This window comes from Dyella sp. GSA-30 (genome assembly GCF_027924605.1).
In the GTDB taxonomy this organism is placed as follows: Bacteria; Pseudomonadota; Gammaproteobacteria; order Xanthomonadales; family Rhodanobacteraceae; genus GSA-30.
On sequence record NZ_AP027042.1, the window covers coordinates 4,130,006 to 4,185,549 of the forward strand.

At 60.6% G+C, this 55,544-nt stretch carries 58 protein-coding genes, 1 tRNA gene, 1 other RNA gene and 1 riboswitch (1 of these 61 cut by a window edge); of the genes, 20 read left to right on the forward strand and 40 right to left on the reverse strand.

Annotated features, from left to right (window positions below; all coding sequences use genetic code 11):
* The first annotated feature begins 20 nt into the window (after positions 1 to 20).
* From QMG46_RS17225 to ykgO, 4 genes are all read left to right on the forward strand, one after another.
* Positions 21 to 278 (forward strand): acyl-CoA-binding protein, encoded by a 258-nt coding sequence (locus QMG46_RS17225; RefSeq protein WP_281849080.1) that lies wholly within the window; start codon positions 21 to 23, stop codon positions 276 to 278.
* A 175-nt stretch (positions 279 to 453) separates the two neighbouring features.
* Entirely contained in the window at positions 454 to 2,472 is a 2,019-nt protein-coding gene (locus QMG46_RS17230; RefSeq protein WP_281849081.1) for an NADPH-dependent 2,4-dienoyl-CoA reductase, read from the forward strand.
* A 277-nt stretch (positions 2,473 to 2,749) separates the two neighbouring features.
* Positions 2,750 to 3,661, forward strand: a complete 912-nt coding sequence (locus QMG46_RS17235; protein WP_281849082.1) for a LysR family transcriptional regulator — start codon at positions 2,750 to 2,752, stop codon at positions 3,659 to 3,661.
* 72 nt (positions 3,662 to 3,733) lie between these two features.
* The gene (ykgO, locus tag QMG46_RS17240) at positions 3,734 to 3,859 is read left to right on the forward strand and encodes a type B 50S ribosomal protein L36 (protein ID WP_008215056.1); all 126 of its coding nucleotides are present in this window, start codon (positions 3,734 to 3,736) and stop codon (positions 3,857 to 3,859) included.
* 271 nt (positions 3,860 to 4,130) lie between these two features.
* On the opposite strand, the gene bluB is transcribed toward ykgO, so the two are convergent.
* From bluB to carA, 4 genes are all read right to left on the reverse strand, one after another.
* Positions 4,131 to 4,772: a 5,6-dimethylbenzimidazole synthase gene (gene bluB / locus QMG46_RS17245; RefSeq protein WP_281849083.1), complete on the reverse strand. Its 642-nt coding sequence runs from the start codon at positions 4,770 to 4,772 to the stop codon at positions 4,131 to 4,133.
* A 74-nt stretch (positions 4,773 to 4,846) separates the two neighbouring features.
* Entirely contained in the window at positions 4,847 to 5,323 is a 477-nt protein-coding gene (gene greA / locus QMG46_RS17250; protein ID WP_281849084.1) for a transcription elongation factor GreA, read from the reverse strand.
* Positions 5,320 to 8,547, reverse strand: coding sequence for a carbamoyl-phosphate synthase large subunit (gene carB, locus QMG46_RS17255; protein ID WP_281849085.1), 3,228 nt, complete (start codon positions 8,545 to 8,547; stop codon positions 5,320 to 5,322). Before carB ends, greA begins: the two co-directional genes overlap by 4 nt.
* A 2-nt stretch (positions 8,548 to 8,549) precedes the next feature.
* Positions 8,550 to 9,677: a glutamine-hydrolyzing carbamoyl-phosphate synthase small subunit gene (gene carA / locus QMG46_RS17260; RefSeq protein WP_281849086.1), complete on the reverse strand. Its 1,128-nt coding sequence runs from the start codon at positions 9,675 to 9,677 to the stop codon at positions 8,550 to 8,552.
* Between the two features lie 208 nt (positions 9,678 to 9,885).
* On the opposite strand from carA, the gene QMG46_RS17265 reads away from it, so the two are divergent.
* From QMG46_RS17265 to QMG46_RS17285, 5 genes are read left to right on the forward strand one after another with little or no spacing between them, the layout of a single operon-like run.
* Complete coding sequence (locus QMG46_RS17265) at positions 9,886 to 10,581, forward strand: 2OG-Fe(II) oxygenase (RefSeq protein WP_281849088.1); 696 nt, start codon at positions 9,886 to 9,888, stop codon at positions 10,579 to 10,581.
* A gap of 47 nt (positions 10,582 to 10,628) precedes the next feature.
* Positions 10,629 to 11,381 carry a tetratricopeptide repeat protein gene (locus QMG46_RS17270; protein WP_281849089.1) on the forward strand — a complete coding sequence of 251 codons (753 nt, stop codon included), beginning with the start codon at positions 10,629 to 10,631 and terminating at the stop codon, positions 11,379 to 11,381.
* Between the two features lie 11 nt (positions 11,382 to 11,392).
* Positions 11,393 to 12,145 (forward strand): prolipoprotein diacylglyceryl transferase, encoded by a 753-nt coding sequence (locus QMG46_RS17275; RefSeq protein WP_281849090.1) that lies wholly within the window; start codon positions 11,393 to 11,395, stop codon positions 12,143 to 12,145.
* Positions 12,130 to 13,566, forward strand: a complete 1,437-nt coding sequence (locus tag QMG46_RS17280; protein WP_281849091.1) for a radical SAM protein — start codon at positions 12,130 to 12,132, stop codon at positions 13,564 to 13,566. Before QMG46_RS17275 ends, QMG46_RS17280 begins: the two co-directional genes overlap by 16 nt.
* The gene (locus tag QMG46_RS17285; protein ID WP_281849092.1) at positions 13,563 to 13,928 is read left to right on the forward strand and encodes a hypothetical protein; all 366 of its coding nucleotides are present in this window, start codon (positions 13,563 to 13,565) and stop codon (positions 13,926 to 13,928) included. Before QMG46_RS17280 ends, QMG46_RS17285 begins: the two co-directional genes overlap by 4 nt.
* Positions 13,929 to 13,938: 10 nt before the next feature.
* Here QMG46_RS17285 and QMG46_RS17290 read toward each other — a convergent pair whose 3' ends face one another.
* The 6 genes from QMG46_RS17290 to hrcA form a co-directional block, all read right to left on the reverse strand.
* The gene (locus QMG46_RS17290; protein ID WP_281849093.1) at positions 13,939 to 14,946 is read right to left on the reverse strand and encodes a sodium:calcium antiporter; all 1,008 of its coding nucleotides are present in this window, start codon (positions 14,944 to 14,946) and stop codon (positions 13,939 to 13,941) included.
* An 88-nt stretch (positions 14,947 to 15,034) separates the two neighbouring features.
* A riboswitch (yybP-ykoY riboswitch) is annotated at positions 15,035 to 15,187 on the reverse strand.
* Between the two features lie 46 nt (positions 15,188 to 15,233).
* Positions 15,234 to 16,019: a 4-hydroxy-tetrahydrodipicolinate reductase gene (gene dapB / locus QMG46_RS17295; RefSeq protein WP_281849094.1), complete on the reverse strand. Its 786-nt coding sequence runs from the start codon at positions 16,017 to 16,019 to the stop codon at positions 15,234 to 15,236.
* A gap of 205 nt (positions 16,020 to 16,224) precedes the next feature.
* Positions 16,225 to 17,361, reverse strand: a complete 1,137-nt coding sequence (gene dnaJ, locus QMG46_RS17300; RefSeq protein ID WP_281849095.1) for a molecular chaperone DnaJ — start codon at positions 17,359 to 17,361, stop codon at positions 16,225 to 16,227.
* A 136-nt stretch (positions 17,362 to 17,497) separates the two neighbouring features.
* Positions 17,498 to 19,423, reverse strand: a complete 1,926-nt coding sequence (dnaK, locus tag QMG46_RS17305) for a molecular chaperone DnaK (RefSeq protein ID WP_281849096.1) — start codon at positions 19,421 to 19,423, stop codon at positions 17,498 to 17,500.
* Between the two features lie 160 nt (positions 19,424 to 19,583).
* Complete coding sequence (gene grpE, locus QMG46_RS17310) at positions 19,584 to 20,117, reverse strand: nucleotide exchange factor GrpE (protein ID WP_281849097.1); 534 nt, start codon at positions 20,115 to 20,117, stop codon at positions 19,584 to 19,586.
* Positions 20,118 to 20,206: 89 nt separating this feature from the next.
* Positions 20,207 to 21,268 carry a heat-inducible transcriptional repressor HrcA gene (hrcA, locus tag QMG46_RS17315; protein ID WP_281849098.1) on the reverse strand — a complete coding sequence of 354 codons (1,062 nt, stop codon included), beginning with the start codon at positions 21,266 to 21,268 and terminating at the stop codon, positions 20,207 to 20,209.
* Positions 21,269 to 21,440: 172 nt separating this feature from the next.
* Here hrcA and recN point away from each other — a divergent pair, with 172 nt between their 5' ends.
* Entirely contained in the window at positions 21,441 to 23,114 is a 1,674-nt protein-coding gene (gene recN, locus QMG46_RS17320) for a DNA repair protein RecN (RefSeq protein ID WP_281849099.1), read from the forward strand.
* Between the two features lie 275 nt (positions 23,115 to 23,389).
* Here recN and QMG46_RS17325 read toward each other — a convergent pair whose 3' ends face one another.
* A complete protein-coding gene (locus QMG46_RS17325) occupies positions 23,390 to 24,025 on the reverse strand; it encodes a response regulator transcription factor (RefSeq protein ID WP_281849100.1) in 636 nt (211 codons plus the stop codon).
* Between the two features lie 65 nt (positions 24,026 to 24,090).
* Between QMG46_RS17325 and QMG46_RS17330 the strand changes: the two genes are divergently transcribed.
* Positions 24,091 to 25,686 (forward strand): MASE1 domain-containing sensor histidine kinase, encoded by a 1,596-nt coding sequence (locus QMG46_RS17330; RefSeq protein ID WP_281849101.1) that lies wholly within the window; start codon positions 24,091 to 24,093, stop codon positions 25,684 to 25,686.
* Between the two features lie 303 nt (positions 25,687 to 25,989).
* Here the strand turns inward: QMG46_RS17330 and fur are convergent, their stop codons facing one another.
* Positions 25,990 to 26,406, reverse strand: a complete 417-nt coding sequence (gene fur / locus QMG46_RS17335; protein WP_281849102.1) for a ferric iron uptake transcriptional regulator — start codon at positions 26,404 to 26,406, stop codon at positions 25,990 to 25,992.
* 77 nt (positions 26,407 to 26,483) lie between these two features.
* On the opposite strand from fur, the gene bamE reads away from it, so the two are divergent.
* Complete coding sequence (gene bamE, locus QMG46_RS17340; protein WP_281849103.1) at positions 26,484 to 26,927, forward strand: outer membrane protein assembly factor BamE; 444 nt, start codon at positions 26,484 to 26,486, stop codon at positions 26,925 to 26,927.
* A 10-nt stretch (positions 26,928 to 26,937) separates the two neighbouring features.
* On the opposite strand, the gene QMG46_RS17345 is transcribed toward bamE, so the two are convergent.
* The gene (locus QMG46_RS17345) at positions 26,938 to 27,222 is read right to left on the reverse strand and encodes an RnfH family protein (protein WP_281849104.1); all 285 of its coding nucleotides are present in this window, start codon (positions 27,220 to 27,222) and stop codon (positions 26,938 to 26,940) included.
* Positions 27,215 to 27,646: a type II toxin-antitoxin system RatA family toxin gene (locus QMG46_RS17350; protein WP_281849105.1), complete on the reverse strand. Its 432-nt coding sequence runs from the start codon at positions 27,644 to 27,646 to the stop codon at positions 27,215 to 27,217. The genes QMG46_RS17345 and QMG46_RS17350 overlap by 8 nt, the downstream gene beginning before the upstream one ends.
* 89 nt (positions 27,647 to 27,735) lie before the next feature.
* Between QMG46_RS17350 and smpB the strand changes: the two genes are divergently transcribed.
* Positions 27,736 to 28,224, forward strand: a complete 489-nt coding sequence (gene smpB / locus QMG46_RS17355; RefSeq protein ID WP_281849106.1) for an SsrA-binding protein SmpB — start codon at positions 27,736 to 27,738, stop codon at positions 28,222 to 28,224.
* 215 nt (positions 28,225 to 28,439) lie between these two features.
* Here the strand turns inward: smpB and QMG46_RS17360 are convergent, their stop codons facing one another.
* On the reverse strand, positions 28,440 to 29,213 hold the full coding sequence (locus tag QMG46_RS17360) for a hypothetical protein (RefSeq protein WP_281849107.1): 774 nt from the start codon (positions 29,211 to 29,213) through the stop codon (positions 28,440 to 28,442).
* Between the two features lie 70 nt (positions 29,214 to 29,283).
* Complete coding sequence (locus QMG46_RS17365) at positions 29,284 to 29,736, reverse strand: GNAT family N-acetyltransferase (RefSeq protein ID WP_281849108.1); 453 nt, start codon at positions 29,734 to 29,736, stop codon at positions 29,284 to 29,286.
* A gap of 143 nt (positions 29,737 to 29,879) precedes the next feature.
* On the opposite strand from QMG46_RS17365, the gene ssrA reads away from it, so the two are divergent.
* Together ssrA and QMG46_RS17375 are read left to right on the forward strand one after the other, a co-directional pair.
* Positions 29,880 to 30,232: a transfer-messenger RNA gene (gene ssrA, locus QMG46_RS17370) on the forward strand.
* Between the two features lie 141 nt (positions 30,233 to 30,373).
* On the forward strand, positions 30,374 to 30,691 hold the full coding sequence (locus QMG46_RS17375; protein ID WP_281849109.1) for a hypothetical protein: 318 nt from the start codon (positions 30,374 to 30,376) through the stop codon (positions 30,689 to 30,691).
* A gap of 71 nt (positions 30,692 to 30,762) precedes the next feature.
* Here the strand turns inward: QMG46_RS17375 and QMG46_RS17380 are convergent, their stop codons facing one another.
* The 8 genes from QMG46_RS17380 to QMG46_RS17415 all read right to left on the reverse strand — a co-directional run bounded on the left by QMG46_RS17380 (position 30,763) and on the right by QMG46_RS17415 (position 37,863).
* Positions 30,763 to 31,653, reverse strand: coding sequence for a sterol desaturase family protein (locus tag QMG46_RS17380; RefSeq protein WP_281849110.1), 891 nt, complete (start codon positions 31,651 to 31,653; stop codon positions 30,763 to 30,765).
* Positions 31,654 to 31,833: 180 nt separating this feature from the next.
* Positions 31,834 to 32,466, reverse strand: a complete 633-nt coding sequence (locus QMG46_RS17385) for a hypothetical protein (protein WP_281849111.1) — start codon at positions 32,464 to 32,466, stop codon at positions 31,834 to 31,836.
* A gap of 66 nt (positions 32,467 to 32,532) precedes the next feature.
* The gene (locus tag QMG46_RS17390) at positions 32,533 to 33,210 is read right to left on the reverse strand and encodes a YoaK family protein (RefSeq protein WP_281849112.1); all 678 of its coding nucleotides are present in this window, start codon (positions 33,208 to 33,210) and stop codon (positions 32,533 to 32,535) included.
* 129 nt (positions 33,211 to 33,339) lie between these two features.
* Positions 33,340 to 33,786 (reverse strand): DUF2214 family protein, encoded by a 447-nt coding sequence (locus QMG46_RS17395; RefSeq protein WP_281849113.1) that lies wholly within the window; start codon positions 33,784 to 33,786, stop codon positions 33,340 to 33,342.
* 121 nt (positions 33,787 to 33,907) lie between these two features.
* Entirely contained in the window at positions 33,908 to 34,105 is a 198-nt protein-coding gene (locus QMG46_RS17400; protein WP_281849114.1) for a hypothetical protein, read from the reverse strand.
* A 218-nt stretch (positions 34,106 to 34,323) separates the two neighbouring features.
* Positions 34,324 to 35,685: a serine hydrolase domain-containing protein gene (locus QMG46_RS17405; protein ID WP_281849115.1), complete on the reverse strand. Its 1,362-nt coding sequence runs from the start codon at positions 35,683 to 35,685 to the stop codon at positions 34,324 to 34,326.
* A 52-nt stretch (positions 35,686 to 35,737) separates the two neighbouring features.
* Entirely contained in the window at positions 35,738 to 37,045 is a 1,308-nt protein-coding gene (locus QMG46_RS17410; RefSeq protein WP_281849116.1) for a GGDEF domain-containing protein, read from the reverse strand.
* Between the two features lie 338 nt (positions 37,046 to 37,383).
* Positions 37,384 to 37,863 (reverse strand): hotdog fold domain-containing protein, encoded by a 480-nt coding sequence (locus QMG46_RS17415; RefSeq protein WP_281849117.1) that lies wholly within the window; start codon positions 37,861 to 37,863, stop codon positions 37,384 to 37,386.
* A gap of 186 nt (positions 37,864 to 38,049) precedes the next feature.
* On the opposite strand from QMG46_RS17415, the gene QMG46_RS17420 reads away from it, so the two are divergent.
* Positions 38,050 to 38,382 (forward strand): YegP family protein, encoded by a 333-nt coding sequence (locus QMG46_RS17420; protein ID WP_281849118.1) that lies wholly within the window; start codon positions 38,050 to 38,052, stop codon positions 38,380 to 38,382.
* A 145-nt stretch (positions 38,383 to 38,527) separates the two neighbouring features.
* A complete protein-coding gene (locus QMG46_RS17425) occupies positions 38,528 to 40,090 on the forward strand; it encodes an esterase/lipase family protein (RefSeq protein WP_281849119.1) in 1,563 nt (520 codons plus the stop codon).
* Positions 40,091 to 40,653: 563 nt separating this feature from the next.
* Here the strand turns inward: QMG46_RS17425 and QMG46_RS17430 are convergent.
* Complete coding sequence (locus QMG46_RS17430) at positions 40,654 to 41,067, reverse strand: hypothetical protein (protein ID WP_281849120.1); 414 nt, start codon at positions 41,065 to 41,067, stop codon at positions 40,654 to 40,656.
* Between the two features lie 26 nt (positions 41,068 to 41,093).
* On the opposite strand from QMG46_RS17430, the gene QMG46_RS17435 reads away from it, so the two are divergent.
* Positions 41,094 to 42,095 (forward strand): VOC family protein, encoded by a 1,002-nt coding sequence (locus QMG46_RS17435; protein ID WP_281849121.1) that lies wholly within the window; start codon positions 41,094 to 41,096, stop codon positions 42,093 to 42,095.
* Positions 42,096 to 42,200: 105 nt separating this feature from the next.
* Here the strand turns inward: QMG46_RS17435 and QMG46_RS17440 are convergent, their stop codons facing one another.
* Positions 42,201 to 43,061: an alpha/beta fold hydrolase gene (locus QMG46_RS17440; protein WP_281849122.1), complete on the reverse strand. Its 861-nt coding sequence runs from the start codon at positions 43,059 to 43,061 to the stop codon at positions 42,201 to 42,203.
* Positions 43,062 to 43,392: 331 nt separating this feature from the next.
* Between QMG46_RS17440 and QMG46_RS17445 the strand changes: the two genes are divergently transcribed.
* Positions 43,393 to 44,382: a GlxA family transcriptional regulator gene (locus QMG46_RS17445; RefSeq protein ID WP_281849123.1), complete on the forward strand. Its 990-nt coding sequence runs from the start codon at positions 43,393 to 43,395 to the stop codon at positions 44,380 to 44,382.
* A gap of 648 nt (positions 44,383 to 45,030) precedes the next feature.
* Here QMG46_RS17445 and QMG46_RS17450 read toward each other — a convergent pair.
* The 14 genes from QMG46_RS17450 to tpiA all read right to left on the reverse strand — a co-directional run bounded on the left by QMG46_RS17450 (position 45,031) and on the right by tpiA (position 54,908).
* Positions 45,031 to 46,257, reverse strand: coding sequence for a phage major capsid protein (locus QMG46_RS17450; RefSeq protein ID WP_281849124.1), 1,227 nt, complete (start codon positions 46,255 to 46,257; stop codon positions 45,031 to 45,033).
* 88 nt (positions 46,258 to 46,345) lie between these two features.
* Positions 46,346 to 46,645, reverse strand: coding sequence for a helix-turn-helix transcriptional regulator (locus QMG46_RS17455; protein WP_281849125.1), 300 nt, complete (start codon positions 46,643 to 46,645; stop codon positions 46,346 to 46,348).
* A gap of 163 nt (positions 46,646 to 46,808) precedes the next feature.
* A complete protein-coding gene (locus QMG46_RS17460; protein WP_281849126.1) occupies positions 46,809 to 48,047 on the reverse strand; it encodes an AAA family ATPase in 1,239 nt (412 codons plus the stop codon).
* The gene (locus QMG46_RS17465) at positions 48,031 to 48,933 is read right to left on the reverse strand and encodes a toprim domain-containing protein (RefSeq protein ID WP_281849127.1); all 903 of its coding nucleotides are present in this window, start codon (positions 48,931 to 48,933) and stop codon (positions 48,031 to 48,033) included. The genes QMG46_RS17460 and QMG46_RS17465 overlap by 17 nt, the downstream gene beginning before the upstream one ends.
* A complete protein-coding gene (locus QMG46_RS17470) occupies positions 48,930 to 49,298 on the reverse strand; it encodes a hypothetical protein (protein WP_281849128.1) in 369 nt (122 codons plus the stop codon). Before QMG46_RS17470 ends, QMG46_RS17465 begins: the two co-directional genes overlap by 4 nt.
* Positions 49,299 to 49,709: 411 nt before the next feature.
* The gene (locus tag QMG46_RS17475) at positions 49,710 to 50,378 is read right to left on the reverse strand and encodes a tail assembly protein (protein WP_281849129.1); all 669 of its coding nucleotides are present in this window, start codon (positions 50,376 to 50,378) and stop codon (positions 49,710 to 49,712) included.
* The gene (locus QMG46_RS17480) at positions 50,375 to 50,590 is read right to left on the reverse strand and encodes a hypothetical protein (RefSeq protein ID WP_281849130.1); all 216 of its coding nucleotides are present in this window, start codon (positions 50,588 to 50,590) and stop codon (positions 50,375 to 50,377) included. Before QMG46_RS17480 ends, QMG46_RS17475 begins: the two co-directional genes overlap by 4 nt.
* A complete protein-coding gene (locus QMG46_RS17485) occupies positions 50,587 to 50,790 on the reverse strand; it encodes a helix-turn-helix transcriptional regulator (RefSeq protein ID WP_281849131.1) in 204 nt (67 codons plus the stop codon). Before QMG46_RS17485 ends, QMG46_RS17480 begins: the two co-directional genes overlap by 4 nt.
* A gap of 61 nt (positions 50,791 to 50,851) precedes the next feature.
* Entirely contained in the window at positions 50,852 to 51,334 is a 483-nt protein-coding gene (locus QMG46_RS17490) for a hypothetical protein (RefSeq protein WP_281849132.1), read from the reverse strand.
* Between the two features lie 226 nt (positions 51,335 to 51,560).
* Positions 51,561 to 52,196, reverse strand: a complete 636-nt coding sequence (locus QMG46_RS17495; RefSeq protein WP_281849133.1) for a hypothetical protein — start codon at positions 52,194 to 52,196, stop codon at positions 51,561 to 51,563.
* Complete coding sequence (locus QMG46_RS17500) at positions 52,193 to 53,380, reverse strand: tyrosine-type recombinase/integrase (RefSeq protein WP_281849134.1); 1,188 nt, start codon at positions 53,378 to 53,380, stop codon at positions 52,193 to 52,195. The genes QMG46_RS17495 and QMG46_RS17500 overlap by 4 nt, the downstream gene beginning before the upstream one ends.
* A gap of 176 nt (positions 53,381 to 53,556) precedes the next feature.
* A tRNA-Leu gene (locus QMG46_RS17505) sits at positions 53,557 to 53,641 on the reverse strand.
* A gap of 16 nt (positions 53,642 to 53,657) precedes the next feature.
* Positions 53,658 to 54,134: a preprotein translocase subunit SecG gene (secG, locus tag QMG46_RS17510; RefSeq protein ID WP_281849135.1), complete on the reverse strand. Its 477-nt coding sequence runs from the start codon at positions 54,132 to 54,134 to the stop codon at positions 53,658 to 53,660.
* A 24-nt stretch (positions 54,135 to 54,158) separates the two neighbouring features.
* The gene (gene tpiA / locus QMG46_RS17515) at positions 54,159 to 54,908 is read right to left on the reverse strand and encodes a triose-phosphate isomerase (protein WP_281849136.1); all 750 of its coding nucleotides are present in this window, start codon (positions 54,906 to 54,908) and stop codon (positions 54,159 to 54,161) included.
* A 110-nt stretch (positions 54,909 to 55,018) separates the two neighbouring features.
* Between tpiA and QMG46_RS17520 the strand changes: the two genes are divergently transcribed.
* On the forward strand, positions 55,019 to 55,544 hold the 5' portion of the coding sequence (locus QMG46_RS17520) for an SDR family NAD(P)-dependent oxidoreductase (RefSeq protein ID WP_281849137.1). It continues 290 nt past the right edge of the window; only the first 526 of its 816 coding nucleotides appear in the window; the start codon lies at positions 55,019 to 55,021; its stop codon lies off the right edge, out of view.

Genomic DNA, 55,544 nt, shown 5'->3' on the forward strand with positions numbered 1-55,544 from the left:
TTTCCTAAAGTACAGACCCCATGACCGATCTTCGTCCCGAGTTCGAACAGGCAGCCGAAGACATCCAGAAACTGGGGGAAAGGCCGGACAACGACACGCTGCTCAAGCTCTATGCCCTTTACAAGCAGGGCTCCGAGGGCGACGTCCACGGTCAGCAGCCTGGGTTTTTCGACTTTATCGGCACCGCCAAGTACGAAGCGTGGGCGAAGCTGCGTGGCGTGGATGGGGAAGAGGCTCGGCGGCGGTATATCGAGTTGGTGCGGGAGTTGCTGGGTTAGGCCCTTCGGGCCTTTTAGGAGTGAGTGGAGAGGAGTGAGGAGTGAGAGAAAGCAAGCTCTCGCCGGCTCTTGCTCTCTCTAACTCATCACTCCTCTCCACTCACTCCTCGCTCTTGCTTTTCACCGTCCCGCCCGGCACATTCATACGATCGTTTGAACGAGCCGCCACCACCCCATGTCCTATCCACACCTGTTCGCCCCGCTCGACCTGGGCCATGTAACCCTGCCCAATCGCATCCTGATGGGCTCGATGCACACCGGCCTGGAAGACAAGGCTGCGGATTTCGACAAGCTAGCCGCTTATTTCGCCGAACGCGCACGCGGCGGCGTTGGCCTGATGGTCACCGGCGGCATCGCGCCGAGCATCCAGGGCTGGCTCAAACCCTTCGGCGGTCGGTTGAGCATGCCCTGGCATGTGGCCCGCCATAAAAAGGTCACCGAGGCCGTGCACAAAGAAGGCGGGCTGATCTGCATGCAGATCCTGCACGCCGGCCGCTACGGCTATCACCCGCTGTCGGTGGCGCCTTCGAAAATCAAATCGCCGATCACCCCATTTACGCCACGCGCACTTTCCGCAGGCGGCGTGGAACGCAGCATCCGCGACTTCGCCCATTGCGCAAAGCTCGCACGCGACGCCGGTTACGACGGCGTTGAAGTGATGGGTTCGGAAGGCTATCTGATCAACCAGTTCCTGGCCGAACGCAGCAATCATCGCAACGACAAATACGGCGGCGATGCCACACGACGCATGCGCTTTGCGCTGGAAGTGGTCGAGCGCACGCGCGAAGCGGTGGGCCGCGATTTCATCATCATCTATCGCCTGTCGATGCTCGACCTTGTCGAAGGCGGCCAGGACTGGAACGAAATCGTGACGCTGGCCAAGGGCATCGAAAAAGCCGGCGCAAGCATCATCAATACCGGTATCGGCTGGCACGAAGCGCGCATCCCCACCATTGTCACCAGCGTGCCGCGCGCAGGGTTTTCGTGGGTCACGGCCAAGCTCAAGGGCGAAGTAGCCATTCCACTGATCACCACCAATCGCATCAACATGCCCGACGTGGCCGAGCGGATTCTTGCTGCCGGCGAAGCGGACATGGTGTCGATGGCGCGTCCGCTACTGGCCGATCCGCAATGGGCACGCAAGGCACACGCAGGACAAGGCGATCGCATCAACACCTGCATTGCCTGTAACCAGGCATGTCTCGATCATGTGTTTTCGCAACGCCGCGCCAGTTGCATGGTCAACCCGCGCGCCTGCCATGAAACCGAACTGACCATCACGCCCGCGACGGCAAAAAAACGCATCGCCATTATTGGTGCGGGACCTGCCGGCATGGCGAGCGCAGCCACGCTGGCCGAGCGTGGCCACACTGTCACGCTGATCGATCAGGAAAGCCGTATAGGCGGCCAATTCAATTACGCCAAACGCATTCCCGGCAAGGAAGAATTCGAGGAAACGCTACGCTATTTCCACCACCGCCTGGACGATCTGGGCGTAACAATACAGCTCGGCCAGCGCGTCGACGCCGCTGCCGTCAAGAACGGCGGCTATGACGAAGTGATCGTGGCCACCGGCATCACGCCACGCAAAGCGCAATTCCCTGGCAGCGACGATTCGCGTGTGCTCAGCTACATCGACGTGCTTGCAGGCAACGCAACAGTTGGCGCGCGCGTAGCCATCGTCGGCGCCGGCGGTATCGGCTTCGATGTCGCCGAGTTTCTGGCCGAATCGGCGCCCTCGCCCACTACCGATGTCGTGCGCTGGACGCGCGAATGGGGCGTGGATCGTCAACTGGAAACGCGCGGCGGCCTGGTCAAGGCGCAGCCGGAAGCGCCCGAACGCCAGATCTGGCTGCTACAGCGCAGCGAGGGCCGCCCCGGCGCACGCTTGAACAAGACCACCGGCTGGGTACACCGCGCCACATTGAAAGCCAAGCAGGTCGCGATGCTCGGCGGCGTCAGCTATGACCGGTTCGACGCCGAAGGCCTGCATATCACCGTGGACGGTAAATCCCAGGTACTGCCGGTCGACAACATCATCGTGTGCGCCGGCCAGGAGCCGAACCGCCACCTGGCCGACGAACTGCTGGCAGCAGGCATCAAGGCTCATGTGATCGGCGGCGCGGATGTCGCTGCCGAGCTGGATGCCAAACGCGCCATCGATCAAGGTACGCGCTTGGCAGCGAACCTTTGAACGATAGCGAGGGGCGGAAAAAGAAAGCGCCCCGCTAGACGACGCGTCGATATCGGTTCGGGGGGAGAGAGACCGAGTATCGCGGGGATATAGCGTCGCTGCGGAGCGGGGGTCACCGCCACCTGGGGGGAGGGGAAGGTGGCGGGACGATGCGTAGGATAGGATCGATCCAGGTCGTCGGCAAATATATATTTAGCGCTCCACTTATTCGTTTTGCGTATAAGATCACGCCCAACCGGCGAAAAAGCCGCTATCCACCTCTGCCCGGATCGCTCTCATGTTCGATTTTCGCCAGCTGCGTTACTTCATCGCGGTCGCGGAAGAGCTGAGCTTCAGCCGCGCAGCCCAGCGCCTGCACCTCTCGCAGCCCCCTTTATCTCAGCAAATTCAAGCACTTGAACGTGATCTTGGCGTGCTTTTATTCAATCGGGACAAGCGCAACGTCGCACTGACCGAGCCCGGGCGGGTGTTTTTGGAACAGGCGCGACAGATCCTGGGGAAGGCAGAAGAAGCCCGCGGCCAAGTCGCCGAGGCGGCCGCCGGCTTTACCGGGCTCCTGCGCCTGGCCTACACCGTCTCGGTCACCTTTCATCCCGCCCTGCCCCACGCCCTGCTCCAACACCGCCAGATCGCCCCCAACGTGCGGGTCGCGCTGAGCGAGATGTACACCGAGCCCCAATTTGCCGCCTTGCTGACCGGTCAGATCGATGTCGGCTTTGTCCGCGACGAACCCAAGCATGAAGGCGACCGCGAGGCCTTGCAGCTGGACATCATCGACCGAGAGCCGCTGGTACTTGCCCTGCCCGCCGGGCACCGCCTTGCGGGCCGTACCAGCGTCCGGCTGCAAGAGGTGGCGCGCGAATCCTTTGTAGTGCAGCCGCGCGAGTTGGCCGCCACGCTTTACGATCGCCTGGTACAACTGGCGATGAAAGCCGATTTTCACCCGCAGATCCGCCAGCACGCGCAGCAGATCAACGGCCTGCTGGTGCTGGTGGCCGCCGGTATGGGCCTGGCCCTGGTACCCGCTTCGATGCGTGCCGTCGGCCTGGCTGGGGTAAGCTATGCGTCGCTGGACGACCCGGACGCCACCATGCTCCTGGCCGTCGCGACCCGCCGCAACGATCCCTCGCCGGTACTGGCCAAATTCCTGTCCACGGTGGCTGAATCCAAAGCTACCGTGGGCTTGTGATAGGCGATTCAACCGGTTACACTTGCGTGCTCAATTTTTCGTATTCTTCTTTTTCTGTTTCAGGAGCTGGCCGTGAAGGTGCTTTCCTCTTTGAAGTCCGCCAAGCAGCGGCACCGTGACTGCAAGGTTGTGCGCCGTCGCGGCAAAGTGTTCGTGATCTGCAAGAGCAACCCGCGTTTCAAGGCTCGTCAGCGCTGAGTTTCGCGCCGGGTTGTAAAAAAGCCGCATTTGATGCGGCTTTTTTTATGTCTGAAAAAAGCTTTCAGTTACCCGATCGACCCGCCCCTCCCGATCGTCATCCCGGCGTAGGCCGGGACCCAGTGGCTTCGGTTTCCGGTTTTCGCGACAGAGCAAATGCCTGATGACTCTGGCGACAACCGACCACAAAGCCACTGGGTCCCGGCCTGCGCCGGGATGACGAATTAGGAAAGGTTTTTAGAGGTTCCCAATGGCGATCGATAGCGACGAATCACGCAGGCCACTGATTCTCAAACACGCACTCACTCAACGGCAACCGCTTCGCCCAATGCTCCGTTTCCAACATCGGCCGTGGATAAAACGCCTCCACATGCCCCAGGCAGAGAATCGCTACAGGTCGCGCACCCTCCGGCATCCCAAGCAATTGCCGCACTTCGTCGACATCGAACAGCGAAACCCAGCCCATCCCGAGACCTTCGGCGCGAGCCGCGAGCCACATGTTCTGGATCGCACAGGCCACTGACGCCAGATCCATATCGGGCATGGTGCGACGGCCAAAGACATGGCGTTCGCGCCCGTCCATCAATGCCATCACCAGCAGCTCGCCGCATTCGAGCATGCCCTCGACCTTGAGCTTCATGAACTCGTCGCTGCGTTCGCCCAATGCATCGGCGGTGAGCACACGCTCGCGTTCGACGCAGGCATGCAGCGATAGACGTAGCGTAGGCTCGGTGACGCGCACCATGCGCCAGGGCTGCATGAAGCCAACACTCGGAGCGTGGTGGGCGGCATCGAGCAGGCGACGCAGAACTTCCGGCTCCACCGGATCGGACATAAAATGGCGCATGTCGCGACGCTCGTGAATCGCGCGGTAGACCGCTGCGCGCGCTGTCTCGTCAAAGGCCTGAGTCATCGGTATCGCCGTGTGGGTGTGTACAAGAAAAAAGCCCGCCAAAGCGGGCCTTCTTCATCGCAAAACCAATGCCGTCACTCGTACCGAACGCCAGTGATTTCGTAGTGCTTCACGCCGTTGGGTGCCGTGAACTCGAAACTGTCGCCCGAGCTCTTGCCGATCAATGCACGCGCAATCGGTGAGGAGACGGCGATCAGGCGCTGCTTGATGTCGGCTTCGAGGTCGCCCACGATCTGGTAGGTCACCGCTTCGCCGCTGTCTTCGTCCTCCAGGTCGACCGTGGCACCGAACACCACGCGGGTGCCGGCGGCCAGACGCGAGATGTCGATCACCTCGGCGGTGGACAACGCACCTTCCAGCTCGGCGATACGGCCTTCGGTAAAGCTCTGCTGCTCGCGCGCAGCGTGATACTCGGCGTTTTCTTTCAGATCGCCATGCGCACGCGCTTCGGCAATCGCCGCGATGATCCTCGGGCGATCGACCGATTTAAGTCTCTCCAGTTCGCCACGCAGCCGCTCGGAACCGGCTTTTGTAATGGGGGCGCGACTCATGCCTTCAGCTCCTTGTGCAACTCTTGCAGGCTGTGCACCTCGCCGGCACCGTGGAAATCCAACGAGTGCACCAGCGCGCGCGCTCCTGCGACGGTGGTGGAATAGGTAACGCGATGCTGCAGAGCCTCGCGCCGGATCGAGAACGAATCGGCGATGGCCTGCTTGCCCTCGGTCGTGTTCACGATATAAACGATTTCGCCGTTCTTGATAAGGTCGACGACGTGCGGGCGGCCCTCGAGCACCTTGTTGATGCGCTCGCAAACCACGCCATGCTCGGCCAGATAAGCCGCCGTGCCGGCGGTCGCCACCAGGCTGAAACCACGCGCCAGGGCGTCCTTCGCCACCGGCAGCAGGCGATCCTTGTCGGCATCGCGCACCGACACGAACACCTTGCCCTTCGGCGGCGTCTTGATACCGGCGGCATCGTGGCCACGCGCGAAGGCGGCGCCGAAACTGCGGCCCACACCCATCACTTCGCCGGTCGAACGCATTTCCGGACCGAGGATCGGATCGACGTTCTGGAACTTCAGGAACGGGAAGATCGCTTCCTTGACCGAGTAGTACTCCGGGATCACTTCACGCGTGGCGTTCTGGTCTTTCAGCGAACGGCCGGCCATCGCGCGTGCGGCGATCTTGGCCAGCGGCACGCCGGTGGCCTTGGACACGAACGGCACGGTGCGCGATGCACGCGGGTTGACCTCGAGAATGAACACGGTGTCGCCCTGGATCGCGAACTGCGTGTTCATCAGGCCGATGACCTTCAGCTCCTTCGCCATCGCCGTCACCTGGCGACGCATCTCGTCCTGGATTTCCTGCGACAGCGAGTACGGCGGCAGCGAGCAGGACGAATCGCCCGAATGCACGCCGGCCTCCTCGATATGCTCCATGATGCCGCCGACCAGCACGTTACCTTCCTGGTCGGCGATGATGTCGACGTCCACCTCGACTGCGTGATCGAGGAAGCGGTCGAGCAGCACCGGCGAGTCGTTCGACACCTGCACGGCTTCACGGATGTAGCGCGACAGATCGGCATCGTCGTAGACCACTTCCATCGCGCGGCCGCCCAGCACGTAGCTCGGGCGCACCACCAACGGATAACCGATCTCGCGGGCCAGCGCCAAGGCCTCGTCGGCATTGCGCGCGGTGCGGTTCGGCGGCTGCTTCAGGCCGATCTTTTCGATCATCTGCTGGAAGCGCTCGCGGTCTTCGGCCAGGTCGATCGAGTCGGGCGACGTACCGATGATCGGCACGCCAGCGGCTTCGAGCGCACGCGCCAGCTTCAGCGGGGTCTGACCGCCGTACTGCACGATCACGCCCTTGGGCTTTTCCAGCGCGACGATTTCCAGCACGTCTTCGAGCGTCAGCGGCTCGAAGTACAGACGGTCGGAGGTGTCGTAGTCGGTCGACACGGTTTCCGGGTTGCAGTTGACCATGATGGTTTCAAAACCATCCTCGCGCAGGGCAAGCGCCGCGTGCACGCAGCAGTAGTCGAACTCGATGCCCTGACCGATACGGTTCGGGCCACCACCGAGCACGATGATCTTTTCGCGATCGGTCGGCTGCGCCTCGCACTCTTCCTCGTAGGTCGAGTACATGTAGGCCGTGGTGGTGGCAAATTCTGCCGCGCAGGAGTCCACGCGCTTGTACACCGGGCGTACGCCCAGCGTATGGCGCAGATGGCGCAAGGCCGCTTCATCGCTGCCGAGCAGTTCGGCCAGGCGCGCATCGGCAAAACCCATGCGCTTGAGTTCGCGCATGCGCGGCGCATCGAGCTTGGTGATGCCCTGCGCGGTAACCATCGCCTCTTCCAGCACGATGTCTTCGAACGCGGCCAGGAACCACGGGTCGACGCGGCTGAGGTTGTGTACCTCTTCCAGCGACAGGCCGGCGCGGAACGCATCGGCCAGATGGAACACGCGGTCGGGGCGCGGCTCGCGCAGCTCGCGCTTGAGGATCGCCAGGCCATCGTCGTTGCTCAGGTCCAACCCGGTCGGGTTCAGGCCGGTCTTGCCGATCTCCAGGCCGCGCAGCGCTTTCTGCAGCGACTCGTGGAAGGTACGGCCCATCGCCATCACTTCGCCGACCGACTTCATCTGCGTGGTCAGGCGGGCATCGGCGGACGGGAATTTCTCGAACGCGAAGCGTGGAATCTTGGTGACGACGTAATCGATGCTCGGCTCGAACGAGGCCGGGGTCAGGCCGCCGGTGATGTCGTTCTTGAGCTCGTCCAGCGTGTAGCCCACCGCCAGCTTGGCGGCGATCTTGGCGATCGGGAAGCCGGTGGCCTTGGAGGCCAGCGCCGACGAGCGCGACACGCGCGGGTTCATTTCGATCACCACGACGCGGCCGGTTTCGGCATTGATGCCGAACTGCACGTTGGAGCCGCCGGTGTCGACGCCGATCTTGCGCAGCACGGCGATGGAAGCATCGCGCAGGCGCTGGTATTCCTTGTCAGTGAGCGTCTGTGCCGGCGCAACCGTGATCGAGTCGCCGGTGTGTACGCCCATCGGATCGAGGTTTTCGATCGAGCACACGATGATGCAGTTGTCCGCCTTGTCGCGGACCACTTCCATCTCGAATTCCTTCCAGCCGAGTACGGACTCTTCGACCAGCACTTCGTGCACGGGCGAGAGATCCAGGCCGCGCTTGACGATCTCTTCGAACTCTTCGACGTTGTAGGCGATACCGCCACCCGAACCGCCAAGCGTGAAGCTCGGGCGGATGATGGTCGGGAAACCGACCTTGGCCTGCGTCGCCACGGCCTGCTCATACGTGCGAGCGACTTCCGCCTTCGGACAGTCCAGGCCGATTTCGGCCATGGCGACGCGGAACAGCTCGCGGTCTTCGGCCATGCGGATGGCTTCGCGCGACGCGCCGATCAGCTCGACGTTGTACTTCTCGAGCACGCCGTTGTCGGCCAGATCGAGCGCGCAATTGAGGCCGGTCTGGCCACCCATCGTCGGCAGCACCGCATCCGGGCGCTCTTTGGCGATGATGCGCTCGACCGTCTGCCAGTTGATCGGCTCGATATAGACCGCGTCGGCGGTCTCCGGGTCGGTCATGATCGTGGCGGGGTTGGAGTTCACCAGGATGACCCGGTAGCCCTCTTCCTTCAGCGCCTTGCAGGCCTGTGCGCCGGAGTAGTCGAACTCGCAGGCCTGGCCGATGACGATCGGGCCGGCGCCGATGATGAGGACGCTCTTGATATCGGTACGCTTAGCCATCGTTAGCGGGCCTCCTGCATCAGTTTGGCAAACCGGTCGAACAGATAACCGATGTCGTGGGGGCCGGGACTGGCTTCCGGGTGACCCTGGAAGCAGAACGCCGGGCGGTCGGTCAGCGCAAAACCTTGCAGCGAACCATCGAACAGCGAGCTGTGCGTGATGCGCACATTGGCCGGCAGCGTGGCCGGGTCGACCGCAAAGCCGTGGTTCTGCGAGGTGATCAGCACCCGGCCGTCATCCAGGTCTTTCACCGGATGGTTCGCGCCGTGGTGGCCAAACTTCATCTTCAGCGTCTTGGCGCCCAGGGCCAGGCCCATGATCTGGTGGCCCAGGCAGATGCCGAACAGCGGAATCCTGGCGTCGAGCAGCTCGCGCGTGGCAGCCACCGCGTAATCGCAGGCGGCCGGGTCGCCCGGGCCATTGGAGAGGAACACGCCGTCCGGCTTCATCGCCAGCACCTCGGCGGCAGGCGTCTGCGCCGGCACCACCGTGATATCGCAGCCCTGCTCGGCCAGCAGGCGCAAGATATTGAGCTTCACGCCGTAATCGTAGGCCACGACCTTGAAGCGTTTGGACGGCTGATTGAAGCTGGTGCTGTCGAGGTCGTAGACGCCCTCGTTCCAGCTGTAGCTCTTGCTGACGCTGACCACCTTGGCCAGGTCCATGCCGTTGAGGCCCGGAAAGGCGCGCGCCTTGGCCAGCGCCGCGTCGACGTCGATCTCCGCGCCGGCCACGATGCAGCCGTTCAGGGCGCCCTTGTCGCGCAGGATGCGGGTCAGGCGGCGGGTATCGATGCCGGCAATGGCCACGATCCCGTGCTTTTTCAGGTACTCAGGCAGGCTCATCGTGCTGCGCCAGTTGCTGGCCAGGCGCGGCACGTCGCGCACGATCAGGCCGGCGGCGTGCACCGCGTCGGACTCGGCATCCTCGGCGTTCACGCCGGTATTACCGATATGGGGATATGTCAGGGTCACGATTTGGCGGGCATAGGAGGGATCGGTGAGGATCTCCTGGTAGCCGGTCATCGCGGTGTTGAAAACCACCTCGCCGACGGTTTCACCAGTAGCGCCCACGGCGTGGCCGTGAAATACGCTGCCGTCTTCGAGGGCAAGCAGAGCGGGAATAGGCATGGAGGCCGCCTTTTAGGTGCAGCAAAGTCCGCAAGCCGCGCTATAGCTGGCTTGAGGACCTTGGTAATGGAAAGTCTCAGGGCGGGTCGAAATGATAGGTGCAGGAGGCCTTTCTGTCCACCGGATAAAGCGTGAATGCGTTGCCAGAAGACCCCTTGCAAATTCATATGCGGCGCTACACTAGCGCGACTCTAGGAGATTGACCGTCATGAATGCCGCCGTCCTGCTCGATCCTGCCCGCCTTGACCGCCCGGACACGGATATTCGGCTGGAGCCGTTCCCCTTCATGATTGCGCACGGCCAGCTGCCGGACGACGCCCGTAACGACATCGAGCGCGATTTCCCGCGCTACGCGAGCGCTGGCTTCTTCCCGTACGACCCCAGCGACTGCGGCCCCACGGTCAACACCCTGGTGCAGAACCTGACCACCCCGGAATTTGCCAGCGCCGTCGGCCGCCGGCTGGGCATCGAGAATCTGGGCCAGTATCCGACCCTGGTCACCCTGTGTCGCTCGCTCAACAAGCGCCACGGCACGATTCACACCGACAGCAAGTCCAAGGTGGCCACGGCCCTGCTCTACCTCAACACGCAATGGCCGGACACCAGCGACGGCTGCCTGCGGTTTCTGAGCAAGATCGACGATATCGACGATATGGTCGCCCCGGAACTCACCCCGCTCTACGGCGAGTTCGCGGTGTTCAAGCGCTGCGACAACTCCTTCCACGGCCATCTGCCGTTCGAGGGCGAGCGCCGGGTGATCCAGGTGGCCTGGCTGACCAGCGAAGAGGAGAAACTGCGCAAGACCAAGCGCGGTAAGTTCTCCCGCGTCTTCAAGCGGATGTTCGGCTCGCTGGACCGCAAGCTCGGCTCCGACCGCGATCGCAGCGCGGCGCATCGCGACTGATCGGTTAAGCTTCACGCATTGACGCGTGCTTCTTTTGGGGAAAAGGCATGTCCCTCGTTTTTATCGTTTCGGTGCTGTTGCAGCTCGGCTGCGCCGTGCATGTCGTGCGCAGCGGTCGCCCGCTCTACTGGATCTGGTTGCTGCTGATCGGCTCGTATCTCGCCGTCGCCGTCTACATACTCGTCGCGGTCATTCCGGACATGCGCCACGATCCACGTGGGCGTCAGGTGACCAGCAAGGCGTTGCAGGCAATCGACCCGAAGCGTCGCCGCCGCGAGCTGCAGCGCAAGCTCGATATCGCCAATACGGTCGAAAATCGACGCAGGCTTGCCGAGGAAAGCCTGCAGGTGGGCGACTACGTCAACGCGCAGGAGCTGTATCAAAGCCTGCTGTCGGGCATGTACGAAACCGATCCCAACTTCATGCTTGGGCTGGCGCAATCGCAAGCAGGCAACAACGACTTTGTCGCCGCACGCGACACGCTGGAACGCCTGATCGCCGCCAACCCGACATTCCGCTCGCCCGACGGGCATCTGCTCTACGCGCGCTGCCTGGAAGAAGTCGGCGAAACGGATAAGGCGCTGGAGGAATATCACGTCCTCGCCGACAGCTATCCGGGTGAGGAAGGTCGCTATCGCTACGCGCGGTTGTTGCGGCAAGTGCAACGCGCCGAAGAAGCCCGTGACGTTCTGCAATCGCAGCTGCGTCGCGCAAAGGCCATGCCTGGCTACTACCGCCGTAAAGAGCAGACCTGGCTGAAAGCGGCCAAGCTCGAACTGGCGCAGATCGGCGATTCGTAAAGCCACACGCGATGACACCTGTCGTCCTGCACACGGTGTTCGAAATACTGGCGTATGCGGTCGGTTTTCGTACCTTTCTGTGGACACGCAAGCGTCTGGCCCCCTCGGCCTTTGCGCACGAGGACGAAGTAGCCTGGGTCGGCGTCGGCGCGATCGTCGGCGCGGCCCTCGGTGCAAAGCTGTCGTACTGGCTGGACGACCCGCTGACCGCGTTCCAGAACTTTCCCGACCTGCGCCATCTGCTCGAAGGCAAGTCCATCATCGGCGCACTGCTGGGCGGCCTTCTCGGTGTGGAGCTGTGCAAGAAGATCGCCGGCGTGCGGCAATCCACCGGCGACGCTTTCGTGCTGCCATTGACGGTGGGTATGTGCATCGGCCGCGTTGGCTGCTATCTGGCCGGCTTGAACGATCACACCTATGGCATTGCCACCACCTTGCCGTGGGGCGTGGATTTTGGGGACGGCATCGCAAGGCATCCTACTCAGCTCTACGAGATCGCGTTTCTGCTCGTGCAGTACGCGTGGATCCACGCCCGTCGCGCCGCCTTCGAACGACCTGGCGACCGCTTCCGCGCCTTCATGATCGGCTATCTCGGTTTCCGCCTGCTGGTGGAATTCATCAAGCCGGTTTTCTACACCTACCCAGGGCATGTCTCCGGCTTGCAGCTACTGTGCGTGGCCGGCCTGCTCTACTACCATCGGGACATACCGCCAATTGCGCGGCTTTTGCTCAGGGGACGAAGCAAGGTATGGGAGCCAAGGTAAGGCCGTATCTGTTTTACGACAGCGCCATTTCCATCTGCAGCACCTGCCTGCGCCGGGTGGAAGCGAAAATCCTGATCAAGGACGAGCGCGTCTATCTCGAAAAATGGTGCCCGCATCATGGCCGCGAACGCGTTCTGGTCGCCGACGATGCCGCCTACTACCGCCAGTGTCGCGAGCTCTACATCAAGCCGCCAGAGCTTCCGCAGCGTTTCAATACGCCGCAGCACTATGGCTGTCCGTACGATTGCGGCCTGTGTCCGGAACACATGCAGCATTCGTGTCTGACCCTGGTCGAGATTACCGATCACTGCAATCTGCGCTGTCCCATCTGCTACGCCGAAAGCGGCCCCCACCGACCGGGGTTTCGTGATCTGGCCACGGTCGAACGCATGCTCGACGCGGTCGTAGCCAACGAAGGCGAGCCGGACGTGGTGCAGCTTTCCGGTGGCGAACCGACCTTGCATCCGGATTTCTTTGCCATTCTCGATGCCGCGCGGCAACGGCCGATTCGCCATCTGATGGTCAATACCAACGGGCTGCGCATCGCCAAGGAACCCGATTTCGCCGCACGTCTCGCCGAGTATCAGCCAGGCTTCGAGCTGTACCTGCAGTTCGATTCGTTGCGCGACGAAGTACACAAGGACCTGCGCGGCGCCAAGCTGCGCGACGTGCGGCTCAAGGCGCTGGAACACCTCAACCGCCATGACATCTCAACCACGCTGGTCGTGACGGTCAAGAAAGGACTCAACGACGGCGAACTCGGCGAGATCATCGATTTCGCACTGACCCAACCCTGCGTGCGCGGCGTAACGTTCCAGCCGATCCAGGCCGCCGGACGGCTGGAAGGCTATGACGTCGAGCACAACCGCCTGACCTTGAGCGAAGTGCGCCGCCGCATTCTCGAACAAAGCACGCTGTTTCAACCGGACGACCTGATTCCCGTGCCATGCAATCCCGATTGCCTGGCCATGGCCTACGCACTGAAACTCGGCGACCAGATACTGCCGCTGACTCGTTTCGTATCACCGGAAACACTGGTCAGCAAGGGTCGCAATACGATCGTGGTCGAGCGCGACGAAGAGCTGCGCGCGCACGTGTTCGAGCTGTTTGCGACCAATCACTCGCCCGAGTCGCAGGCCTGTTCGCTGTCGGACCTGCTGTGCTGTCTGCCACAGGTGCAGGCACCCGCCGATCTGTCCTACCGTAACGTCTTTCGCGTGCTGATCATGCAGTTCATCGATGCCCACGGTTTCGATCTGCGCGCAGTGAAAAAATCCTGCGTGCATATCGCCCAGCCTGACGGACGCATCATTCCGTTCGACACCTTCAACCTGTTCTACCGCGACGACAAGGCCAAAAAACTTGCCGCGCTACGACAGGAAATCGATCAATTGCGCGCCATCGAGAGCACGATGCCATGAGCGACGAACGCATCCCCGATCCCTATCGACCGCCGCTGTCTCCCGAGCCAGGCATCGAGCCCGAGCCTCCCAAAATTGAAGGCTCGCTCGCCGCCGGCATCGGGCTTGCCTGGGTCGTCATGGTGCTGGGAGAAATCGTGCTCGGCGGCCTCGGTGTATCGGCCCATCCCCTCTTCCTGGGCGGCTGGTTCATTCCGCCGCTGGTCGTGGTGGTCTGGGCGATTTCATTGATCAGGCGCGGCGTGCGGCGAACCGGCAAGGGCATGCTGCTCGGACTGGCTTCCGTCGTTGCAGTCGTGCTGTTGCTGGTCGCCGCGTGCTTCGGCCTGTTGATGATGGGCGGTGGGTTGCACGGTCTGTGAACCGGGCAACTCACCCTGCGGTGAAATGCCAGACGACATAACCGGCAAACACCCCGTACAGCAAGCCAACCGGCATCAGCAAGCGCCCGTCCACGTTGCCACGACGGAACAGCCACCACAGGAAGATCACCGCGATACCGGTCAACACGCCGGCTACCATCAGCGGCGCATCGAACAGCCATGGCGTGGCAAACAGCGCCAGCGAACTGGGAATGGTCGCCTGGATCATCATCGCGCCGGAGATATTGGCCAACGCCAGACGCTCCTTGCCCTGACGTACCCAGATAAGCGCATTGAGTGTTTCCGGCAGTTCGGTGGCGACCGGGCTCAGCACCAACGCGACAAGGTGCGGCGATAGCTGAAATGCTTCACCGATCGCCTCGATCTGCTTGACGAAGGTGTGCGAGGCGATCGCGATGACGGCCAGCGCGAGCACGGTTTGCAAGGCGATCATCGACATCGCCGGGTTTTCGGCGCGTGGTTGGAATTTCAGCGGTTCAAGCGCATCTTCATCGTCCGGCACACTGTCGTCGTGCTTGAGTTCGCGCCAGACATAGAGCCCATAGGCGGCGATGAACAGCACACCGAGCCAGGGTTTGATCGCGAACACCACCAGACCCAAACCGCACTTCACTACGAAGATCGCCAGGAACCAGGATTGGTCGCGAGCGAGACGTCCGTGGTTGACGCGAACCAGATTATCCTTGCGCTGCAAGCGCTTTCGGTTGCTCCACAACGCAATGCCGACCACCGCATAGGCAATCGTTGCCAGCACCAACGGGCCACCCAACGCGGCACCGACGCCGATATCCTTTTGCTCGGGTGTGCGGCCAAATACCACCGCGACAAAAGTGACCGCGCTTTCGGGCAAGGCCGTGCCGAACGCAGCAAGCACCGTACCGGTAGCGGTCGCGCCGAGGCTGAGCTTTTGCCCGAACCATTCGACGCCGTTGACGAAATACTCGCAGGCGAGATAGATCGCACCGGCCGACAGCAGGAACAACAAGGCGATAAGCATATGAATCCTTGGCCGGGCGAGCGAACGTAAACCGATGGCACAACGACTCCGCTCGCCCGGCTAAAGGTGAGCTAAGTCGTGGCCAAAGGTCTCGCCGGGCCGGCGCAATCCTGAAGCACAAGATCGCGGGCCATCCGCACCATGAAGCATGCGCTTCAAGTCTGTTGACGCGGATTCCTCTGGGTAGGAAAGCGGTAAGGCCTTCCGGGAGCGAGGATGGCTACTCCCCAATGACTAACGGGCGCCATGGTAATGGCGCCCGTCGCTATCGGCAAGCTTGGGAGGCTTTAAGCGCCGCTGCGCTCGGCCAGCATGGCATCCAGGTCATAGGCGCCGTCAGGCTTGCCTGCAAGCCAGTGGGCCGCCTCGATGGCGCCACGGGCGAAGATGGAGCGGTCGGTGGCACGATGCCCCAATTCCACGCGTTCGCCCTGCCCGATCAGCATCGCGCTGTGCTCGCCGACGATATCGCCGCCACGAACGACGGCAAAGCCGATCGTGCCGGATTTACGCGGGCCTGGACGGCCTTCGCGGGTGTAGACCGCGTCCTGTTCCAGGGTGGTGCCACGCGCCTGTGCCGCGGCCTTGCCGAGCGAAAGCGCGGTGCCCGATGGTGCGTCTTCCTTGCGGTTGTGGTGCGCCTCGACGATTTCCAGATCCCAGTCGCGCAATGCTGCCGATGCCTGGCGCAGGAGACGTGTCAGCACTGCCACGCCAAGACTGAAGTTGGTGGCGCGCAGGTGTGCGATCGGCGCTGCGTTTAGACGCTGGGCAAGTGCATCATCGATGCCGGTAGTGCCGGTGACGAGTGCGACCTTGTTCGCTTCGCAGTAGTCCAGCGCGGCGACCAGACCTTCCGGGCCACTGAAATCGATCACGACGTCGAGGTTTTCGGGCCATGCGGTGGTGTACGAAAGCGCTTCATTACCAGGGAATACGGGCTTGCCTGCATGGCGTTCGCTGCTTATCGCCGCGCACAACTCGAAGCGCTTGTCGTCGCGAAGCAATCCAAGCAATGCCTGCCCCATGCGACCGGTGGCTCCGTTGACGGCGAGGCGGATGGGGGACGGCATGAGGTGTTTCCTTTTAAAGCGTCGATGCTATGAGGGTGTGAGGGAAGACAAAAGCCCCCCTCACCCCAGCCCTCTCCCCCGGCATAGCCAGGGGAGAGGGAGCATACCGAGGAGAACCTCATTATTTCGCACTTGCGTAACCTCGCTCCCTCTCCCCTGGCTTCGCCGGGGGAGAGGGCTGGGGTGAGGGGGAGCTCTCAACACCTCAAGACGTCACCCGCGACCAAAATTGCTTCACCCCATCCACCCACGACTTCTCGCGCGGCGTGTGCTTATGCGCTTCGCCGTTATTGAACGTCGCCTCGAGCTGCGCAAGCAGATCGCGCTGCTCCTTGGTCAAACGCACCGGCGTCTCGACCACGACGCGGCAGATCAGATCACCCGCACGCCCGCTGCGCACCGACTTCACGCCGCGCCCGCGCAAGCGGAACTGCTGACCCGTCTGCGTCTCCGGCGGAATCGAAATCGGCACTTCGCCATCGAGCGTCGGTACCGGCAATTCGGCGCCAAGCGCAGCCTGCGAAAAACGAATCGGCAACTCGCAATGCAGATCGTTGCCGTCACGCTGGAAGATGTCGTGCTCGCGCACGCGCATCTCGACATAAAGATCGCCGGCTTCACCACCGGCCGGACCGGCTTCACCCTGTCCGGTCAAACGAATGCGGTCGCCATTGTCGACGCCCGCCGGAATGCGCACGGACAAGGTACGTGTTTCTTCCAGGCGACCCTCGCCACGACACTGCCTGCACGGCTTTTCGATCGCCTGGCCACTGCCGCCGCAATGCGGACAGGCCTGCTGGATCGAGAAGATGCCGTTCTGCATGCGCACGCGGCCATGGCCCTGGCAGGTCTTGCATTGCGCCACCTTGCCGTCTTCCGAACCGGAGCCGTTGCAATGCTGGCAATTGACCTGGGTCGGTACGTCGATCTTCTTTTCGATGCCGAATACGGCCTCTTCCAGATCGAGCTCCATGATGTAGCGAAGATCGGCGCCACGACGCGAACGACTGCCACCGCGGCCGCCGCCCATACCGAAAATGTCGCCGAAGATATCGCCGAAGATATCGCCCATGTCGCCAAAACCACCGGCGCCACCGCGACCACCACCTGCACCACCCTCGAACGCCGCATGGCCATACTGGTCATACATCTGGCGCTTCTGCGCATCGGCGAGAATCTCGTAAGCCTCCTTGGCTTCCTTGAACTTCTCCTGCGCATGCGGATCGTCCGGGCAACGGTCCGGGTGGTATTTCATCGCCAGGCGACGAAACGACTTCTTCAGTTCGACCTCGGTAACCGTCCGTTCGACACCGAGGACTTCGTAGTAATCACGCTTGCTCATTCGTGTATCCGACTAAAGAACGCGCCCCACATGAACCCGCGCGACCATGAACACTTATCAACAAACAGCCCGCGCGAAGGGTATGACCCCCGGCGCGGGCTGCATTGGATCGGCAGCGCCGACCGGCCTATGTTACTTATTTCTTGTCGTCTTTGACTTCGGTGAACTCGGCATCGACCACGTCGTCCGGCTGCGCCGAGCCGTGCGGACCCGGGCCCGGCTGCGCGCCGGCGTCCGGCTGCGCACCGCCCTGAGCGGCCGCGTAAAGCGACTGGGCGGACTGCTCCAGCTTCTCGATCTTCGACTCGATCGCGCCCTTGTCGTCGCTGTCCTTGACCTTTTCCAGATCCGACAACGCACCTTCGATCGTGCTCAGCTGGTCGGCCGGAATCTTGCCGCCGTGTTCCTTGAGCGCGCTACGGGTCGCGTGAACCAGCTGGTCCGCCTTGTTGCGCGTGGCGACGAGCTCGTGGAATTTCTTGTCTTCTTCCTTGTTCGCCTCGGCGTCGGCGACCATGCGCTGGATCTCTTCCTCGGACAGACCCGAGCCGGCCTTGACCTCGATCTTCTGTTCCTTGCCGGTCTTCTTGTCCTTGGCCGACACGTGCAGGATGCCGTTGGCGTCGATGTCGAAGGTGACTTCGATCTGCGGCATGCCGCGCGGCGCGGCATCGATGCCGGAGAGGTCGAACTTGCCCAGCGACTTGTTCGCGCTGGCACGCTCGCGCTCACCCTGCAGCACATGCACGGTCACGGCGGTCTGGTTGTCGTCGGCAGTCGAGAAGACCTGCGAGGCCTTGGTCGGCACGGTGGTGTTCTTTTCGATCAGCTTGGTCATCACACCACCCATCGTCTCGATACCGAGCGACAGCGGGGTGACGTCGAGCAGCAGCACGTCCTTGACCGAACCACCCAGTACGCCGCCCTGGATGGCCGCGCCGACAGCGACGGCTTCGTCCGGGTTGACGTCCTTGCGCGGCTCCTTACCAAAGAAATCCTTCACCGACTCCTGCACCTTCGGCATACGAGTCTGGCCGCCGACCAGGATCACTTCGTCGACGTCGGACACGCGCAGCCCAGCGTCGTTCAACGCAGTGCGGCACGGATCGATGGTGCGCTTGACCAGGTCTTCGACCAGCGCTTCGAGCTTGGCGCGGGTCAGCTTGATGTTCAGATGCTTCGGACCGGAGGCATCGGCCGTGACGTACGGTAGATTTACCTCAGTCTGGTGCGAGGACGACAGCTCGATCTTGGCGCGCTCGGCGGCGTCCTTCAGGCGCTGCAGCGCGAGCGGATCCTTGCGCAGGTCGATGCCCTGGTCCTTCTGGAATTCTTCGACGAGATAATCGATGACGCGCATGTCGAAGTCTTCGCCGCCCAGGAACGTGTCGCCGTTCGTGGCCAGCACTTCGAACTGCTTCTCGCCGTCGACTTCGGCGATCTCGATGATCGATACGTCGAACGTACCGCCACCCAGGTCGTACACGGCGATCTTGCGGTCACCGCCCTTCTTGTCCAGACCGTAAGCCAGCGCAGCGGCGGTCGGCTCGTTGATGATGCGCTTGACCTCCAGACCGGCGATGCGGCCGGCGTCCTTGGTCGCCTGGCGCTGGCTGTCGTTGAAGTAGGCCGGCACGGTGATGACCGCTTCGGTCACCGTCTCGCCGAGATAGTCTTCGGCAGTCTTCTTCATCTTCGCCAGCACCTTGGCGGAGATTTCCTGCGGCGCCATCTTCTTGCCGTCGGCAGTCTGCACCCAGGCGTCGCCGTTCTCATGCGCGACGATGCCGTACGGCACGATATGCAGGTCTTTCTGTACTTCCGCGTCGGTGAACTTGCGGCCGATCAGGCGCTTCACCGCGTAGAAGGTGTTCTTCGGGTTGGTCACGCCCTGGCGCTTGGCCGGCGCACCCACCAGGACTTCGCCGTCCTTGGTAAAGGCGACGATGGACGGCGTCGTGCGATCGCCTTCCGAATTCTCGATGACCCGGGTGGTGCTGCCATCCATGACGGATACGCAGGAATTGGTCGTGCCCAGATCGATACCAATGATCTTGCCCATGTGCTCTGACTCCAAAAATTTCTAAGCGGCCCCCGCGGCCGCGACTGGTTTCTAAGTGGGGCTCGGCCTTGGCGATTCAATCGCGTCAAGATTTCCGAACCCCGGGTTCGTCGCTACCGTCACCGGTGATTCAGGTGCCGGCCGCGCCGTGTGTGCTCGATCAATCCTTGGCGACGGCGACCAGCGCCGGGCGCAACAAGCGATCGTTCAGCACATAGCCTTTCTGCAACACACTCACCACGGTACCCGGCGCCTGCCCAGGCGCTTCGACCATGCTCACCGCGTGATGGCGCTCCGGATCCAGCGGCTGGCCGAGCGGATCGACCGGCACCAGACCGTTGTTCTGCGCAATGCGCAGCAGTTCCTTCAGGGTGAGATTGATGCCTTCGCGAACGGTAGCGATATCGCCGCTTTCCACCGCCAAGCCGCGCTCCAGACCGTCGTAGATCGGCAGCAGCTCGTTGAGCAATTTTTCGTTGGCAAAGCGGCGCGCCTGATCCAGATCGCGCTGCAAACGACGGCGCTGATTTTCCAGCTCCGCACGCTCGCGCAATACGCCATCGCGCAACTCCGCATTGCCTGCTTCCAATTCAGCGACACGCTGCTTCAGTGCGTCGAGATCGGCCTGCATGGCTTCACTCGCCGCGGTGGCTTCCGGCGTATTTTCCGGCGCCTGCGAATCGTTGTTCTGCATGAAAAACTCCAAGCCTCATCCAGGGCCGGCATGATTTTGCATACCGACCAGTAAACTTAATGCGGGTGAATCCCGCCTCCCAAACGGCTTTATGAGGCCGTTGCCGCCCGATTCAAGGCATCGCTGAGCAGCCCGGCCGTGGCTTGTACCACAGGGATGACCCTTTCGTACGCCATTCGGGTCGGACCGATCACACCGACCGCCCCAAGCACACGCCCTTGCGCCCCATAACTGGCGGTAACGACGCTGCAGCCGTCCAGCGCCGTAAAGCCCGATTCCTCGCCGATAAACAGCCGGACACCCGGCGCCCTGGCGCACACTTCCATCAGTTGAAGCAGCTCGTTCTTCTTCTGAAAGGCCTCGAAAAGCTCGCGCAGGCGATCGAGATTGGCCAACTCCGAATAGGACATCAGATTGGTCTGGCCACTGACCAGCACGTCATCGCCTTCGCTATGTGGCGCAAACGAGGCGGCGGCCAGTTCCACCGTGCTGGACAACAGACGGTTGAGCTCGCTGCTGGCCTCTTTGAGCTCGCGCAGCAGATGCGTGCGGATATCGTCCACGCGCAAGCCGGCGAAATGGGTATTGAGATAATTGGCCGCCTGCTCCAACTCCCGCGCATCAAGCTGCTTGGCCAGGCGCACGATACGGTTCTGCACCTGGTTATCGGAGAACACCAGGATCACCAGCACCTGGTTGTCGGGTAAGGGCACGAAGTCGATATGGCGCAGCGGGAAATCGGCCTGGCGCGGCACGGTGACTACACCGGCAAACTGGGTCATCGCCGACAGCAGCGTGGACACATTACCGAGCAGATCGCGCGTGGTCGTCGGGCCCGGCGGCAGTTCGCGGCGCAGGCGCGCCATATCCTCGCGCGGCAGCGGCTGCAACTCGATCAGGCTGTCGACGAACAACCGCAGCCCGCGGGGCGTCGGCACGCGACCGGCCGAGGTGTGCGGCGACACCACCAGGCCGGCTTCTTCCAGGTCGGCCATGATGTTGCGGATGGTGGCCGGGCTGACATCCAGGCCCGAGGAGCGCGATAGCGTGCGCGAGCCCACCGGCTCGCCATCGACCAGATACTGCGCAATCAGCGTGCGCAGCAAGCTGCGGGCGCGGGCATCTAATTCATGGCCGAAGAGTTGGGGCATGCGCTGCTGTGGCAATCCGTGAGACAGAGAAGAAATAAGGTGTGCGGGGGAAGAATGCAAGGAAGTCAGGCTTCGACCTCCTGGCCGACCCAGGCCGGGTCACCCTGGACGACCTGCTTACCGCCCCATCCATCAATCCGTACAATCCACCGACTCACTGATACAGCGCGCCATGCTCACCTCCCTCTATGTTCGCCATTTTGCGGTTGTCGAAGAAGCCGAGATCGCCTTCGGGCCGGGCCTGACCGTGGTCAGCGGGGAGACCGGCGCCGGCAAGTCGCTGCTGGTGGACGCCTTGATGCTGCTCGCGGGCAGCCGCGCCGATAGCGGCATGGTGCGTGCCGGCAGCGATCGCGCCGAGCTGGCCGCCGAGTTCGACCTGGCCGAGCTTCCCGACGCACGCGCCTGGCTGGCACAAGAGGAGCTGGACGAAGAAGGCACCTGCCAGTTGCGCCGCGTAATCCGCGCCGAGGGCAGCTCGCGCGCCTGGATCAACGGCCGCCCAGCCAATGCCAGCCAGCTCAGCGAGCTGGCCTCGATGCTGGTGGAAATCCATGGCCAGCACGAGCACCAGGCGCTGCTGTCGCGCAGCCATCAGCTCGCGCTGCTCGATGCCTACGCCGGCCACGATGAGCTGCTTGCCCAGGTCCGTGAGGCTGCCCAACAATGGCGCGCCGTGCAGGCGCGCATCCAGTCGTTGAGCGGCGGCGACGATCGCGATCAGCGCATCGAGTTGCTGCGGCACGAAGTGGGCGAACTGGAAAAATGGGCCTTGCCCGCCAGCGAAATGGCCGAACTGGAAGCCAGTCACAAGCGCCTGGCCAACGCCGGCCGTCTGGCCGAAGGCGCATCCGGCGTCAGCGAGATGCTCGACGGCGACAGCGAGCTGTCGCTACGCCGTGGGCTGGCCCGTGCGCAGGCTGAGCTGATCAAGCTCGCCGCGCTGGACGACAAACTTCAACCGCTGCTGGAGCTGCTCGATAACGCCAGCATCGAACTGAGCGAAGCTGCCGATGGTCTGGGCCGCTATGCGCTGGATGTCGACCTCGATCCCGAGCGCTACAACGAGGTGGACACGCATCTCACCCGTCTGCATGAGCTTTCCCGGCGGCATCGCCTGCCGGTGGCCGAGCTGCACGAGAAGGCGGCGTCACTTGGCGAGGAGCTGGCCCAGCTCGAAGGCGCGGGCGAAGCGCTGGAGCAGCTCGATCGCCAGCGGGAGAAGCACCAGCGCGACTACCTCAAGGCCGCCGGCACATTGAGCCAGGCGCGCACCGATGCCGCGACCCGGCTCGGCCAGGAAGTCAGCGTGCTGATGGGCGAGCTGGGCATGGCCGGCGGCCGCCTGGTGGTGGAGCTGGAGTCCACCGGAAATGGCGAGCCCGACGCACAGGGCCAGGAGCGCTGCGAGCTGCTGGTCAGCGCCAACCCGGGCCAGCCCCCGCGCGCGCTACGCAAGGTCGCCTCCGGCGGTGAGCTGGCCCGTATCAGCCTGGCCATCGAAGTGGCGACGCTGGGCAAGGACACCGTAGGCAGCATGGTTTTCGACGAGGTCGATACCGGCATCGGCGGCGCCGTGGCCGAGGTGGTCGGCCAGAAACTGCGCGCCCTGGGCGGTCAGCGCCAGGTGCTGTGCGTCACCCATCTGCCGCAGGTCGCCGCGCAGGGCCACGCGCATCTGCGTGTGTCCAAGCACAGCGACGGCGAGAGCACGCAGACGCGCATCGACAAGCTCGACGCTGGTGGACGCCGTGATGAGCTGGCGCGCATGTTGGGTGGTGTGGAGATCACCAAGGAAACGCGGGCGCATGCCAAGCAGATGTTGGAGCGGGCGCAGACGGCCTAACGGGATTCTCGAAAAACCTTAGTTTCCATCGTCGCCCCGGCGAATAGGACAGGTTTTTCGGACCTCAGAAGCTGCTTCTTCACACAGCCCCAAATCAGGGCCCCTCCTACTCGTCATTCCGGCGTAGGCCGGAACCCAGTGGCCTTGTGATCGGTTGTCGCGAGAGCCGGGAAAGCTCAGTTTTATCGCAAAAACTGGAAACTGACGCCACTGGGTCCCGGCCTACGCCGGGATGACGAGAAATCAAAACTGAGGTTATTTGAAGTTCCCGTCAGTCAATTGCGCCGCGGCAACAATCCCCGCTCGCTCGCCATCCGATAAAGATCCAGTTCCGACCCCGCACCAAGCTTCCCCATCAAGCTGGCGCGATGGATATAGATCGTCTTCTGCCCGATCCCCAATTCCGCCGCCACCTGCTTGGGCGCACGTCCGGCCGCCAGCAACAGAAACACTTCGCGCTCGCGCGCGGTCAGGCGATTGATCGGGTCGAGCGCTTCGGAAGGACGATCAGCGCGGCGCTGGCGCAGGTCGGAACTCAGGAAGGTCTCGCCCTGCATCACTGCGCGCAGGCCGGCTACCAGTTCTTCCGGCGCCACCCCCTTGGTCACGTAACCACTCGCGCCGCGGCGTAGCGCTTCGGAAACGTAGGGCTCGCCGTCGTGCATGCTCAACACCACGATACGCGTATCGTGGGCGACGCTAAGCAGGTGCTCGATCAGGGGCAGGCCGCTGCCATCGGGCAAAGACAAATCCAGGGCCACCAGGTCCGGGCGTTTCTGCCCCACCGCTTCGACGGCATCGTCGGCGCTCCGGCATTCGGCCACGACCTCGAGATCCGGCTCCATCTCGATGAGCCGTTTGAAACCTTCCCGGACAATGGCGTGGTCGTCGACCAGAACGATGCTGTACATACGGCAATGTATAGCACGCCGCGTCGGCCTCGCACGCCCCTGCCCGACATGTAACATCGCGCCCCATGGCATCCAAATCCCTATCCTTCCCCGGCGCCGGCCTGCTGCTTGGCCTGTGCTATTTCGTGTTGTGGGCCTTTCTATGGCCTACCGAGCAACCGTACTGGATGCTGCCGTACGGCTTGCGTTTCGGCGCCCTGCTGCTGACCCCGATGCGTTACTGGCCCTGGCTGCTCGTCGCCGAGCTGGCGGCGACCGGCATCATCACCGAAGCCACCCACATGCCGATGGGCTGGTATGGCTTCCTAGTCGGCGAGCTGCCGGAGCCGTTTATCGTGGCCATCTGCATGTGGCTGATGCGTCGCGCCAACCTGCACGCCAGCCTGCGCGACCCCGAAGACGTCTCGCGCCTGCTGTTGTCGGCAGCTTTCACGGTCGCTACCACCACCGCAGCGGACGGCGCGCTGCTGGCGATGGTCCATGCTGCGCCATCGTCGGACATGCTGATGCAGGCGCTGGGACAGGACCTGCTCGGCAACTACGTCGGCATCCTGCTGGTGGTGCCGCTGATGATCATGCTGGCCCGCGCGCACTTGAGTCGCCGCGCTACCGCGCGGCTGACCATGGACGGCTTGCTGGTGATGCTGCCGGCCATGGCGATCCTGCTGGTGCTGTCCGCCCACGCGCCACCGCAACCGCAGTTCGCCCGCGTGCTGTCGCTGGCACCGGTGCTGTTCTTTGCGTTTCGCCACGGCTGGCGCGGTGCGAGCATGGCGATGCTGATTTCCAGCCTGGGCATGACGATCGTGGACCGCCTCGCGGGACATGGCACGTCCAATGCCTCCGCGCAGCTTTTCCTGGCGGTGGCCGGCACCGGCGCATTGATGCTCGGCTCGGCCACCGATGCATTACGACGCAGCAGCGAACGCGTGGCCGAACAGAACGTCTATCTGGCCGCGGTCAATCGCCGGCTCGATCACCTCGCCCGCCAGCTGCGCGACGCCGCACGCGGCAACCTGCAGGCGGAAGAAAACCAGCGACGTCATATGGCTGCCGAACTGCATGACGAACTCGGCCAGAACCTCACCGCGATCCAGACCCACCTGAAGCTCGCGCAATCGCGCCTTGCGCAAGTCGGCATGGAAGACGTCGGTAATTCGATCAATATGATCCTCGGCCATATGCGCCGTGCATTGCATCGCCTGCTCGATGACCTGCGCCCTGCCGTGCTCGACGAATTCGGCTTGTTGCGCGCGCTGGACGAAGGCCCGATCCGAGATCTGTTGACCACGGCCGGCATCACCTACGCCACCGAGTTGCACGGCGATCCGCGGCTGCTGGACGAAGACACCCGCACGGCGATTTATCGCCTGGTGCAGGAAAGCGCTACTAACGCGGTGAAACACGCCCAGGCGGGGCATTTTCAGCTGCGCCTGCGCATCGGTGAGCGTCAGGGGACGGCGCTGGCGCTACTGGATATTCGAGACGATGGCGTGGGCCTGCCAAGTCGCATGCCGCGTGGCGGACGCGGCCTGCAAGGCATGCGCGACCGAGTCACATCACTAGGCGGGCTATTCCGTCTGCGACCTGAGTCACAGGGCGTGCACCTTCGCATCCTGCTGCGCAGCAACAACTCGCCTTCCGACAGCCACCGGCTGTAAATCTATAACTAGGAAATTTTCCAATACCGCTCTTGTGAAGGCTTCGTTAGGATTCTCCCATCGATGTGGGGGAGCCACCATCGCAAGATGGTGTGCCATGCCAACCGTGGGGACGGTGGGCATGAAGAATGGCAGGATGCCATTCCGCCGTTACCGATGGATGTACCGCCGCGAGCAACTCGCCATGCAGTGCAACCAGTCTGGTCGCGGATCAGCCGTCAGGTGGACAGGAGTCCATCGGCGGCTTTTTTTATGGGCAACAAAAAAGCCGACCCTTGCGGGCCGGCTTTTCTTTGGTTGCGCTCAGCGCGACTTGTGCTTGGGCCGCACGTAAAGGACCAGACTGTGGTCTTCCAGCACGTACCCGTGCTTGGCCGCAATTTCGTGCTGCAGGCGCTCGATCTCTTCGCTGACGAACTCGATCACTTTTCCGCTGTCAACATCGATCATGTGATCGTGGTGTTTACCGCGGTCCAGTTCGTAGACGGCCTGGCCGCCCTCGAAGTTGTGCTTGACCACGATACCGGCGGCCTCGAACTGGGTCAGCACCCGGTAAACTGTGGCCAGGCCGATATCTTCCTGGTGGGCAAGCAGTTTCTTGTAGATGTCTTCGGCGGTGAGGTGATGGGCATCCTCGTCCTCGAAGATCTGCAGGATGCGCATACGGGGGTGGGTCACTTTCAACCCGGCCCTGCGCAGTTCTTTGGTTTCCTGTTCCATAGCATTTCCCCGGCAAACGCCGTGCTGGCAAGCCGTTAGTGTATCATCTGAACCTTTACGATCCGGACGCAAGACGCATGCATAAGCTGATTCGCACGCTGGGTTTCGCCATGCTGGCCCTTTCCCTGGCCAGCTGTCGCCTCGTTTATACCCCCGACGTGCAGCAAGGCAACCTGCTGGACAAGAAAAACGTAGCCCAGCTACAGCCCGGCATGACCAAGCGTCAGGTGCTGGTGCTGATGGGTTCGCCGTCGGTAAGCAGCCCGTTTGACCATGACCGCTGGGACTATGTCTCCACCCAGCAGCACCGCGGCGGCGCGATCAAGGTGCGCACGCTGAGCCTCACCTTCAACAACGACACCCTGGTGCGCACGGAAGGCGATTTCTTCGCCGAGGACGCCCAGCAGCTGGTCAACGACAGCAAGAAGTACCACGCCAGCTACCCGGTCGACGAAACCAAGGGCGACAAGACCAAGACGCCTGAGGAAGAGAAGAAGGACAGCGGCGACAGCGGAAACTGATGTTCTGCGGTCAACCCTTCCCTGAAGCGCGCCGTCGGCGCGCTTCTTTGGGATCCAGAGTCAACGGACGGTAGATTTCCACCCGATCGCCATCGGCCAGTACATCGTCCGGTGCCGCCCGACGGGAAAATATCCCCAGACGGTCTGCGGCAATCGCCTCTTCCGGCAGGACCGAGGCGATTTTCGACGCCACGATCGCCTGCATCACAGTGGTGCCGGCCGGCACGGTAAGGCGACGCAGCTCCTGATGATCGGCAGCAGCGTAAATCACTTCGACGTGGATCGGCTCAGCCATAGGTACGTTCCGCCTCGCGGCAGAAATCGTCCACCATGCGGCTGGCCAGGCCTTGAAAACCCAGCTTCAACGCCATGCCACCCACACGGCCGGCGTAATCGAAATCCAGCGCAAAGGCGATCTTGCAGCCGTCATCGCCCAGCGCAATGAATTCCCACACCCCATCGAGGCTACGAAACGGGCCTTCGACCAGGGCCATATGCAGGCGATGCGGCGGATCGACGGTATTGCGCGTGGTAAAGCTGTGGCGCAGGCCGGCAAAGGTGAGGTCCAACCGCGCCACCAGCACGTTGTCGCTACGCTCCAATACCTCCGAGCCCGCACACCAGGCGAAGCGCTTTGGGTATGCTTCAACATCGTTGACCAGGTCGAACATCTGCGACGGTGAATATTTCACCAGGGCGCTGCGGCGAATTTCGATCACGTCAGCCTCACATGAATCTCATCGTGTTCACCCCCATATCAGTGGGGACGAACCACTACAGGGCAAGTTAAGCCCGAAGTTTAACGGACATGGCCAAGGCGAAGGACAAAGAAAAAACCGGCGGCACCATCGCGCTGAACAAACGCGCGCGCCACGAATACCATATCGACCGCCGTTTCGAGGCAGGTGTCGCCCTGCAAGGCTGGGAAGTCAAATCGTTGCGCGCAGGCCGGATCAACTTCGGCGACAGCTACGCCATCGTCAACCAGGGTGAGATCTTCCTGTTCGGCGCGTCGATCCCGCCGCTGATCAGCGCATCGAGCCACGTCGTCGCCAACGACCGCCGCACACGCAAGCTGCTGCTGCACAAGGAAGAGATCGACCAGCTGGTCGGTGCCGTCGAGCGCAAGGGCTACACCATGGTGCCGATCGCCATGTACTGGAAAGGCAACAAGGTCAAAGTCGAAATTGGCCTGGCACGCGGCAAACAGGCGCACGACAAACGCGAAGCGGACAAGGACCGCGACTGGCAGCGCGAAAAGCAGCGCACGATGCGTTCGCACAACAAGCACGCCTGAAGTTTTCCACAGCCGCTGTGGATGTACTTCGTATAAGCCTGTGGACAAATACGATTCAGTGCTGTGTCGACAAGCACTTAGTACGCGGTGATCAATGCATGCTCACCGTGTATCGGAAATCTTTGTAGAAGCGACTTCAGTCGCGACAAACCGCGACCTAGCCGGGTGTCGCGACTGAAGTCGCTCCTACAACAGCTAGCCCGGCTTCCGGAAACTCAAAAATCCTTACGCCCGCTCCGCATCGTGCCGGTCGTCGAATCGTGCGTCTGGAAATACAGCCGGGTATGCCCATCGGGCTTGCGCTTCATCATCACAAACGCCTGCTCGCCCTGCGCGGGGTAATCGAGCCGCCCGAACGTCTCCGCTCGCGGCAGGCTCGTATGCATCGCCGCGCCATTGGCTACCGGCCGCAAATGCATCATGTTGTCGCGTCGCTTGGCAATCGTGCAGCCACTGAGCTGGGTGGTCAGCGTGAGATCTTCATGCTGCTGATTCAAAGCGGTTTCGGTGATCCGCCCCGTCTTCCACCCCGCGACCTTCTTATTCGTCAGCTGACCGGCGAAATTGTCCTGCTTGGCCTGTCGCATCGGCAGGAATGCGGCATCGAAATTCGCGCCCGCCTGGTTCGACTGATGAACACCCTGATGGGCCGCCGCTTGCGAAGCAAACACCAGATGCAGGTGCGCCGTGGGCGCGCGCGTCACGCCGTCGCCGCCGACGATACTGTGCATATTCGGAAACGTCGTTGCATTACCCACATCGTGGCGCAACTGATAGGTCGCTTGCGTCGTCGCAGCCTTACCCACCACGTCAGGTGGCTCGATATGCGACTGCACCGCATAGGTACGCAAGAACGCCGAGGGATGGTGCCGCATCAACTGCTCGGGCGACATATGGCCGTATTGCCAATGGCGCCCCTTGTCGATCAGCGCCTGATTGCCCGTCGCCTTGCCAACGCGCTTCATCGCGCGCCCCAGTTCCTGCCACATGGCGAGCCCTCCCCTTACCTGGACTGTCCCGACTATAGCCCTGCCCTGACCGCCGCGAAAGCGACCTGTTTCACTCCAGCAGCATGCTCATGGCGTCGACCGAGACGGCAAATCCATGCCGCTCGTACAAGGCGCGCGCGCTGACGGTAGCGTGCAGGTTGATCATATCCACGCCCTGCTCCCGCGCCGCCGAGGCCACCGTGGTCAGCAAGGCATCGCCAACGCCCTTCCGGCGATAGCCCGGCCGCACATAGACATTGAGCACATACCAGCCCACCCCGTTTGGATAGGCCTGCGAGGGCATATGCGGATACGGGTTGACCGCTGCACTACCCGCCACCCGGCCATCGACCTCGGCCAGCCAGGCCATCAGCCTGCCGTCGCCCAGGGCGTCCTCGATCCAGTAACGCAACCGGTCGGCGAATCCATCGGGCAGGTGCTGCCCCATTTCTTCGAGAAACGCGCAACGCAACTCGGTCAGCAAACCCGCGTCGCCCTGCTCGGCCAGACGTATCCGTGCCATGACTTTCCCCTTGTGGCGCCCACGGTGATGACAATAGACGTAACACAGCTGCGTGCGCAGCCTTGATGTATGACCGAATAGCTACATATACTTACCCGTTCCAGCTTTTCCCGGTTCCCTTCCAGCTCTATCCCAGTTTCCCTGGGGGTGTCATGGCTTCGACGGGGGTAGTGAGATAGCTTGGTGCATGCCGAGGGGGTGACTTTCCTCGTTAAACCAGTCGCAAAACTTATAGTTGCCAACGACGACAACTACGCTCTGGCCGCTTAAGGCCTAGCCCCGAACCCACTTGTGCCTGTGCTCGTGGATGTAGGGTCATTATCACGGGATCGCCCGAAGCTGCCGCCTGTCGGCAAGGGTTAAATAAAGCGGGCTGGTCCTTCGATGCGCCGCGCACACTGTGCTGTCGCGGGACGAGATTCAACAGTGAGCTAAGCATGTAGTACCGGGCGTTGAACGCCTTCGGACGCGGGTTCGACTCCCGCCACCTCCACCAATACCGGCCGTCTATGTGATTGACTCACTTAGGCGGCTTTTTTGTGTGGGTCCGGGATGATCTTTCCCAGTACCGACCATTGCCATCCCTCTGCCATGAACCGACGGCAATGTTTCTTCGATCCAGCCAGGGAGCACCTCCGTGTCCTCCACACTTCCTCCTTCAAAGCGCATGAGTGGCGCTCCCATCAGACAATGGGATGGGGCGATGCCTATCCTCATGTCCGTCACCGTATTACTGATGATCGTCGTTGAGCTTTTTAGAAACGGCTTGCATGCACCACGCAACGACGAAGGGGCATCTGACCACATCGCGATCATGCTGATGTTTGGGCAGGTCCCGATCATGTTCTGGTTTGTGGCGACGAGGCGTCACTCGGTCAGCGCCATCCTGCCTACGCTCGTGATCCAGCTGAGTCTTTGGGCTATCACATTTGCGTCAGCGGTAGCCCTCACCTGAGCGCTACGCCAAGATTCACGGTTATCGCTTCTACAAGCTAGCTGTGCCTAACTGAGTTTGTAGGAGCGACTTCAGTCGCGACCATCCCCTCGCAGTGCCTCCATGGGCACGGATGAAAAGCTCGGCATTTCATGAGCATCGTTCGCCCGAGTTTCAACACCCGCCCGCATCGCCGGATCGGCGGTTAGAAGCCCAAGCATGTCATTCCACGTGGTGCCGTCGAAAAGCCCCGTGTCGACGCGGATGTGAGGGTCGGGAGCCCGATACGTACGCAGGAGCACATCAATCCATGGAAAAACACCGGCGAAATTCGCCTCTCCATATTGCTGATCTCGATTGTGATGCCACCGATGCTGAAGCGGGCTGGCCAGGATAGTCGACCACCGCCCGTAGTGAACACGCACATCGGCGTGAATCCAGAACTGCAACGCTGCCGATAGCAATCCCACCACCAGCGCAGTGTCTGATGACAGCCGAAACAGGAGCAGCATGGGGAAAAGAATCAACACTGATTGAAACACGCTTTCCAGGACATGCTGACGCGCATAAGTAGTCGCATTCATGGCTGGATCGGAATGATGGACGGCGTGAAAGCGCCACAACCAAGCGAACTTGTGCTGTGCCCGATGAAACGCGTAATAAGCCAGGTCGTACAGCACGATCCATAGCAAGGCCCCCACCACAGCCGCCCCGGGATACCCGCGGTCCAATACGATGGGGAGGTGGTCGGGATGGACAACTTTCTGGACGAGAGCGAACAGAACCAGAAGCAAGACCTGACAGACACCCATGGCCAGGATCACCCAAGCGCCAGCCGCCAGATTCAAGCGCCGATCAGCCCATCGCGCCGAAGACCCGGCCATGCGTTCGGCTCCCATAGCCGCCACGCAAGCCAATGACCATGGCAGAAGTGGCGAGAGCGCGAATAGTTGTTCTAAAGGTATTGAAGTCATCGGATCCATTCCGCCCCGTTCCGATCAAAGCATAGCGCGCTTGTAGCGCGTGGAGATTCGTTCCTTACTATCACGCGGTGAGGCATACGCGATATCGCGAATTCTTCGAATCTTCATTGCTGCATGCCCGTACAACTCGTCAATAAAAGCCGAGTACAAGCCATAAGTCGCACTACCCCTCCCTCAAGATCAATCCAATGGCACAACTGCTCTGGCTATGCTCGACAACGTGGCGGTTTGCACACATATGACTGCGGGCCTGGGGCCATATTTCATTTCTTGGACTATCGTTCGAGCCCGCACTGCGGTTCTTAGCTCAAGCGACACGCCGCGTCCCTCCTTTTGATACTCGTCGATTAGCCCGGAAAAGGCCACCGTTCGAGTGAAAACAAAGCCGATCGCGGCAAGATCGGACCGGGCTGCATCTCGATTGAGGCAACCGTTCGACGGCAAAAAAACGGCCAGATCCGACAGGGGATGGGAATAGTCTTTTTGAGCCACTGGCCGAGCCAAATAGGAAAGCCCGATATGAAAGCCGTGACCTTCAGGCTTCGTGTAGTCCACGACGATTCCGTAGCTCCGATCGCCGTAGTCTCGCTTCCTTACATCCTGCCCATATCGTTGCCTTAGAAGCTGCTCGGATATGACCTTGTCCTTTGTTTTTGCGAGTTCGATAAATTGAGTCCAGCCAGCCCTGGCATCGTCATCGTAGGTTGGTGTCTTGGCTGTGCTGTCAGCCTCGTGCCAATCAGAACAAGAAACAAGGAGGCTGAGTAGCAGGACCACCGCTATTCGTCTGCTTTCGCGCTTGCGAACGTTCATTCCGCCCTCTCCGTCCGTGGCCTGACACGCAATACATCGACGCTTTAAGAAATAACCATGTACAGGCTATCTAGGTAGCAGGCCCATAGAAGTCGCACTTTTCGCGCGTAAAATCGCCCTCGTGGAAATAGCCATAAGCACTGCGCCAGCCACAAAAAGCAGACGATCGCCGATAGCCTGATAAAACAGCACACCCACCACCCCACCGCCCAGGAACGACAACACCGTCTGCGTATGCAACCGCAGGCGCGACTTGTATTGCGCAGCCTCGGCCGGCTCTTCTTTTCCTCTGGCGATATCGAAAAGCATGCTCAGTTCGATGCCAATATCGGTAGACATACCGGAGACGTGTGTCGTGCGAACTCGGGCGTTGGATATATGCGTGACCACCGCATTCTGAAGCCCCATCAAATAACTCAGACCGAGGATCAACACAGGACCTTTCTGCAGGGATGGAATCCAAAGTTCGACCAGCCCCAGCGCAATGAGCAAGACGCCTTCGATCAGAATGGTTACCGCGTAAATGCCCAGAACCTGCCTGCGCCGACCGGCGTTGATCAACAAGGTCGAGCTGGAGGCGCCCAGTACGAAGATCACCACGATCAGCAGATAGAAAACGCCAGTGAGCCACTCACCACGCGCGGCATGGTCGGACAACGATGAAACATTGCCGGTCATATTGGCCGAGAAGAATCCCACCGCGTAAAACGCGGCGGTGTTGAGTGCCCCGGCTACCGCCGCCAAGGTACATGCCAGCCTGCGGTCTGTGGCGTCAGTCCGCGAACTCCCCTGTCGAATGAGCATGATCGATTCTTGAGTGAAATGGCGGCTTCAAGCATAGCTAGAAATCCGCCGCCGCAAAGCCTCCCGCCCCTAACCTGGGCCCATAACCCCATAGCCGCGCGCCATCGCCGCGGCAAAGATCAGCAGCAACGGAAACAATGCGACTTCCGCCCAGAGAAAACGTCGTATGGAAGCGACCTGTGACTGGTTAGGTGCTTGCCCGCTCTTGCGCCACCGCGCAAATGCGATCGTTGGTGGTGCCGATAGCAAACCAATCAACCCGAAGGTGACGATCTTTGCCCAGAAGAAGGCGTTGTGCGAATAGTAGGGCCAGCCCTTGGCAGCGTAGATGGCTCGGCTGAAACCCACGACCAGAATCAGTACAGCCAGGACGCCATACCAGAGATCGATCGCTGCCACGCGTCGAGCACCGGCCTGGTCCATGCTTTGTTTGACCAGGACAAGCTCAGCGGCGAGTACGCCAAACAGGCCGAAGATCAACAGGTGGTGAGCTATGGCTGCAGCAAGATCGAGCATCGCGCGGTCCTCCCATCGGGTGGCGCATATCTAACATGGATACGCCACCCGATAGAGTGCCTGTCGTCCTGCCAAGGGGCAGGCCAAACGAGGCTTAACGCTGTCGATAGCTTCAGCGCCGTCAGCCGGCGCCAGGTTCGTCAGCCACTGAACCGTTGCCTAGGGCAGCTTCGCCGCTGACTAGCTCTTTCCACCCGACAGACACGCCGTTGCGGCGTCCCTTCTGGGTCAGGCGCAGACCATCGGGGTCGATCAGCAAGGTGTATTCCGTGCCATCGATAACGATGGCACGACGTAACGGCTTGTCCAGGGGTGTCATGGCGATGTGTCCTCCGCTGAGTTTTCCCAGGCCGAAGCGGCCTCGAGGGCCATCAGAGCACACGGAACCGTTATGCAAACGCGGGGTATTCATCACGAAATAGTGATGACGCAGGTTACGATTAACTTTTTGGCGCGATTTTCTTCCAAAATGCGAGTAACTCGCATCATTTCACGACAGGCGAATTCTTGCGCCCGCCGTGGGAGGCCGATCCCATTTCAATGAATACGGTCTTCGTGTCGGGCTGGCGGCATGCCATCGGCATAGAAATCGAGGGCAACCACCGAACCCTGCTTGTCACGAATCACCTTGATGTAATCGGTACCATCATCGGGATAGAAAAGTACGTCATCGCGCGCGACCGTCAATAAACGCTTCGGGCCGCCATCGCGTTGGATGATCAACTTGCTGCCATCAACGGACAGCACGTGCTTGCCGGCCTTGTCGACACGGTAAGTGCCACGCAGCGCCCGCAGATATTTGCTACCCGCCTTGATGGATTCGAGATCCGCGTATGGCTTGTCGATCGCCAGCGCCCCCAGCCGGTGCGCCAGAGCACGTGGATTGGGCGAACCGGCATCCGTATTGGCCAGTACGACTACGGTAATGTGCTGCTTCGGGAAATAAGTCAGTTGGGACGAAAACCCCTCGATCCCGCCATTGTGTTCGACCACCGCTTCGCCGCGAACGGTACCGAGCATCAGGCCGTAACCATAGTTCACGGGTGTTCCGTCGTCGGTAGCCTTGCTGCTCGACATGGTCTGGTACAAGCCGACAGGCATGGCCCTGTCCGTCGCCAGCGCGCGCATCCAGCGAAACAGATCGTCGGCCGTGGAGACCAGCGCGCCGGCGGCGCCAGGGCCGGTGATCGTGACGTAGGGCGGCAACACCACATGGCCGTCGCCGTCCCGGCTATAACCGGTCACCAGGTCGGGAACGACCGCGCTGTCCGCATAAAAACCGGTGCGCGCGAGCCCCAGGGGAATCGCAAACTCCGTGTGGATCACGTCACTCCACGAATGCCCAGTGACTTTCTCGATGATGGCACCCAGCAACAGGTAGCCCGAATTGCTATAAGCCCATGCCTGGCCCGGCGCAAAATCCGGCGCTTGCGCGGCGATATGCTTGACCAGGGTCGCTGTGTCGAGTGGTTTGGCCGGATCGACGTCCCAGTTATCGCTGATGCCCGCCGTGTGGTCCAACAGTTGGGCCACCGTGATATGGGCGCCATTGGGGAAATCGGGCAGGAATTTCGACAGTGGATCGCTCAGCGCCAACTTCCCTTGCGCGCTCAATTTCAGCACGGTCGCCGCGGTAAATGTCTTGGTGATGCTGCCGATGCGGAAAACATGCTGTGCCGACAGCGGCACACCCAGAGCGAGATTCGCCTCGCCGCGAGCACCGCGATAAATAACCTGGTCATCGCGCGCGATCAAAACGCTGGCGCCAGGGGCATCGGAAGCTATGCCGGCATCGAGTATCGCGTCGGCTTTGTGCACCAATGTCGCGTCATCAACGGCATCGGCCAGAACATACAGCGGGAACACGCCAAGCATGAAACCGAGCAACCACTTCGTCATTCGCAACTCCGTCCTGATTCCCTTGAACCGGGTGTAGCACCGCGGTTCCGGCTTAACTCATCAGGCGATTTCTACCGGCATCCTTGGCCGCATACAAGGCTCGATCGGCGCGTTGCATCGCTTCTTCGGGCGTGTCTTCCGGCCGAAACACGGCCAAGCCACCGGAAAGAGTGACGGGTACCGCCTTGCCGTTGGCACGAAACGCCAGCTGCTCCACCAGGATGCGCAATGCATCGCTACGCCGCAGCGCCTCGTCCAGACCGGTCCGTGCAAAGACCAGCACGAACTCTTCGCCACCGTAGCGACACACGAACAGGCGTTCGTCGGCCTGGCCATGCAGCGTCTGGCCGACAATGCGCAGCACCGCGTCGCCAGCGGCATGCCCCAGGCTGTCGTTGATGTGCTTGAAGTGATCGATATCCAGCGCAGCCACGCACAGCGGCGAGCCCTCGAGCGTGCATTGCCGCCACGCCGCTTCGATGTGCGTCTCGTAGGCAAATCGGTTAGGAATGCCAGTCAGCTGATCGGTGGAGGCGCGCTCGTGTTCGCGTTTGAGCGAATCCTTGAGCGTGGCCGTCTGCGTCTCCAGTTCTTCGACGCGTTGGCGCATCTGATCGGCGCGCTGCAGGTAGGACGCGAAACGCGCATCTTCGCTCGCGCGATAAGAACGAAAGTGCTGCCCGATGGTTTCCAGGCGCGTCGTTACTTGAGAACGCAGGCTGGCCAAGTCCATCGCCTGCCGACTACGCTCGCCGAGCTCGCGCATTTCTTCGCGCACCAGTGCGTCCCAGGCCTGGCCTTGGCTGCTGTTGCTTTCCTGCTCGGTGACCTCGACGTCGATATAACGACGAATATCTTCCAGCCGACTGCCCACCGAATGCAGCACGCCCTGCATGATCTCGATATCGTCCTTGAGCAATCGTCCATGGCGATTGACCAGATGGGCCAACTCGCGCGCCTTGGACAGGACATCGGTCGCCGTGTCTTGCAGGCTGACCTTCAACACCTCGGCGGAACTGCTCAATGCGGGGTCGAGCTCGATACCGTCTAGCGCAACGGCCAGGGCACGATGCCCGGAGGCAGGCGGCGGGCTCGCCGCTGCCGTCGCTTCGTCCAGCCGGGCGATCGCGTCGACCATATCGCTGAGCAGGCTATCGAGCGTATCCATGGTCGGCTCGCGGCGCATTTCCTGGCCGATGCGCTCGAGCAATACATCCGCGGCCTTATGCCGGCCAGCACCAAACACTGCCAAGCGGGAGACAAGGCGACGCAACGCCCTCTGCGTCTCGGCAGAGATCCGCTCCTGTTCTTCGAGGTCCAGCAAGGTCTGCTGGTACCGTTGAACCCCCTGATGCTCCACCCTAACCCTGCTCCGTGGCTGGCTTTGGTCTTGTTATCGGTAGCTTAGCCGGTGAGCTTGAGCGTTTGGATGGCCGCGTTACAAATTCGGCCCGCGTCGGGGCGAAATTAAATCATACAATTCAAATAGCTGCCCTCTGGCTTCGTCGCCCCTGTAACATTCGCCGGGTCCAATCTCTTGAGGGGGAGACTTGTGGTGACATCCAAAGCAGCGAAACATTTGCGTATTGCACAGCGGATACGTGCGACGGTTTATATCCTGATGTTGATCATTGGATTCGCCGTACTGGGATATAAGACGCTCATCCATCCTTAGCATGATTCGCCGCCAAGCCGGTGCTAGGCCTTCTCCTTCTTCGGAGACACCCACATCGTGATCAGCGCCTGAAATACGGCCTCGTCATGCCGGTTGCGCACGACAACACGAACCTTGTACTCGCCAGGTTGCGACCAGTCGGCTGCCGACTCGGGCGTAGCGACAGCGACGAGATCGCTCGTCGCTTTTTTCAAATACTCGACCGTCATTCCCTTGGGAATCCAGCGATGTGTCGACGGCACGGTAACCTCGGTCATGGTGCCGCCCGCCAGCTCGGCCATATTGCACATCGCAATGGCATGCACCGTTCCGAGATGATTGAGTACGGCCCGCCGTTTGGAAATGCGCACCTCGCAGTATTCCGGCTTGAGTGTCACGAAACGCGGGCGGATGCTGCCGAAATAAGGCGCCTTGAAGCACAGCAGGCGCGAAAACGCCCATTTACCGCACGGTACAGCGGCGAAGCGACTCCAGATTTGCAGCGTGCCAGAAGGTGTATCCATTACAAATCCTCGATGCATTAAAAAAACGACTTAATTCATAACCCTACAATATATTCATTCAAGGCATTAGCCGCTTAATCCCCCTAATAGCCGACCTGACCTATACAAATCAACCTGATACGTTGCCCCGGCGCTGCCGTTCTCGATTGGCGAAGCGGCTTCGCACCCGTACATAGGGAGATGACCATGGCAGGTAGATTCGTTCTGAAGCGGTCCGGCGCGCAGTTCTACTTTGTACTGCAGGCCAGCGGCAACCACGAAACGCTTATTACCAGCGAGCGTTATGTCAGCAAGCAAGGCGCGGAAAACGGCATAGCATCGGTCAAGACCAATGCGCCACACGATCAGCGTTACGAACATAAAGTGGCCAGCAACGGCACGCCCTACTTCGTACTGAAAGCCGCGAACGGCGAGCCGATCGGCACCAGCGAGATGTACTCATCCCATGCCGCGCGCGACCATGGCATTGAAGCGACAAAGAACAACGCGCCAACGGCCACTACGGCCGATGAGACCTGAGCGGGCGAAAGTGCCATCTTTGTAGGAGCGGCTTCAGCCGCGACAAGCAGTAACGCGAGCGTGGGTCACGACTGAAGCCGACCCTACAAAACTCGGACACTCTTTTGCCGTGGCATCCACATAACGCCTGAAAAGGACGGCAGTCATGCCAGACGTACGCTATCCGATCATCTACGTTCGCGGCTACGCGATGACGGATGAAGAAAAGAACGAAACGGCAGCGGATCCCTTTTGTGGCTTCAATGCGGGCTCCACGGTCTATCGGGCGGTAAGCGACAAGGACAAACCCGCCCAGCGGTTCGTGTTTGAATCGCCGCTGGTTCGCTTGATGAAGGACTTTGGCTACAACGCCATCTACGACAACGGCCTGGATCTTCCTGATGAAGGTTTCAAGGGCGTGCTGTCGACGCGATCCATCATCATCTACCGGTATTACGACGATACCGCTCCCTTGATAGGTGGACAGCAAAGCGCCTCCATGGAACGCTTTGCGAAGGGTCTTTCGGATCTCATCCTCAAGGTAAGAGACCATGTTTGCGGCAACGCGGACAACTGCGTCGACCCTGCCAACTTCAAGTGTTATCTGGTTGCCCACTCGATGGGCGGATTGATCTGCCGTGCTTTCCTGCAGAACCCGCAGTTCAATACGCCGGAATCCAAAAAGGCCGTGGACAAGTTCTTTACGTATGCCACACCGCACAACGGCATCGACATGGCTGGGATCAATGTGCCGAAGTGGCTTGGCCTCTTCGATATCAACACCTTCAATCGCAGCAATCTCATGACCCTGTTCGGCTACGACGCCAACCTGATCGCCAAGGGCCGGTCCGACTATCTGCGCAGTGGGCAAGACATCGACATCCGGCGCTGCTTCTGCATGATCGGTAGCAATCGCGGCGACTATGAAGTAGCACAGGGCCTGTCGCGAACCTTTGCCGGCCATGGCAGCGACGGCCTGGTACGCATCGAGAATGCCTCGCTGTGCAGCATCGACGCCAACGCCGTCGAGACACCGGTAGCGGCAGCCTATGCCTATCGCTCCCACTCCGGATACTTCGGCATCGTCAATAGCGAGGAGGCCTATCAGAACCTGGTGCGCTTTCTTTTTGGCGACGTCAGGGTGGATATCTTCGCTCAGGTAGACAGCGTCACGCTCCCGCCGGCCATACAAAAAGACGCCGCCGATGTGGATGCGCTATATCAGTTCGAAGCGCTCGCCTCACCGCGAGGGAAGCCCTGGTATCTGACCCGACGCATGGCCGAAGAAGACTCCGTCGCTTGCCGTACACAGCAGGAGCTGGCGACCGACGCCGATCCATCCCGGCGAAAGGTCTATCTCTCCAGTGTGTTCCTGGCCAACATCTCACGAGTGAATCCAAACGACCCTTCCCTTTCGTACAGCCTCACGCTTGGCGTGCGCGTGCCTGACTACAAGGTCAAACAGGTTCTCTGGTTCGATCAACACTACGAAGGCAGCTACCTGTTTCGGGATACCTTGGTCGTTGAAATCCTTCCGCCGGCAACAGCAGCGCAACCGTGGCAAGTGCGGACCCGTTGGCAGAGCCAGGCTGCTGCACCCACAGGAGCGGGCTACCAGCCCCTCCCCTGGTCAAATGAAAGCGCCACGCTGAAGGTGCCGTTCGCCAGCACCAGCACCCCGGGGATCAGCGGCACGCTGGTCATCGATATCACGGGTTGGAACCAGTAACTGAAGTGAAACCTACGGACTTCACTTATCGCCACGCATTGACTGCGAAGCCGCCGCCGAACCGGCGCCAAACATACCGGCGACTTAAATGCTCTGCGGCTCTGATTGGGAAATGGGAGGATCTTCGCTTGGCGGCAGCCCATGCCTCGCTCGAAGCTTATCGAGCTGCGCATTCAACCAGGGCCTGTCCCGCACACGGACCAGCGGGTGATCCGCCAGGTCGACAATGGCTTGCAGCAGCGCGCTGCTGCCCGGTCCTGGGTACCGAATGCCAGATGCGGCTGCCTCCAGCATGTCCAATTCGTCCTGCAGTTCGATCCTCGATCTCATCGTATTCACTAAGTTCTCCATTGCCCCCGCAATGTAGGGTCTCCGTTGTCCCCACCTGATCTTCTTTACCGTTGTTACTCCGTCTCAATCTTCAAATCAGGCTGAATCCGTTGCCTATCCCTATGGTCCGCGCACTGCTGCAACTACCAGGACTCGCAATGAGCCATATCCTTGCCGAAATCGAAAAACGCATAATCCAGGCGAAAGAACTTCTGGAACTTGAATTTGACCACTTAATGCGCGTCCAGAACCGCCAACTCGACGACAGTTTTGCTCAATTCGTTGTCCAGAGTCGTCAGCGCGAGATCGAGCATCTTGAGGCGCAGCGGATTAATCGGATCAAACTGATAAGCATTAACCACCCGGCGATAGACATCGGGCCTTCGACAGGGATCGGCGTCACCACGGCGACCGATTGAAATCGAGGTGGAGACCTGAAAACGTTTTCGGAAAACCTTTTCCTCTCCCATGTGAAAAAGCATCCGTTTATGCGCCGAACCGGCCGAATGTGCTCGTCCGATGACGGGGAAATGGTCAGCATGACCTGCGCATTCGGGTAGCCATGGCAATGGCGTGCGGGATTTCATCGCCGAGGTGCAATCCGGCCCTTGCGCACCGCCGAAAGTTCCTGCAAATAACGTCCCCATATCTTTCCCCCAGGATCCGATATCGCATGCGAGTCTTCAAACTGCTGACTGCGTTCTTTCTGGTGCTCCTAATCGGCCAGTCCACCGCCCTGGCCGCGGACAAGACACCGCCTCCAGGCGACCGCCTCGACCACATCCTGCTCTGGGGCCGCAATATCGATCAGGCCACCGCGATCATGGCCGCCAAGCTGGGCTTCCAGGTCCGCCCCGGGCGAGCCCCTGACGGCGTGGCTAACCGCTACATCCGCCTGCCCGACACCAGCTTTATCGAGCTGCTGGGCATCGCCCAGCCGGACGTGGCCGAGGCAAAGATGGACCCGGGCTCCCGCGCCGACTACAAGGAACTGAACGGCCAGCCCGGCGCTCGCAGCTTCGGCATCCACACCTCTGCGCTCGATGCCGCCCAGGCGCTACTCAAGCAGCGCGGCTTCGCGGTAACACCGATTTTCAGTGCAGCGGCGAATGACCCCGACGGCCAAGGCCCCAACAACCCGCCACGCTGGCGCCTGTTCGCCTTCGACACCTCCCCGCTGGCCAGCCACCTGTTCTTCATCGACTACGCGCCCGGCCGCAAAGACTCAGGCAGCGTCCTGGACGACCAGCTCTCACGCGAACACCCCAACGGCGCCCGGGAACTGACCTCGATCTGGTTGTTGTCGAACCAGGTCGACACGGACCTGAAGCAACTGGCAAGCATGGGCTTCGCCGATGCGACGCCGGTTCGGCTGCCGCAGATCGGCGCAAAGGGTTACTCGATTGCGATCGGGCCAAGCCACCTGCTGTTGTTCGACCCCGATGGCGCGGGCGTGGCGGCCGATGCATTAAAGCGCGGCGGCACGCAGATACTCGGCGTCAGTATCGGTGTGTCCGATCTGGATCGGGCGCAGCGAAGGGTCGAGCGGGGATATGAGGTGTTTGACCACCATTTCGCGCGCTACAAGAGTCCGTTCGGTGAGGCATTCCTGGCGCCGACGTTGGATGACCTGGGCATCCTTGTTGAATTTCATGCCCTAGGTGCCAAGAAGTGACCGACCAAGGTTTCGGGCTTCCCGAATCCTTGCGCTATCCCTGATCCATGGCGGCGGCAGCTGACTTACATGCTGCCGCCGGCTGAAGCATCGTCAAAGCCCGAACTAATTCGCCTTGATGAACGCCAGCAGATCTGCATTTATAAGATCCGCGTGCGTTGTAGGCATGCCGTGCGGCAGCCCGGGATATGACTTCAAGGTTCCGTGCTTCAGCAACTTCACCGACCGGGCTCCCGTGGTAGGGAATGGACAGATCTGATCGTCCTCGCCGTGCATCACTAATACCGGCACATCGATCGACTTGAGATCGTCATAGAACTCCGTTTCGGAGAGAACTCGTATGCATTCGTACTGGGCCAGAATGCTGCCCATCATGCCCTGACGCCACCAGTTCTCCCGAATGCCTTCGGAAACATTTGCACCCGGGCGATTGAATCCATAGAACGGGATCGTAATGTCCTTGTAGAACTGCGAGCGATGGTTAGCCGTGCCATCCCGAATGCCGTCTACGACATCCTTTGGAACACCATCGGGATTCTTGTCCGTCTTCATGAAAAGCGGAGGAATAGCACTGATCAGAACAGCCTTCGCCACGCGTCCCTTGCCGTACTTCGCCACGTAGCGCGTCACTTCACCGCCGCCCGTCGAATGGCCGATATGAATTGCATCCTTGAGATCGAGCGCTTCCACGACAGCAGCAGCATCGGCCGCATAGGTGTCCATATCGTGGCCTTTATCGGTTTGCGTCGAACGCCCATGACCGCGACGATCGTGCGCGATGACCCTATAGCCCTGCGCCAGGAAAAACATCATCTGGGCATCCCAGTCGTCCGCACTCAATGGCCAGCCATGATGGAAAAACAGCGGCTGCCCGGAGCCCCAATCCTTGAAGAAAATCCGTGTGCCATCGCTGACCGTGACGTACGAACTGCCTGTGCTCTTCGAATCATCGGAACGTTGAGTCATGTCATTCGCCTTCCAGATGAGATGGATACAAATGCGTGAGTCGGGTGTATCAGGAATGACACACCTCATTCGTGCAATGTTGAATTCAACGGAACGGCTGGCAAACGCCGATAGCCCGATCTAACCGAAGCCCCGAGCAACCCTCTCGGTCCGTCGTCCCGGCGAACGCCGGGACCCAGCGTCTTACGCTTCAGCGTATCGAAGCCCCTGAGCCCCGGTCTCCGCCGGAGCGACGATGGGAACTGAGGTTTCTCAGGGCGCCATCTAGACGTCCATTCAAAGGGTATTCTTAGCGACGGCAAGGCGACAATGGACGAATCGGACAAAGACCATGGTCAAAACGGCGCTCTCTCCAAAGCCTAGTGTCGAGGTCGGACTGGTTTGCGATGCAGGCACTTCACTCGCGGGTGTCCACGGTCTGACCGACTTGTTTACCTATGCCGGCGAATTCGCGTCAAAGCGGCAAGACGGCGATGGGCCGCCGCCGATTCGCGTCGTCCATTGGCGATGGGATGACGGTGAAACCGAAGTCACCCACTCCAGTGACAGCCAATCCGGCCTGCCGCATGCACCGACGATCCTGATCATTCCAGGCAATCTTCGCGCCCCTTTGCAGAGCTTCACGGCAAGTCCCCTCATACCCTGGCTACGTCAGCGACACGCGGAGGGCGTGGTGATCGCAGCGGTATGTGGAGGTGTCTTCCTATTGGCGGAGACGGGACTGCTGACGGGACGTCAGGCCACGACGCATTGGGCGCTGGCCGAACAATTCACCACCCGCTTTCCCGATGTGCTCGTAGAAAGCGATCACATGGTGATCGACTATGGCGACGTAGTCACCGCCGGCGGTGTGCTGGCGTGGGCCGACCTGGGGCTACGCCTGACCGAACGGTTCCTCGGCCCGACGGTCATGCTTGAAACAGCACGCTATATGCTCGTCGACCCGCCTGGGCGCGAACAGCGGTACTACAGTGACTTCAATCCCAGGACAAAGCATGGAGATGCGGTGATCCTGAAAGTGCAGCAATGGCTTTGGACACAGCGTGAGCGACCCGTGTCCGTCGCGGACATTGCCCATTACGCTCGCCTTGAACCCAGGACGTTCCTCCGCCGCTTTACCAAGGCGACCGGCATGACGCCGAGCGAGTACCAGCAAAGGCTGCGGATCAGCCGAGCACGGGAATTGCTGGAATTCTCCAAGCGGAGCATAGACGACATTGCGTCCAATGTAGGGTACGACGACGCGGGAGGATTCCGGCGTGTATTTCACAAGATCGTGGGGCTGACGCCTTCCGATTATCGGCGGCGCTTTTCCCGATGAGAATCAGTACAACAAAAAACCCGCGCCAGGCGCGGGTTTTTCTTTTAGCTCAGCAGTCAGTCCAAAGACCAACCGCTTCAATATGGTGCCAAGAGGGGACTCGAATTTGCTGCATTTTTGGCCATTCTAACGGCAATAGACCGTTGATACCCCCAGAAATACCCCCTAAACGGGGTATTTTAAAACTCGGCGCGGCAGATACCGTACAGCTCTCAACGTAAACACGGGATTTTCCCGTATTTAGAAACCAGAAAACCCCTGTAATTCAGCCTCGGAAGCGCTTTTAGGTCGTCCGGCGAATTGTGGAAATGCGTAAATTTGGGAACCGTCGGTCTAGGTTTCGGGCAGACAGGGACTTTTCATAGCCCCTGGCAGTCGCGATCACATTCATTAAATCAACAACTTACGCTGTTAGCTCGGCCTGAGCCAGCACCAGCCACATCTGCGCAACGCAACCGTGCAGAAAGCGCAATAACTGCATGCCAGACACTGAAACTAAAACGCCTCGATGATTGCTCATCGAGGCGTTGGCCTGGTCACATCAGTAAGGCACGGCCCAAAGAACCGTCTGCAACGCAGTACTACCAATGCTCAGGCTGCCGAGGTTGTTTCATGAAGACGGACACTCATCGGCTTGTCCGCCGGGTCTCACTTGACCCCAGTGATTACGGTCAGAGCGCTCGGGTAGTTGACTGCAACGTCTGCACGCAGATGGCACAGGAAGCCAATCTCACCGGTCTTGCTATACGCCTCACGCAGGAGCTGGATGCTCAAGGCCTCACGCATACCGAACTGCACGACACGGAAGTCACCCACGAACGCCAATGATTCGTTGTCAGCGTCACCGAGGTTCACCGGCACACCCGTGGTAGGAAGCAGCGATACGTCATTGAGCAATACCGGACGATTGAGCGGCTGCCCAAGGGTATCGGCAAGGCCTGCGAGTTCGATGAGCGTACGCGGGGCCAAGATGGCGCTGGTTGGCACCGGTGCGCGATGATCGAGCGACGCCTGGTAGGCCTTGAGTAAGTCACCATAAGCGAACGCAGCGCCAGCCTGGGCGATCGTGTTCACGCCTGCCGTACCCATTATGCCCAGAGGCTCAGGCGCGACACCGCTACCAACAAGGCCCACGCGATCCAGCTCTGCGGCGAAAGCCTGCGAAATGGCTGTGCGGAGCGCACGATCCATATCCGCTGCGTCGGCCAGCAGTTCGCGCGAGATGCGCACAATGCACGCCAATGACTGAGGTGTCTGCACAACGGCTCGGAAGGTCGGCCCGCTTTCGGCGACGTTGCCGAGCTCCTGGCGCCAGCTCGGCGTGGGCAATGTATCGATCGCAGCTGTCGTTATTGTTTTGGCGCCTTCATCAAGCGGCAATATGCTGGCACCGGCCCTCAGTAGCGAACTTTGTTCTGCCAGCGCATCCAAAATGCCAGGCATCACGATGTTGGGAACGGCATAACCACCGTTCGCGTCCGTCCCGCGGGACAATGACGCCATGGCAGCTTCCGTGGTTTGCATGCCGGCGATTCCGCGTACCATGTCCGCCAGCGACACAGCATTATTCTCGCCCTTCGCTTTCGCACGCGACTTGAAGTGCTCGGCAATCGCTTTCGTGCCGCGAAGACCAACAGCAGCGTGCACGGGTTCTACTGGCGCATCCTGGCTACCTCCGCCATGCATTTCTACGCTGGCATTGCGAATGGCCAGTGCGTCTACAGCGCTTTGCAGTTCCCTCACCTCTTGGTTGTGCTTGGCCTTGAAATCAGCAAAGGACGCGTTCAGGCCGCGAATCAGCGCCGGAAGTTCATCTGCTTCGGCACGGACCGTTTGAAGGCCGCGCGGGATCTGTTTACTGGTAGTGCGATTCATATGATTTCCGTGCAAGTTTCGGTGAGCTCAGTTTGAGAGGAGAGCGCGTGTCAGCCCATTAGCTTCCATGGGGTTGCATCGGTTTTAGTTATCCGTCTTCGCGGTGCGCTTCAATCCACGCCGCCACTTCCGCCAGGCGATAGGTCACCCGATGCCCTGCACCACCCAGCACGTAGAACGGTGGCGCCGAGCCGTCGCGGCGCTTGTTGGCCAAACCTCCAGGCGTTATGCCAAGAAGTACCGCTAGGTCCGCTTCACCGATGCGTCGATCAGCACTGATCCAATATCCAGCATTTCTTACCGCGGTCAGCAGCATGCTTTCCGTAGCGTCGGCGCGACCGTCGACCTGGGCCTGCAGGTGCTTGAGCAGTTGCCGTGCCTCGCTCATTGCTCAGCACCTCGGGGAAGCATGGCCAGGAGCTCGGACTTGCAATGAACGACCGCCGCCTGTATTTCAGCAGTGATGGCGCCAGCTGGCGCATCGATCGCCAAGCCATCCCGCCGGATGGTCGCGCCGACACTCTGCAAGATGAGGAGGACGAGGCAGGCGCTCATAGGTGAGTGACCTCCCTGTCGGCGAGCAAATCACCCTCCTTTTTGTTTAAGTCCGCCAGTCCAAAAGTTGGCGGTGTTAACGCCTCTGAACCCTCGCAAACCCGCATTGCAGAGCCATTTTCATTAAGACCGCCAATCGTTGACGTAGGGTTGGCGGTCTTATCGCTGGCGGACTTAAAACGCCATATCCAAAACCCACCTCCGCGCCCCTGCGTCCCCTGCCGCTCGGCGATGATTTCCATCTCCGCCTTGGCCCGCTCAATGGTCCTCCAGGTGATGCCGGCGGCCGTGGCCTCGAGCTTCAGCTCCTTCACTGTGACTGACCCGTCCTGGAGCATCTCCTTCAGGAAGTCGGTGGCATCGGCCACGGTGGACTCGCTTGAAGTGGAAGGCGCCAGCGCTTCATCGGCAGAGGCCGTCACTGGGTCGCGATCCCATGTCACATAGGGAACGCCGCCAAGGCCGTCGACCATCGTTTCTGCTATGCGATAGGACACGCCCGCGATGTCTGCACCAAGGTTGTTCTTGATGGGCAACAGGAGACGGCGGTGCGGGTCTTCCTTATCTCTGGCCACGACATACGCAGACCGCGCCGCAGCAACGAATGCCAGGGATCCAGTAACGCGGCCGATTGCATCACCCTGTCCTTTGTTCAGATGGCTCACACAGATGATTGCGACACCGTGATCGCCAGCCATTTGTGCCAGCGGCGCAAGCAGAGCACGGACATCGGCATTTTTATGACTGTCGGTACCGGCCAGATAAGCGCTTACAGGATCGATAACGATCAGGCGGCAATCCCCAAGACGCGCCAACAACCCGTTGAGAGCTGGCACGTCGGCCAGAGTAAAACCGCGTTCGCCTTCCAGGTCGTAGACCGATCGAAGGTAGTGCACCCGATTCACATCGGCTCCAGCGGCGTCCAGGCGGGGCCTGAGCGTATCGCCAGGGTCATCTTCACCGGACACCAGCACGACCGATCCCTGCGGGCAAGGCGACCCATCGATCCATCTCCTGCCCGTGGAGACGTGTGCGGCGACATCCATTGTCACCAGCGACTTGCCAAGCCCCGGATGACCCGCCAGCACGCTCAGCTTTCCTAGGGCGAAATGCGGTCGCCAGAGCCACTGAATAGGCTGCGGTGAAACAGTCGCCAACGTGATGATAGAAGCACCAACCCCAACCGGGGTGGCCGCCTCGATCGCGGCAGCGATCGGGCTACGAGAATTGCTCATGCGTGTTTGCCTCACCATTGGTGTCGGCGCCGCATTGCGCGGCGAAGTCATTGAAGTCGCCCGCAATGGGCGGGATAGCCAAAAGTGCATGGGTGGCCGCCGCGGCAGCCTTTGCCGCTTCCAAGCCTGGGTTGCTACCGTCCGGTTTAATGTCGTTGTCGCCGGCGATGACGATGCGAGCGCATGGATATTTCTCGCGCATGGCCCTGGCCACCGCCAGCAGGTTACCTGCAGAGAACGCCACAGCCACAGGAAGCTCCGTAGCAGCATGCAAACTCTTGCCAGTGGCCCACCCCTCACAGATGATCAGCGCGCCAGCCACGGGACCGCCAAGGCATGCATACAAGCCTTTGACGCGACCACCCCGCAAAAATCGCTTCGCGCCATCAGCCCTAATGCGTTGCAGATTCCAGATGTGGCCCTGGGTATCTCTGAGCGGAATAAGCAAAAATCCCCCATGCTGACGAGCGCCAGCAGCGTCAATGCCTTTACGGATCAAATAGGGGTGGTAATTGTTCGCTGGCTCGGAACCCTGCCATTGATCAGCAGCCTCACGGCGCACACGATCCTGCGCGTGCTTACGTTGCGCATCCCTAGCGGCCATAGCTTGCTGTCGTGCATTCCGCTCCATCTCCCTTTCAGCCAAAGTGAGTTGCTCACCAGGCCCGAGCACCACTGTCTGACGGATTGACCGGGCCCAGTGCCCGAAGGAAACAACTGGGCGCGGTCCGGTAGCAAATACAACGCACCATGCGTTGCGCCTACCGCGTTTGTCGTCACTGCAATCGAATCTGCAGATAACACCGTCGAGGCGGATGCATCCGATATCTGCAGGCTCCATTCCTTGAGCCCGCATGGCTTTAACTACAGATTCGAGCAGGTTCATGCAGCGCGATCCGTCGCCATAGGCGCATCACGAAGCTGCCTGTTCTCTTCCTGCAGAGCACGGATCATGCATTGAGCACGATGCAACTCGCGTCCCAAAGACATTTCTACGTCTTCGAACGTATTCCTTAACGATTCGATCTGAAGGTAAACAGACCAGAGCGCCATTGCTACCTTCTTCGGGTTACGGGATGCGTTGCTGTCTTTGGATTCAATGTCATCAGCGATCATTTCAATGACTGGAAGCAAGGTGCTCAATCCAAAACTCGCTTGCCATCCGATAACCTTGCCGATCTCATCATCGACGGGGATCTCGTCGCGTTCTTCGAAGGTTAAAGCGATGCGATATTGCTTATGGTTACTCATGGTTGAGGCTCCTTTCGTGGGAAGGAGCCTTCACCGTACGTCGCCAAACGTTAGACGAAAGCATGCGCGAGGTTGTCGCGGCCATGGCGCGATCGCTGTAACGTGTGGGCATACCTTGAGCGTGATTACGCATCATATGGCTCCTATGGTCTGAGGAACCGTCACCGATCGTTCTCACGCGATTGAGGTGACGGACGTGCCGGGGTGAGAAACCGGGGACCAAAGGAGACCCGGCCAGGCCGAAGCCTGCCCGACACGCCCGCCATAAAAGCTGGGCATGACGCAACAAAAAAGCGCCGTTGCGGCGCCGTTGCGCCTCTGGTCTATCCGGGTTCTCACGCCCGATCACCGATTTTGCGGTGATGGGAGGAGCATGCGCCGGCCGTGTGGACATCGTCAATAGGCGCATGGTCAGACGTCCTGGTCGTATGGCGTCTTCTTGAGGTTGCCGTTCGGTGTGCCAGAGCTGACACCGGACGTCGCGGGGACGTAATCCGAGGCGGTTATGGCCGCAGAGATCACAGCCGATCCGATGATCATGCGGCCATAGCCAACCGGGACGGGGTTGCCCTGCGCGGTGGTGTTCACCGCGCCGCTGAATACATAGCTGGGTTGATTCTCGGCGCTGTCGGCGTTCTTGTTGAGCTTGGGCTGCGGGGAAAGCAATTGCACAACGCCGCCAGCCAGCATACTGATGCCGATGCCCAACGTTGTTCCGCCATCCGATTCAGAAATGTAGGCGCCGACGACCACGAGGATGACTCCGAGGATGGTCTGAAGCACGCCACCATTCTTCGAGCCCTTAATGATCGGCACGAAAGTTATTGTGCCGCCAGCCGGTTCTTTGAGCTGCTCAATACCGATGTTTTCCCGGCTCGCACCTTTGCCGCGGAACACCGCAAACTCCATTCCCTGACGGTGCGCATTGGCGAAGAATGACCTGGCGTCACGAAACTGCGACTGGATCCACTGCATAGCTTCTGCAGGCGTTTTTGAATCGAGAAGAACCCTATGTCGCCTACCGTACTTATTACCCAATACGCCGACGAGCCGAATTTCCGTCATGGATGCACTGATCATGCCTTCAGCTCCTGACGCAAGTTCACATAGGCATCTTCGATGCGTTTTTCAAACGCTTCACGCCCTGGATCCTTTTCGTCCGCCAGCTTGACCAAGCATCTGATGCACAAGGTGTAGCTCAGCGTTACCTCACCATCCTTCTGATTTACGGTCATGCTGTTACTGCGCTTGGTGAGTAGCGCATTACAACCGAGGCAATGGCGCTTCTTCATGCCGCCGCCCTCTGTTGATCCATCCAAGCTTTAACATCTTCGCAGCGCCACACAGTGACGCGCTCGGAGAGCTTGATAGGTTGAGGAAATTTGCCCTGCTTTACCCAGCGCCACAGGGTTGTAGCGCCGATAGGAAGGATATGACCGACCAACTGCGCCTGACGCAGGTAGCCGGTTGAGGGGATGTTGTGTGATTCCATGGGTCCTCACTGCATGTTGCGGTGAGGCGCATTGAACGAGACAAGCGCGAAACTATAGGAGCTACAGTTTCGCGTCTTTTAGGACCTTCCTGACGTATTGCGCCGTGACACTGGCGCGCTTGGCGATCGTCGTCACCCTGGCCGCAGGGCTCCCGGAATAGGCCTTTGCTTCGGCAAGGACCTTCGATCGCCCTGAACTCTCACCGCGGCGCGATATTTTGCTGGCTTCGGCACCTTTGCGGCCACCCTGTTTGAGTTTCCTGCCTGCAGCGGTCGCGCCGTTAGTCATCAAGTCATTGAGGTGATTTGCTGTGTTCCAAGCGGCCTGAGCCTTTTCCATGGCAGCCAGCCGCTCCCCCGCTTGAAACAGCTCTAATGCGTCACGCATCTCGCCAGCGGCGGAATCCACCTGATCGGCGAAAAATACATCGCGGGCCCTTTGGAATACACCTTCAACGGCTTCGATGTTGATCCCGCGAACGTGCAGCAAACGAAGTGCGAACAGACGGTCTGGGCAAAGTGAGAAATCATCACTTTGCAACAACAGGCAGTCGTCACATGAGCGCAAGCCTATTTGCGATCTCCAGTAACCGTGATCCAATGCACTTCCGCTATTACAAGAGAGTGTATTGCCGCAATAATCGCAAGTCGCTGCTTGTCGGCTTAAGTTTTTTACCATCGCGCACCTTCGTTGCGCCCTTCAAGGAAGCCACGGCAACGGGTGAAGGTCTCCCGCTTTCGGCTGGCCGGCCTAGCCGTGGCGATCTAACTCAGGCGATCACACTGCATAACTTCAAAGCCAAAACTATCAAGTCCGACCCGCCGACGAACTCGGATACGGGATCGCCATTGTTCGCTTTGGTGATCGAAACTCCATGCCAGCTACTTTCGAGGCCGCTCTTTTTGTTAGCTATTTTTCCTCCATGAGCGTATGCGTCTCTGAGTATCCGAGCGAGACGGCCTGCATCGCCACCTCTCTTAGAGATTGAAGTCTCATGTGTTTCAAATAAATGAACAAAGCCCGGCCACAGAACCATTTCCATCCATCTCTTAAGTTCTTCTGGCCAACCAGCCTGGGCGCTTTGATCCTTGCCAAAATGTAATGTGATTACCATACCTAGAATCTTCTGTCCCGAAAGAACATCTTCCACGGAACCGTGTGCGGGTATACGCACAGTGTAGTCAAAACCGACGCCTGATAACCCGATGTAGTCACCCTTGCTAACAGTCAATTTGTTAATCGATGAGATCGCAATCGTCATTGCAGAAACAGATAAAGCCATGTGCCAGAAGAAATCAAATGCCGGATTCTCCCGGTGAACAACATAGTGTTCGTCGCCGAAATCTTGATCGATCGAAGTTAGTAAACCGGGCCTTAAAGGAAGGTTGAGCCCGAGGTTATTCATTGCTTCAAACCCTCCAAGTGGTCAGCCCATGCTTGCATCATGCGCTTGCGCTCGTCCAAGTACTGTGCCGCATGGGTATAGGCCTCTCGTACCTTGTTGGATTCCGCGTGCGCTAACTGGCGCTCAATGGCGTCCGCGTTCCATCCCATTTCATTCAGTCGTGTGGCAGCAAGGCTACGGAAGCCATGCCCCGTCATCTCATCGCCGGAGTAGCCCAGTCGACGTAGCGCGGCATTCACGGTGTTCTCGCTCATTGGCCGGCTGGCCGAGCGCAGTCCTGGAAAGACATAGCGTCCTGAACCTGTGAGCGGCTGCAGCTCGCGCAGGATACTCACGGCCTGTGTAGACAATGGCACCAAATGCGGCGCCTTCATCTTCATACGCTCGCCAGGGATACGCCAAATGGAGCCGTCTAAGTCGATCTCGGTCCATTCGGCCCGCCTCAATTCACCAGGCCGGACAAACACCATGGCCACCAACTGCAACGCTGCCTTCGTAACCAGCTGACCAGCGAACCCGTCGATGGCGCGAAGCAACGCCCCAATCTCTTTCGGGTCCACCACCGCAGCGTGATGCTTAGGTTTCGGGGTCTTCAATGTGCCGCGCAAACTCGGTGTCGGATCATTGTCGGTCAAGCCTTCGAGGATGGCGAACCGGAACACCTGGCCGGCCTTGATTTTTGCGCGCTTCGTGGTCTCCAACATGCCGCTGGACTCAGTCTGACGCAGGGCATTGAGCAATTCTCGTGGCGTGATATCTCCGATGGGCCGGTGACCGATGTGCGGAAATAGGAACGTCTCGAGGATCCACCGATTCTTGTTAGCCGTGATCTCGGCAACCTCCTGGCGATCCATCCAACGGCGCGCGACTACCTCGAACGTCTCTTGCTTTGTTTGCTCGACCAAGGCGCGCGCCTGGCGCTCTGCTACACGTTCTGCGCTCGGGTCAGCGCCACGAGCGATCTGCCGGCGCGCCTCATCACGCCGGGCTCGCGCATCGGCCAAGCCGATGTCAGGGTAACGGCCCAGCGCCAGCACCTTCTCTTTGCCATCGACACGATATTTGAGGCGCCAGAGCTTGCCGCCAGAGGGTGTTACCAACAAATACATGCCGGCGCCGTCGGTGAGCTTCCGCGGCTTTTCGCCCGGGGCAGCCTTACGCACCTGTAGTTCCGTCAGCTTCATCCTGGGGGTATTTTCATTGCGGACATGGGCGCATCTTGCCACATACCCCCAGCCCTACCCCCAGATACCATAGAACTGTACGGGCCCCTATGAAACCTCATGACATAAAAAAACCCGCTAAACAGCGGGTTTCTTTAGCTTTATGGGTCTCGGTGGAATGCCATGAAACCCCTAATTGGTGCCCAAGAGGGGACTCGAACCCCTACGACTTGCGTCGCTACCACCTCAAGGTAGTGCGTCTACCAATTCCGCCACCTGGGCAGGTGTCTTGCGTTACTTACTTTTTGCTGTCCGGGGCCGGAGCCGGGACGTCGTTCTTGGCGGCCGGCTGCGGAGCCGGAACGTCGCTATGGTTTGCTGCTGCCGGGGCGGCGGCCGCCGGAGTGGTCGCTGCGGGCACGGTGGCCTGCGGGACTTCCGAGTTGGCCGGCGCCGTGGGCTGCGCATTCTGTTTGTTTGCCGGCGGATTGGCAAGACCGGACATGACGCCCAGATCGTTGCCGGCGGTATCCGTCGGTGCGCCATGGCGGCTCAGGTAGATACCCATGCCAAGGCTCAACAGGAAGAACAATGCGGCGAGCACGCCCGTGGCACGGGTCATGAACGTCGATGATCCGCGGGCACCGAACACGGTGGCGGAAGCACCGCCGCCGAAACCGGAGCCTGCATCAGCACCGGCGCCGCGCTGCATAAGAATCAGCACGATCATCGACGCCGCGATCAGAATGTAGAACACACTGAAAATGACGAACATGGTTTTCTTTGGAATCCGTTGCGTTCAGTGCGCCGCAGCGCAGATACCGAGGAAGTCGGAAGCCACCAACGAGGCGCCGCCGATCAACCCGCCATCCACGTCCGGCTGCGCGAACAGGGCCGCGGCATTTGCCGCTTTGACGCTACCGCCGTAAAGCAGCCGAGTCAGACGGGCAATCATAACATCCTCTTTCGCCAGTTGGCTACGGATGAAGGCATGAACCTCCTGCGCCTGCTCCGGGCTGGCGGTGTGCCCGGTGCCGATGGCCCAGACCGGCTCATAGGCGATCACGGCGGTGTCGAAGCTGGCAATACCGTTCAGCTCGATCGCCGCGGCCAGCTGGCGCCCGATGACCTGCTCGGTCTGGCCCGCGTCGCGCTCGGCCAGGGTCTCGCCCAGGCACAGGATCGGGGTCAGCCCACCGGCGCGGGCGGCGGCGAATTTACGGGCGATCAGCGCGTCGCTTTGGCCGTGATACTGGCGGCACTCGGAATGGCCCACGATCACCCAGGTGGCGCCGACGTCGGCCAGCATCGCGGCCGAGGTTTCGCCGGTATAGGCACCCTGCCCCTCGTGCGCGCTGACGTCCTGCCCACCGAAGCCCAGGCCCGAACTCGCGTACTGCTCGATCAAGGCAGCCAGATACGGCAACGGCGGAAACACGGCGACATCGATATCCGAAGGGAGGCTCGCAACGATATCGCCCACCAAGCCCGTGGCCATCGAACGACTGCCGTGCATCTTCCAGTTACCGGCGACGAGTTTCTTGCGCATGGCGAGCATTCCTTACTACGAAGAATCGCAAGCTTATAGGGTGCGTCCACATAGCAGCAACGCTGCGCACCTGCGAAGATCGTCGGCGCTCTTTCCACTCATGGATCCACATGTCCCAAGCACGACCGCTCAGTCTCGTCACCGGCGCATCCGCCGGCATTGGTGCCGCCTTTGCTCGTGCACTTGCAGCACGCGGTCATGATCTGGTGTTGACGGCGCGACGCGTCGACCGGCTCGAAGCGCTGGCTGAAGAGTTACGGGCGAAGCATGGCCGCAACGTCACGGTGATCGCGGCGGATCTCGCCGATCCCGCTGCATCGCAGCAGTTGTCCGACGCACTGGATGCGCAGGGATTGCAGGTGGACTGGCTGATCAACAACGCCGGTTACGGCGTGCCCGGTACGTTCGACAAGGTGCCGTGGCAACGGCAGGCGGATTTTATCCAGGTCTTGATGACGGCGCCTGCCGAGTTGATCTGGCATCTGCTGCCGGGCATGCGCAAGCGCGGTTATGGGCGAATCATCAATGTCGCTTCGTTGGCGGCACATGTGCCGGGGTCGGCGGGGCATACCTTGTATGCAGCATCGAAGGCTTATCTGGTGAAGTTCTCGCAGTCGCTTGCGCTGGAGAACCGCG

Coding starts and splice junctions, on each gene's coding strand:
- QMG46_RS17225 (WP_281849080.1), top strand. CDS start 21: ATGACCGATCTTCGTCCCGAGTTCGAACAGGCAGCCGAAGACATCCAG.
- QMG46_RS17230 (WP_281849081.1), top strand. CDS start 454: ATGTCCTATCCACACCTGTTCGCCCCGCTCGACCTGGGCCATGTAACC.
- QMG46_RS17235 (WP_281849082.1), top strand. CDS start 2,750: ATGTTCGATTTTCGCCAGCTGCGTTACTTCATCGCGGTCGCGGAAGAG.
- bluB (WP_281849083.1), bottom strand. CDS start 4,772: ATGACTCAGGCCTTTGACGAGACAGCGCGCGCAGCGGTCTACCGCGCG.
- greA (WP_281849084.1), bottom strand. CDS start 5,323: ATGAGTCGCGCCCCCATTACAAAAGCCGGTTCCGAGCGGCTGCGTGGC.
- carB (WP_281849085.1), bottom strand. CDS start 8,547: ATGGCTAAGCGTACCGATATCAAGAGCGTCCTCATCATCGGCGCCGGC.
- carA (WP_281849086.1), bottom strand. CDS start 9,677: ATGCCTATTCCCGCTCTGCTTGCCCTCGAAGACGGCAGCGTATTTCAC.
- QMG46_RS17265 (WP_281849088.1), top strand. CDS start 9,886: ATGAATGCCGCCGTCCTGCTCGATCCTGCCCGCCTTGACCGCCCGGAC.
- QMG46_RS17270 (WP_281849089.1), top strand. CDS start 10,629: ATGTCCCTCGTTTTTATCGTTTCGGTGCTGTTGCAGCTCGGCTGCGCC.
- QMG46_RS17275 (WP_281849090.1), top strand. CDS start 11,393: ATGACACCTGTCGTCCTGCACACGGTGTTCGAAATACTGGCGTATGCG.
- QMG46_RS17280 (WP_281849091.1), top strand. CDS start 12,130: ATGGGAGCCAAGGTAAGGCCGTATCTGTTTTACGACAGCGCCATTTCC.
- QMG46_RS17285 (WP_281849092.1), top strand. CDS start 13,563: ATGAGCGACGAACGCATCCCCGATCCCTATCGACCGCCGCTGTCTCCC.
- QMG46_RS17290 (WP_281849093.1), bottom strand. CDS start 14,946: ATGCTTATCGCCTTGTTGTTCCTGCTGTCGGCCGGTGCGATCTATCTC.
- dapB (WP_281849094.1), bottom strand. CDS start 16,019: ATGCCGTCCCCCATCCGCCTCGCCGTCAACGGAGCCACCGGTCGCATG.
- dnaJ (WP_281849095.1), bottom strand. CDS start 17,361: ATGAGCAAGCGTGATTACTACGAAGTCCTCGGTGTCGAACGGACGGTT.
- dnaK (WP_281849096.1), bottom strand. CDS start 19,423: ATGGGCAAGATCATTGGTATCGATCTGGGCACGACCAATTCCTGCGTA.
- grpE (WP_281849097.1), bottom strand. CDS start 20,117: ATGCAGAACAACGATTCGCAGGCGCCGGAAAATACGCCGGAAGCCACC.
- hrcA (WP_281849098.1), bottom strand. CDS start 21,268: ATGCCCCAACTCTTCGGCCATGAATTAGATGCCCGCGCCCGCAGCTTG.
- recN (WP_281849099.1), top strand. CDS start 21,441: ATGCTCACCTCCCTCTATGTTCGCCATTTTGCGGTTGTCGAAGAAGCC.
- QMG46_RS17325 (WP_281849100.1), bottom strand. CDS start 24,025: ATGTACAGCATCGTTCTGGTCGACGACCACGCCATTGTCCGGGAAGGT.
- QMG46_RS17330 (WP_281849101.1), top strand. CDS start 24,091: ATGGCATCCAAATCCCTATCCTTCCCCGGCGCCGGCCTGCTGCTTGGC.
- fur (WP_281849102.1), bottom strand. CDS start 26,406: ATGGAACAGGAAACCAAAGAACTGCGCAGGGCCGGGTTGAAAGTGACC.
- bamE (WP_281849103.1), top strand. CDS start 26,484: ATGCATAAGCTGATTCGCACGCTGGGTTTCGCCATGCTGGCCCTTTCC.
- QMG46_RS17345 (WP_281849104.1), bottom strand. CDS start 27,222: ATGGCTGAGCCGATCCACGTCGAAGTGATTTACGCTGCTGCCGATCAT.
- smpB (WP_281849106.1), top strand. CDS start 27,736: ATGGCCAAGGCGAAGGACAAAGAAAAAACCGGCGGCACCATCGCGCTG.
- QMG46_RS17360 (WP_281849107.1), bottom strand. CDS start 29,213: ATGTGGCAGGAACTGGGGCGCGCGATGAAGCGCGTTGGCAAGGCGACG.
- QMG46_RS17365 (WP_281849108.1), bottom strand. CDS start 29,736: ATGGCACGGATACGTCTGGCCGAGCAGGGCGACGCGGGTTTGCTGACC.
- QMG46_RS17380 (WP_281849110.1), bottom strand. CDS start 31,653: ATGGATCCGATGACTTCAATACCTTTAGAACAACTATTCGCGCTCTCG.
- QMG46_RS17385 (WP_281849111.1), bottom strand. CDS start 32,466: ATGAACGTTCGCAAGCGCGAAAGCAGACGAATAGCGGTGGTCCTGCTA.
- QMG46_RS17395 (WP_281849113.1), bottom strand. CDS start 33,786: ATGCTCGATCTTGCTGCAGCCATAGCTCACCACCTGTTGATCTTCGGC.
- QMG46_RS17400 (WP_281849114.1), bottom strand. CDS start 34,105: ATGACACCCCTGGACAAGCCGTTACGTCGTGCCATCGTTATCGATGGC.
- QMG46_RS17405 (WP_281849115.1), bottom strand. CDS start 35,685: ATGACGAAGTGGTTGCTCGGTTTCATGCTTGGCGTGTTCCCGCTGTAT.
- QMG46_RS17415 (WP_281849117.1), bottom strand. CDS start 37,863: ATGGATACACCTTCTGGCACGCTGCAAATCTGGAGTCGCTTCGCCGCT.
- QMG46_RS17420 (WP_281849118.1), top strand. CDS start 38,050: ATGGCAGGTAGATTCGTTCTGAAGCGGTCCGGCGCGCAGTTCTACTTT.
- QMG46_RS17425 (WP_281849119.1), top strand. CDS start 38,528: ATGCCAGACGTACGCTATCCGATCATCTACGTTCGCGGCTACGCGATG.
- QMG46_RS17430 (WP_281849120.1), bottom strand. CDS start 41,067: ATGGGGACGTTATTTGCAGGAACTTTCGGCGGTGCGCAAGGGCCGGAT.
- QMG46_RS17435 (WP_281849121.1), top strand. CDS start 41,094: ATGCGAGTCTTCAAACTGCTGACTGCGTTCTTTCTGGTGCTCCTAATC.
- QMG46_RS17440 (WP_281849122.1), bottom strand. CDS start 43,061: ATGACTCAACGTTCCGATGATTCGAAGAGCACAGGCAGTTCGTACGTC.
- QMG46_RS17445 (WP_281849123.1), top strand. CDS start 43,393: ATGGTCAAAACGGCGCTCTCTCCAAAGCCTAGTGTCGAGGTCGGACTG.
- QMG46_RS17450 (WP_281849124.1), bottom strand. CDS start 46,257: ATGAATCGCACTACCAGTAAACAGATCCCGCGCGGCCTTCAAACGGTC.
- QMG46_RS17455 (WP_281849125.1), bottom strand. CDS start 46,645: ATGAGCGAGGCACGGCAACTGCTCAAGCACCTGCAGGCCCAGGTCGAC.
- QMG46_RS17460 (WP_281849126.1), bottom strand. CDS start 48,047: ATGAGCAATTCTCGTAGCCCGATCGCTGCCGCGATCGAGGCGGCCACC.
- QMG46_RS17465 (WP_281849127.1), bottom strand. CDS start 48,933: ATGAACCTGCTCGAATCTGTAGTTAAAGCCATGCGGGCTCAAGGAATG.
- QMG46_RS17470 (WP_281849128.1), bottom strand. CDS start 49,298: ATGAGTAACCATAAGCAATATCGCATCGCTTTAACCTTCGAAGAACGC.
- QMG46_RS17475 (WP_281849129.1), bottom strand. CDS start 50,378: ATGATCAGTGCATCCATGACGGAAATTCGGCTCGTCGGCGTATTGGGT.
- QMG46_RS17480 (WP_281849130.1), bottom strand. CDS start 50,590: ATGAAGAAGCGCCATTGCCTCGGTTGTAATGCGCTACTCACCAAGCGC.
- QMG46_RS17485 (WP_281849131.1), bottom strand. CDS start 50,790: ATGGAATCACACAACATCCCCTCAACCGGCTACCTGCGTCAGGCGCAG.
- QMG46_RS17495 (WP_281849133.1), bottom strand. CDS start 52,196: ATGAATAACCTCGGGCTCAACCTTCCTTTAAGGCCCGGTTTACTAACT.
- QMG46_RS17500 (WP_281849134.1), bottom strand. CDS start 53,380: ATGAAGCTGACGGAACTACAGGTGCGTAAGGCTGCCCCGGGCGAAAAG.
- secG (WP_281849135.1), bottom strand. CDS start 54,134: ATGTTCGTCATTTTCAGTGTGTTCTACATTCTGATCGCGGCGTCGATG.
- tpiA (WP_281849136.1), bottom strand. CDS start 54,908: ATGCGCAAGAAACTCGTCGCCGGTAACTGGAAGATGCACGGCAGTCGT.